This window comes from Duganella aquatilis (genome assembly GCF_009674565.1).
GTDB lineage: Bacteria > Pseudomonadota > Gammaproteobacteria > Burkholderiales > Burkholderiaceae_D > Rugamonas > Rugamonas aquatilis.
Genome location: NZ_WKJL01000015.1, coordinates 1 through 56,935 on the forward strand (window position 1 = coordinate 1; position 56,935 = coordinate 56,935).

48 protein-coding genes and 1 rRNA gene are annotated in these 56,935 nt (G+C 63.3%); 25 read left to right on the top strand and 24 right to left on the bottom strand.

All coding sequences use genetic code 11. The features are described 5' to 3' along the window. A 16S ribosomal RNA gene (locus GJ698_RS19135) occupies positions 1–593 on the bottom strand; the annotation flags it as partial. A 434-nt stretch (positions 594–1,027) separates the two neighbouring features. On the opposite strand from GJ698_RS19135, the gene GJ698_RS19140 reads away from it, so the two are divergent. From GJ698_RS19140 to GJ698_RS19150, 3 genes are all read left to right on the top strand, one after another. Then, complete coding sequence (locus tag GJ698_RS19140) at positions 1,028–2,356, top strand: sensor histidine kinase (RefSeq protein WP_154359463.1); 1,329 nt, start codon at positions 1,028–1,030, stop codon at positions 2,354–2,356. Between the two features lie 57 nt (positions 2,357–2,413). Next, positions 2,414–3,181: a LytR/AlgR family response regulator transcription factor gene (locus GJ698_RS19145; protein WP_154359464.1), complete on the top strand. Its 768-nt coding sequence runs from the start codon at positions 2,414–2,416 to the stop codon at positions 3,179–3,181. A 70-nt stretch (positions 3,182–3,251) separates the two neighbouring features. Then, positions 3,252–4,409, top strand: coding sequence for a sensor histidine kinase (locus tag GJ698_RS19150; RefSeq protein WP_154359465.1), 1,158 nt, complete (start codon positions 3,252–3,254; stop codon positions 4,407–4,409). 6 nt (positions 4,410–4,415) lie between these two features. Here GJ698_RS19150 and GJ698_RS19155 read toward each other — a convergent pair whose 3' ends face one another. The 3 genes from GJ698_RS19155 to GJ698_RS19165 form a co-directional block, all read right to left on the bottom strand. After that, positions 4,416–5,501 (bottom strand): porin, encoded by a 1,086-nt coding sequence (locus tag GJ698_RS19155; RefSeq protein ID WP_503826447.1) that lies wholly within the window; start codon positions 5,499–5,501, stop codon positions 4,416–4,418. Positions 5,502–5,717: 216 nt separating this feature from the next. Next, positions 5,718–6,371 carry a class I SAM-dependent methyltransferase gene (locus GJ698_RS19160; RefSeq protein WP_154359466.1) on the bottom strand — a complete coding sequence of 218 codons (654 nt, stop codon included), beginning with the start codon at positions 6,369–6,371 and terminating at the stop codon, positions 5,718–5,720. Positions 6,372–6,385: 14 nt separating this feature from the next. Further along, complete coding sequence (locus GJ698_RS19165; protein ID WP_154359467.1) at positions 6,386–7,327, bottom strand: CysB family HTH-type transcriptional regulator; 942 nt, start codon at positions 7,325–7,327, stop codon at positions 6,386–6,388. 153 nt (positions 7,328–7,480) lie between these two features. Here GJ698_RS19165 and GJ698_RS19170 point away from each other — a divergent pair, with 153 nt between their 5' ends. The 8 genes from GJ698_RS19170 to GJ698_RS19205 are packed head-to-tail and all read left to right on the top strand — an operon-like array spanning position 7,481 to position 15,017. Then, positions 7,481–9,175, top strand: coding sequence for a nitrite/sulfite reductase (locus tag GJ698_RS19170; protein WP_154359468.1), 1,695 nt, complete (start codon positions 7,481–7,483; stop codon positions 9,173–9,175). Continuing rightward, positions 9,168–9,752 carry a DUF934 domain-containing protein gene (locus GJ698_RS19175; RefSeq protein ID WP_154359469.1) on the top strand — a complete coding sequence of 195 codons (585 nt, stop codon included), beginning with the start codon at positions 9,168–9,170 and terminating at the stop codon, positions 9,750–9,752. The genes GJ698_RS19170 and GJ698_RS19175 overlap by 8 nt, the downstream gene beginning before the upstream one ends. A gap of 11 nt (positions 9,753–9,763) precedes the next feature. Then, the gene (locus GJ698_RS19180) at positions 9,764–10,480 is read left to right on the top strand and encodes a phosphoadenylyl-sulfate reductase (RefSeq protein WP_154359470.1); all 717 of its coding nucleotides are present in this window, start codon (positions 9,764–9,766) and stop codon (positions 10,478–10,480) included. A 10-nt stretch (positions 10,481–10,490) separates the two neighbouring features. Further along, complete coding sequence (gene cysD, locus GJ698_RS19185; protein ID WP_154359471.1) at positions 10,491–11,420, top strand: sulfate adenylyltransferase subunit CysD; 930 nt, start codon at positions 10,491–10,493, stop codon at positions 11,418–11,420. Further along, complete coding sequence (locus GJ698_RS19190; protein WP_154359472.1) at positions 11,420–12,712, top strand: sulfate adenylyltransferase subunit 1; 1,293 nt, start codon at positions 11,420–11,422, stop codon at positions 12,710–12,712. The genes cysD and GJ698_RS19190 overlap by 1 nt, the downstream gene beginning before the upstream one ends. A 4-nt stretch (positions 12,713–12,716) precedes the next feature. Next, on the top strand, positions 12,717–13,478 hold the full coding sequence (gene cobA, locus GJ698_RS19195) for a uroporphyrinogen-III C-methyltransferase (protein ID WP_154359473.1): 762 nt from the start codon (positions 12,717–12,719) through the stop codon (positions 13,476–13,478). A 49-nt stretch (positions 13,479–13,527) separates the two neighbouring features. Next, complete coding sequence (locus GJ698_RS19200) at positions 13,528–14,250, top strand: hypothetical protein (RefSeq protein ID WP_154359474.1); 723 nt, start codon at positions 13,528–13,530, stop codon at positions 14,248–14,250. After that, positions 14,250–15,017, top strand: coding sequence for a glutaminyl-peptide cyclotransferase (locus tag GJ698_RS19205; RefSeq protein ID WP_371865384.1), 768 nt, complete (start codon positions 14,250–14,252; stop codon positions 15,015–15,017). Before GJ698_RS19200 ends, GJ698_RS19205 begins: the two co-directional genes overlap by 1 nt. Here GJ698_RS19205 and GJ698_RS19210 read toward each other — a convergent pair. After that, positions 15,001–15,852, bottom strand: a complete 852-nt coding sequence (locus tag GJ698_RS19210; protein ID WP_154359475.1) for a LysR family transcriptional regulator — start codon at positions 15,850–15,852, stop codon at positions 15,001–15,003. The two genes, GJ698_RS19205 and GJ698_RS19210, sit on opposite strands and share 17 nt — an antisense overlap. Before the next feature lie 90 nt (positions 15,853–15,942). On the opposite strand from GJ698_RS19210, the gene GJ698_RS19215 reads away from it, so the two are divergent. After that, a complete protein-coding gene (locus GJ698_RS19215) occupies positions 15,943–16,434 on the top strand; it encodes a lipocalin-like domain-containing protein (protein ID WP_154359476.1) in 492 nt (163 codons plus the stop codon). Here GJ698_RS19215 and GJ698_RS19220 read toward each other — a convergent pair. Genes GJ698_RS19220 through lptF form a run of 3 tightly spaced genes read right to left on the bottom strand, consistent with a single transcriptional unit; the run spans position 16,411 to position 19,066 of the window. Continuing rightward, positions 16,411–16,800 (bottom strand): sirohydrochlorin chelatase, encoded by a 390-nt coding sequence (locus tag GJ698_RS19220; protein WP_154359477.1) that lies wholly within the window; start codon positions 16,798–16,800, stop codon positions 16,411–16,413. The two genes, GJ698_RS19215 and GJ698_RS19220, sit on opposite strands and share 24 nt — an antisense overlap. Then, positions 16,801–17,970, bottom strand: a complete 1,170-nt coding sequence (lptG, locus tag GJ698_RS19225; RefSeq protein ID WP_154359478.1) for an LPS export ABC transporter permease LptG — start codon at positions 17,968–17,970, stop codon at positions 16,801–16,803. A 4-nt stretch (positions 17,971–17,974) separates the two neighbouring features. Beyond that, positions 17,975–19,066, bottom strand: a complete 1,092-nt coding sequence (gene lptF, locus GJ698_RS19230) for an LPS export ABC transporter permease LptF (protein WP_229260073.1) — start codon at positions 19,064–19,066, stop codon at positions 17,975–17,977. Between the two features lie 115 nt (positions 19,067–19,181). On the opposite strand from lptF, the gene GJ698_RS19235 reads away from it, so the two are divergent. Then, on the top strand, positions 19,182–20,675 hold the full coding sequence (locus GJ698_RS19235; protein WP_154359480.1) for a leucyl aminopeptidase: 1,494 nt from the start codon (positions 19,182–19,184) through the stop codon (positions 20,673–20,675). Positions 20,676–20,688: 13 nt separating this feature from the next. Here GJ698_RS19235 and GJ698_RS19240 read toward each other — a convergent pair whose 3' ends face one another. After that, positions 20,689–21,132 carry a hypothetical protein gene (locus GJ698_RS19240; RefSeq protein WP_229260074.1) on the bottom strand — a complete coding sequence of 148 codons (444 nt, stop codon included), beginning with the start codon at positions 21,130–21,132 and terminating at the stop codon, positions 20,689–20,691. An 88-nt stretch (positions 21,133–21,220) separates the two neighbouring features. Next, a complete protein-coding gene (locus GJ698_RS19245; protein ID WP_154359481.1) occupies positions 21,221–21,631 on the bottom strand; it encodes a phiTE_015 family protein in 411 nt (136 codons plus the stop codon). 401 nt (positions 21,632–22,032) lie between these two features. Here GJ698_RS19245 and xth point away from each other — a divergent pair, with 401 nt between their 5' ends. Further along, positions 22,033–22,797, top strand: coding sequence for an exodeoxyribonuclease III (gene xth, locus GJ698_RS19250; protein ID WP_154359482.1), 765 nt, complete (start codon positions 22,033–22,035; stop codon positions 22,795–22,797). Between the two features lie 7 nt (positions 22,798–22,804). Here the strand turns inward: xth and GJ698_RS19255 are convergent, their stop codons facing one another. The 8 genes from GJ698_RS19255 to prpB all read right to left on the bottom strand — a co-directional run bounded on the left by GJ698_RS19255 (position 22,805) and on the right by prpB (position 35,330). Continuing rightward, on the bottom strand, positions 22,805–25,387 hold the full coding sequence (locus GJ698_RS19255; protein WP_229260075.1) for an EAL domain-containing protein: 2,583 nt from the start codon (positions 25,385–25,387) through the stop codon (positions 22,805–22,807). A 118-nt stretch (positions 25,388–25,505) separates the two neighbouring features. Beyond that, the gene (locus GJ698_RS19260) at positions 25,506–27,167 is read right to left on the bottom strand and encodes a cation acetate symporter (protein WP_154359483.1); all 1,662 of its coding nucleotides are present in this window, start codon (positions 27,165–27,167) and stop codon (positions 25,506–25,508) included. Then, positions 27,164–27,472 carry a DUF485 domain-containing protein gene (locus GJ698_RS19265; protein ID WP_154359484.1) on the bottom strand — a complete coding sequence of 103 codons (309 nt, stop codon included), beginning with the start codon at positions 27,470–27,472 and terminating at the stop codon, positions 27,164–27,166. Before GJ698_RS19265 ends, GJ698_RS19260 begins: the two co-directional genes overlap by 4 nt. A 72-nt stretch (positions 27,473–27,544) precedes the next feature. Beyond that, entirely contained in the window at positions 27,545–29,416 is a 1,872-nt protein-coding gene (locus GJ698_RS19270; RefSeq protein ID WP_154359485.1) for a propionate--CoA ligase, read from the bottom strand. Between the two features lie 83 nt (positions 29,417–29,499). Continuing rightward, positions 29,500–30,681: a 2-methylaconitate cis-trans isomerase PrpF gene (gene prpF, locus GJ698_RS19275; RefSeq protein ID WP_154359586.1), complete on the bottom strand. Its 1,182-nt coding sequence runs from the start codon at positions 30,679–30,681 to the stop codon at positions 29,500–29,502. After that, a complete protein-coding gene (gene acnD, locus GJ698_RS19280) occupies positions 30,681–33,278 on the bottom strand; it encodes a Fe/S-dependent 2-methylisocitrate dehydratase AcnD (RefSeq protein WP_154359486.1) in 2,598 nt (865 codons plus the stop codon). The genes prpF and acnD overlap by 1 nt, the downstream gene beginning before the upstream one ends. Before the next feature lie 2 nt (positions 33,279–33,280). Beyond that, positions 33,281–34,429, bottom strand: a complete 1,149-nt coding sequence (prpC, locus tag GJ698_RS19285; RefSeq protein WP_154359487.1) for a bifunctional 2-methylcitrate synthase/citrate synthase — start codon at positions 34,427–34,429, stop codon at positions 33,281–33,283. Positions 34,430–34,442: 13 nt separating this feature from the next. Then, entirely contained in the window at positions 34,443–35,330 is an 888-nt protein-coding gene (prpB, locus tag GJ698_RS19290; RefSeq protein ID WP_154359488.1) for a methylisocitrate lyase, read from the bottom strand. Positions 35,331–35,476: 146 nt separating this feature from the next. On the opposite strand from prpB, the gene prpR reads away from it, so the two are divergent. The 6 genes from prpR (at position 35,477) to GJ698_RS19320 (ending at position 41,452) form a co-directional block, all read left to right on the top strand. After that, positions 35,477–37,099: a propionate catabolism operon regulatory protein PrpR gene (prpR, locus tag GJ698_RS19295; protein WP_154359489.1), complete on the top strand. Its 1,623-nt coding sequence runs from the start codon at positions 35,477–35,479 to the stop codon at positions 37,097–37,099. A gap of 65 nt (positions 37,100–37,164) precedes the next feature. Beyond that, positions 37,165–38,199: a catalase family peroxidase gene (locus tag GJ698_RS19300; RefSeq protein WP_154359490.1), complete on the top strand. Its 1,035-nt coding sequence runs from the start codon at positions 37,165–37,167 to the stop codon at positions 38,197–38,199. A 9-nt stretch (positions 38,200–38,208) separates the two neighbouring features. Beyond that, positions 38,209–38,760 (top strand): cytochrome b, encoded by a 552-nt coding sequence (locus tag GJ698_RS19305; protein WP_154359491.1) that lies wholly within the window; start codon positions 38,209–38,211, stop codon positions 38,758–38,760. An 81-nt stretch (positions 38,761–38,841) separates the two neighbouring features. Further along, positions 38,842–39,705, top strand: coding sequence for an alpha/beta fold hydrolase (locus GJ698_RS19310; protein WP_154359492.1), 864 nt, complete (start codon positions 38,842–38,844; stop codon positions 39,703–39,705). A gap of 14 nt (positions 39,706–39,719) precedes the next feature. After that, complete coding sequence (locus GJ698_RS19315) at positions 39,720–40,754, top strand: sensor histidine kinase (protein WP_154359493.1); 1,035 nt, start codon at positions 39,720–39,722, stop codon at positions 40,752–40,754. Further along, positions 40,754–41,452, top strand: coding sequence for a LytR/AlgR family response regulator transcription factor (locus tag GJ698_RS19320; protein WP_154359494.1), 699 nt, complete (start codon positions 40,754–40,756; stop codon positions 41,450–41,452). Before GJ698_RS19315 ends, GJ698_RS19320 begins: the two co-directional genes overlap by 1 nt. Here the strand turns inward: GJ698_RS19320 and GJ698_RS19325 are convergent. From GJ698_RS19325 to clpS, 5 genes are all read right to left on the bottom strand, one after another. Then, on the bottom strand, positions 41,447–42,730 hold the full coding sequence (locus tag GJ698_RS19325) for an MFS transporter (protein ID WP_154359495.1): 1,284 nt from the start codon (positions 42,728–42,730) through the stop codon (positions 41,447–41,449). The two genes, GJ698_RS19320 and GJ698_RS19325, sit on opposite strands and share 6 nt — an antisense overlap. A gap of 31 nt (positions 42,731–42,761) precedes the next feature. Beyond that, positions 42,762–45,191, bottom strand: a complete 2,430-nt coding sequence (locus GJ698_RS19330; RefSeq protein WP_154359496.1) for an FtsX-like permease family protein — start codon at positions 45,189–45,191, stop codon at positions 42,762–42,764. A 118-nt stretch (positions 45,192–45,309) separates the two neighbouring features. After that, the gene (locus GJ698_RS19335) at positions 45,310–48,630 is read right to left on the bottom strand and encodes a S41 family peptidase (RefSeq protein WP_166454904.1); all 3,321 of its coding nucleotides are present in this window, start codon (positions 48,628–48,630) and stop codon (positions 45,310–45,312) included. Positions 48,631–48,795: 165 nt separating this feature from the next. After that, entirely contained in the window at positions 48,796–51,102 is a 2,307-nt protein-coding gene (gene clpA / locus GJ698_RS19340) for an ATP-dependent Clp protease ATP-binding subunit ClpA (protein WP_154359497.1), read from the bottom strand. Beyond that, entirely contained in the window at positions 51,099–51,401 is a 303-nt protein-coding gene (gene clpS / locus GJ698_RS19345) for an ATP-dependent Clp protease adapter ClpS (protein WP_154359498.1), read from the bottom strand. The genes clpA and clpS overlap by 4 nt, the downstream gene beginning before the upstream one ends. 325 nt (positions 51,402–51,726) lie before the next feature. Here clpS and cspE point away from each other — a divergent pair, with 325 nt between their 5' ends. From cspE to rfbD, 5 genes are all read left to right on the top strand, one after another. Then, a complete protein-coding gene (cspE, locus tag GJ698_RS19350) occupies positions 51,727–51,930 on the top strand; it encodes a transcription antiterminator/RNA stability regulator CspE (RefSeq protein WP_038495037.1) in 204 nt (67 codons plus the stop codon). Between the two features lie 229 nt (positions 51,931–52,159). Next, complete coding sequence (rfbB, locus tag GJ698_RS19355) at positions 52,160–53,230, top strand: dTDP-glucose 4,6-dehydratase (RefSeq protein ID WP_154359499.1); 1,071 nt, start codon at positions 52,160–52,162, stop codon at positions 53,228–53,230. Beyond that, positions 53,227–54,129 (top strand): glucose-1-phosphate thymidylyltransferase RfbA, encoded by a 903-nt coding sequence (rfbA, locus tag GJ698_RS19360; RefSeq protein ID WP_154359500.1) that lies wholly within the window; start codon positions 53,227–53,229, stop codon positions 54,127–54,129. Before rfbB ends, rfbA begins: the two co-directional genes overlap by 4 nt. After that, on the top strand, positions 54,126–54,674 hold the full coding sequence (rfbC, locus tag GJ698_RS19365; protein WP_154359501.1) for a dTDP-4-dehydrorhamnose 3,5-epimerase: 549 nt from the start codon (positions 54,126–54,128) through the stop codon (positions 54,672–54,674). The genes rfbA and rfbC overlap by 4 nt, the downstream gene beginning before the upstream one ends. Next, positions 54,671–55,528 carry a dTDP-4-dehydrorhamnose reductase gene (gene rfbD / locus GJ698_RS19370; RefSeq protein ID WP_154359502.1) on the top strand — a complete coding sequence of 286 codons (858 nt, stop codon included), beginning with the start codon at positions 54,671–54,673 and terminating at the stop codon, positions 55,526–55,528. The genes rfbC and rfbD overlap by 4 nt, the downstream gene beginning before the upstream one ends. A gap of 28 nt (positions 55,529–55,556) precedes the next feature. Here rfbD and icd read toward each other — a convergent pair whose 3' ends face one another. Beyond that, positions 55,557–56,813 (bottom strand): NADP-dependent isocitrate dehydrogenase, encoded by a 1,257-nt coding sequence (gene icd, locus GJ698_RS19375; RefSeq protein WP_154359503.1) that lies wholly within the window; start codon positions 56,811–56,813, stop codon positions 55,557–55,559. Positions 56,814–56,935: the final 122 nt, after the last annotated feature.

A 56,935-nucleotide genomic window follows, 5' to 3' on the forward strand; every position in this document is an offset into this window, starting at 1 on the left:
GACTTACAAAACCGCCTGCGCACGCTTTACGCCCAGTAATTCCGATTAACGCTTGCACCCTACGTATTACCGCGGCTGCTGGCACGTAGTTAGCCGGTGCTTATTCTTCAGGTACCGTCATGAGCCGCAGATATTAGCCACAGCCTTTTCTTCCCTGACAAAAGAGCTTTACAACCCGAAGGCCTTCTTCACTCACGCGGCATTGCTGGATCAGGGTTGCCCCCATTGTCCAAAATTCCCCACTGCTGCCTCCCGTAGGAGTCTGGACCGTGTCTCAGTTCCAGTGTGGCTGGTCGTCCTCTCAGACCAGCTACTGATCGATGCCTTGGTGGGCCTTTACCCCACCAACTAGCTAATCAGATATCGGCCGCTCCAGGAGCATGAGGTCTTGCGATCCCCCACTTTCATCCTTAGATCGTATGCGGTATTAGCGTAACTTTCGCTACGTTATCCCCCACTCCAGGGTACGTTCCGATATATTACTCACCCGTTCGCCACTCGCCACCAGAGCAAGCTCCGTGCTGCCGTTCGACTTGCATGTGTAAGGCATGCCGCCAGCGTTCAATCTGAGCCAGGATCAAACTCTTTAGTTTAATCTCTGTTTATGGTCATTTCTGACCAGGTTCGCTCACTCAAAATACTGACAGTATTTCTTGTTGAGCATTTAATGCTTTTAGTTTCGCTGAACCTAAGTTCAGCGTGCACTTGCATCAAACGCCCACATTTATCGACTGTAAATTTTTAAAGATCTTGTATTGCGCGCTGACAAATCGTTTTGTCCGTCAGCGAAGAAGCGAGATTATGAAGCATTTGATTTATCTCGTCAACCCCTCGTTTTTCATCGTTTCGCTTTGCAGCGTCTGCGGTGTTTCGCGAGGGACCGAACTATAGCAACGCCGCAGTAGTTTGGCAAGCAATTCCTTTCAACTTGCCGTCCACTCCCCATTTCTTGCAGACTGTCGCAATCGCATGGCATCTATATGGGATGCTCGTTACACTTGCCTCATGTTAAGAGTGAAAGCCGTTCATGTTTCCTACGCCTAAAGTGCAAGACACCCTGAAAACCGCCGGCAGCTGGCTGCATCGCGGTTTCGACGCCACCGCCACCTGGGTGACCCAGCTGTCGTGGTGGAAGTTCCTGGTGTTTGCCATCCTGATGCTGATTGCCGGCTCCATTCTGCAGGACGAACTGTTTTCGTCGAATCCGGTCCAGGAAGAGATCGAGCAGAGCCGCTCCAGCAAGCGTAAAAATCCCGACACCAATATCCGCATCGACGACAGCGGCATCCACTTCAGCCAGCGCGGCAAGATCCGCAACAAGAACAGCGACGACAGCAGCGCACCCACCGCCGCTCCCGAGGCCCCAGAAGCGCCGGAAGCTCCCGAGGCGCCTGAAGCCCCCGAAGCGCCGGAAGCACCCGCCAAGCCAGCCAAGCCAGCGAAACCTGCCAAGGGCGCCGCCTCGGTGCCTGCCCTGCCCTCGCTGCCGGGCGAGGAAGTCCATATCGACCTGCCGCCGCAAATTGGCGAGGAACTGTCCAACGCGATCGAAGAAGCGGTCGACGACGCCGCCGAGCAGAAAGTGGCCCGCTACCACGGCCAGGCCTCGACCTGGTTCAAGAGTTTCATCACGCTGCTGGTGCTGGCCCTGTTCGCCACCAAGTTCCTGATGGGCAGCAAAAAACGCGCGGAAGCGGAAACCCAGACCGCCAACGCTGCCGCCGAACGCGAATCCATGCAGCGCCAGCTGAGCGAAGCCAAGATGCAGACGATGCAAGCCCAGGTCGAGCCGCACTTCCTGTTCAACACCCTGGCCTCGGTGGAACACCTGATCGAGACCGATCCGCCGCGCGCCGCCGCCATGCAGCGCAGCCTGATCAAATACCTGCGCGCGGTGCTGCCGCAGATGCGCGACAACGCGCTGGTCACCAACCTGGGCCGCGAGGCCGACATGGTGGAGGCCTACCTCAACCTGCTGAAAATGCGCATGGAAGAGCGCCTGACGGTGGAACTGGACGTGCCGGACGGCCTGCGCACCGCCGCCTTCCCGCCGATGATGCTGCAATCGATGGTGGAAAACGCCATCAAGCACGGCCTGGAAGGCAAGCCGGAAGGCGGCACGCTGAAGGTGCGCGCCGACGTCGCCCACAACAAGCTGCGCGTCATCGTCACCGACAACGGCCTCGGCTTCGGCGCCAAACCCAGCGACGGCACCGGCCTGGGCCTGAGCAATATCCGCGAACGCCTGAAACTGCTGCACGGCGACCAGGGCCAGCTGCTGATCGCCGCCAACAGCCCGAGCGGCGTGATCGTCACCATCGAAGTGCCTTACCAGCTGGCGAAAAAATCATCGTGATTGCTTATTCACGCGATTCGTTGAATAATAATTTAAACAATCTTACACACCCGAACAATGCCTACAGCAATCATTGCAGATGACGAACGTTTGATGCGCGACCAATTGCGCATGCGCCTGGGCCAGGTCTGGCCCGAGCTGGACATTATTGGCGAGGCCAAGAATGGCGACGAGGCCATCGAGCTGGTCGACCAGCTCAAGCCGGACTTCACCTTCCTCGACATCCGCATGCCAGGCAAGACCGGCATGGAAGCGGCCGCCGTGATCGGCAACAAGAGCAACATCGTGTTCGTGACCGCCTACGACGCCTACGCCGTGGAAGCCTTCGAGCGCGGCGCCATCGACTATGTGCTGAAGCCGCCCGAGCCGGAGCGCCTGCAGGTCACGGTCGACCGCCTCAAGACCCGTCTGAGCAAGCCGGCCGCCGCCACCGACGTCAGCGCCAGCGTCACCGCCATGCTGGCGCAGCTGACCGAGAAAATCGCCGCGCCAAAACCGGCGCACCTGCAATGGATCCAGGCCAGCATCGGCCAGGACCTGCGCATGATTCCGGTCGAGGAAATCCTGTTCTTCCGTTCCGACGAAAAATACACCTGCGTGCAGACCGAGAAATACGAAGCGCTGATACGCAAGCCGGTGCGCGACCTGGCCGAGGAACTGGACCCCGCCCTGTTCTGGCAGATTCACCGCGCCACGCTGGTCAACGTCAACGCCATCGAAGGCGTGACGCGCGACATCCGCGGCCGCCACCTGGTGATGATCAAGGGCCGCTCCGACAAGCTGGAAGTGAGCCGCAGCTTCCTGCATCTCTTCAAGCAGATGTAAATCAAATCACCTCAACCGTGCCTGCTTTAGTGTGACTCCACGCGGTCCTTCGGCCGCAGGGAGGCACACCATGGGCCGTCGCATCCAAGCACTGTTCATCCTGTCCGCGCTGGCGGCGGCCAGCCGCCTGTCGTGGCGCATGGGCTGGTCCTGCGCGCGCTCCGCCGCCATGACCAAGCGCAGCCGGGGCATCATCCGGCACGCCACCGACGCCATCATCTCCACCGACGAGCGCCAGCACATTCTCCAGGTCAATCCATCGGCGGCCGCCATGTTCGGCACCACGGTGCGGGCCATGCGGGGCGCGCCGCTGCAGCGCTACATCCCGCGCGACCAGCGCCAGCGGCTGGAGAACGGCGCCATCCAGTATTTCGGCAACACCGGCATCCGCATGCGCATGAAAGGCCGGCGCACCAGCGACTACGCGGTGACGGGCCTGAAAGCCACCGGCCAGCATTTTCCGCTGGAAGGCACGATTTCCTCGCTGAACGAGAATGGCGCCCACATCTACACCATCATCCTGCGCGACATTACCGAGCGCAAGCAGGTGCAGGAACAGCTGGAGCAATCGTATTCACAGCTGCGCGAGCTGTCGGCAGCGCTGCAGACCATCCGCGAGGAAGAGCGCAAGCACATCGCACGCGAGCTGCACGACGACCTGGGCCAGCTGCTGGCCACGCTGCGCGGCGACCTCGGGCTGCTGCAACGGCACAGCGTCAACGGCGCGGCGGCGCGCAAGCTGCAGGCCGGCATGGATGAATTGCTGATGACGGCGATCACGTCGCTGCGTCGCATCGCCGGCAACCTGCGGCCGCGCGCGCTGGATGAGGGAGGTTTGTATTTTGCGCTGGAAAGCCTGCGCCAGGAATTTGTGGAGCGCAACAACATCGACTGCACGCTGGATGCGAGCGAGGAGGAACTGGCGCTGGATGACGCCTACAGTACGGCCATCTTCCGCATCGTGCAGGAAGCGCTGACCAACATCGCCCGCCACGCGCAGGCGCGTACGGTGGCGTTGTCGCTGCACCGGCAGGATACAACGCTGCACATCACGATACACGACGACGGCCGCGGCATCGCCGAAACGGACATGGACAAGGCATCGTCCTTCGGCCTGATCGGCATGCGCGAACGCGTCTGGGCACTGCATGGCGATATCGCCATCGTCAGCGACGGCGGCACGCGGATCATGATCCGTCTGCCGCTGCCGCCGCCGGAAACTGCCTAGACCAGCTTAGAACGAGTGACGGATGCCGGCGTTGAATGCTTTATCGCCAGTACCAGCTTCGTTGTTGTTACCCACGGTGTAGCCAGCGCCGTTTTTGTTTTTGATCTTGGCGTAAGCCAGGTACACGCCGGTACGCTTCGACAGGTTGTACAGGTAGCCCAGCGCCCACTGATCGGCGTCCTGGTTGTTGACGGTCTTGTCGTTTTTGCGGATGTACGACGCCATGATGGTGCCCGAACCAACCGGGATCTGCGCGCCGATCAGCATGTCGTTGCTGTCGGTGCTAGGCTTTGGCGCCACGGTGTAGCCGAAGGCGTTGGCGGTTGGCAGCACGGCGCTGTTCACGCCCTTGTCCGCGCCGTAGGCGAAGTAGGCCTTGACGACCTGGAAGTCGTAGTTGGCGGCGAACATGGTGTTGCGGCCGGTGTCCTGCACTTTGGCAGGGGTGGTGCCGACAGCAGCGGTGTCGTTGTTTTTGTTGTTGTACACCAGGCGCGCGTTCAGCGGGCCTTGTGCGTAGTTCAGGCCAAAGCCGAACTGACGGCCGGCGGTGGCGCTGCCAGCCTGCTCGCCCAGGGCGTACAGGGCGTCGGCGCTGAAGCCGCTCATGGTCGGGGTCGAGTACACCAGGGCGTTGCTGACGCGGGTGTTGGCGCCGGCCGATGGGAACAGGTTTTTGATGGTGCCGGCATAGCCTGCGCCGAACGGGTCGGCCACCTGGCTTTGCGCCAGGTACAGCGGGGTGTATTGACGACCGATGGTCAGCTGGCCGGCGTCCTTGCTTTTCAGGCCGACGAAGGCTTGACGGTTGAAGATGGTGTTGGTGCTGTCCAGGGTGCCGTCATCGGCCTTGAAGCCGGTTTCCAGCTGGAAGATCGCCGACAGGCCGTTGCCCAGGTCTTCGGTACCGCGGAAGCCCAGACGGGACTGGCCGCCGATGCCGCTGGTAACTTTGGTCACGTTGCCTGCCACGCCACCGCGCTCGCTGACGATACCGGCGTCCACCAGGCCGTAGATGGTCACGTTCGATTGAGCTTGGGCTTGCGCTGCGAAGCCGCCGATGATCATTGCTGCCAGAGTAAGTTTTTTCACTTGATGTTCTCTACTTGAGGTTGAAGAAAAGATTGCGTTGCTGATCCACGGCGAGAATCATGCCTATCAATTACTTCAACAATGTGACATCACTAATTTGTTGTAAATCGACATCATTAAGCGAAAAAAACCGGGGTCAGTGCCGACATTCGGACATTTCGCGTACGAAATGTCCGAATGTCGGCACTGACCCCGGTTTTTCGATTATTTGAGGTATTACTTGAGGCGGCAGCTCAACAAGTAGTAGTACTCCAGCCGTTCGACGCGGATCTGGCGCGCGTGGTTGGTGAAGCGCTTGCGCAGCGTGCTGTCGGTCAGGTAGTTCTTCATGATCTCGTAGCGCTGGCCGTCGTCGGCGGTCAGGATCTGGTAGGTGTTGCCTTCCGCATCGGTGCGGGCGATCACCATCGAGTTGCCATCGACATACGATTCGTCGAGGAACACCACCAGGATGTCCTTGCCCAGCTTGGCGCGCAGGGTTTTCAGGAAGCTGTCGTACTGCTCGCGCGGCACGTGGCTCCACAGGCCGGCCGCAAACACGGCGGTGTACTGGCCTTCGAGGCCGTCCGGCAGGTTGAAGGCGTCCATCTGGCCGAAGGTGACGATGTCCTCGTCCAGGCCGCGCGTTTCCGCCAGGTCCAGCATTTCCTGCGAAATATCGGTGGCGTAGACCGACTCGGCGGTTTCCGCGATCAGGTCGGTCCAGTAGGCGGTGCCGCAGGCCAGCTCCAGCACCTTGTGGCCGGTGAACAGCTCGGCCACCATCTCCTGCAGATCATCCAGGTCATCGAAGCGCTCTTCCTGCGCGTAGACCTGGTCATAGTTGTCCGCGTTGACGGCGTAATATTGTGTCAACTGGTTGGTAATCATGTTGATGCTTTCTTTTATAGTTCGTAGTTCTCTTTTTCACCGCTCATGGCCTGTTCGATCAACTTGCGGTTGAGCGTCGGGGCCAGCAGTTCAATAAAGGTGTAGATATAGCTGCGCAGATAAGCGCCCTGCTTGACCGCCACCCGCGACACGTTCATGCCGAACAGGTGTCCCACCGGGATGGCGCGCAGGTTCTTGTCGCGCTCGGCGTCGAAGGCCATGCCCGCTATGATACCAATCCCCATGCCCAACTCCACATAAGTCTTGATGACATCGGCGTCAATGGCTTCCAGCAGCACGTCCAGCTTCAGGCCGCGCAGGGAAAACGCGTGGTCGATCTTGCTGCGGCCGGCGAAGGCGCCATCATACGTGATGATCGGGAAAGCCGCGATCTCTTCCAGCGTCGGCTGCCTCGTGCGCAGCAAAGGATGATCGGGCGGCACCACCACCACGTGCTCCCATTGATAGCATGGCAATGTTACCAGTCCGGTCACGCCGGCGATCGATTCAGTGGCGATGCACAGGTCGGCTTGGTCGCGCTGCACCATCTCGGCGATCTGCTGCGGATTTCCTTGCAATAAAGACAGGCGCACTTTCGGGAACTTCACCATGAAGGCCTGCACCACCTTGGGCAGCGTGTAGCGCGCCTGGGTGTGGGTGGTGGCGATGGTGAAGCTGCCGCTGTCCTGCGCCGCGTATTCCTTGCCGATGCGCTTGAGGCTGTCGATCTCCTGCATGATCAGTTCCACCGACGACAGCACCAGCCGCCCCGGCTCGGTCAGGCCGCGGATGCGCTTGCCGTGGCGGGTGAAGATATCGACGCCAAGTTCTTCCTCCAGCTCGATAATCGCCTTGGACACCCCCGGCTGCGAGGTGAACAGCGCCTTGGCGGCATCCGTCAAATTGTAATTCTGGCGTACTGCTTCGCGCACAAAGCGCAGTTGGTGAAGGTTCATTGCAGGTCTTGACCCATCTTAAAATTATTAGCGTCCATGCTTATGCCCAATCCTTATATAAGCAAATAAAGACTAAGTCGTATGGAATAAAGACGAAGTTTATTACTATTAGGCCTAGTTTGGGGAATCAGCGACTATCCAGGAAGAATATACATGTATCAATACGACCAATACGACCACCTCATCGTCCGTGAGCGCATCGCCCAGTACCGCGACCAGGTACGCCGCCGCCTCGCCGATGAGCTGACCGAAGCCGAATTCCTGCCGCTGCGCCTGCAAAACGGCCTGTACCTGCAGCGGCACGCCTACATGTTGCGCATCGCCGTGCCGTACGGCCTGCTGGCCAGCAAGCAGATGCGCATGTTCGGCCATATCGCCCGCAAGTACGACCGCGGCTATGGTCACTTCACCACCCGTCAAAACATCCAGTTTAACTGGGTTGAGCTGGAACAGACCCCGGACATCCTGACCGACCTGGCATCGGTGGAGATGCACGCCATCCAGACCTCCGGCAACTGCATCCGCAACACCACGTCCGATCCTTACGCCGGCGTTGCCGCCGACGAGATCATCGATCCGCGTCCGTACGCCGAGGTGCTGCGCCAGTGGTCGACCTTCCACCCTGAATTCCTGGCGCTGCCGCGCAAATTCAAGGTCGCCATCAACGGCGCCGTGGAAGACCGCGCCGCCATCGCCATCCACGACATCGGCCTGACCGTGGTGCGCAACGAAGCCGGCGAAGTCGGTTTCAAATTCATGGCCGGCGGCGGCATGGGCCGCACGCCGATCATCGGCAGCGTGATCCGCGAATTCCTGCCGTGGCAGCACCTGCTGACCTACACCGAAGCCGTGATGCGCGTGTATAACCAGTACGGCCGCCGCGACAACAAGTACAAGGCCCGCATCAAGATCCTGCTGAAGGCCGTGGGCGTGGAAGAATTCACCCGCCAGGTCGAAGAAGAATGGGCCGACCTGAAAGACGGTCCGGAAACCCTGACCGTGGAAGAAATGCAGCGCGTGATCGACTACTTCCAGCCGCCTGCGTACAAGCAGCTGGAAGACAGCGACGTCGTCGCCGCGCAGGCCGGCAACAAGGCCTTCGCCAATTGGGTCAGCCGCAACGTCAAGCCGCACAAGCAGCCTGGCTACGCCGCCGTGGTGCTGTCGCTGAAGAAAACCGGCGTGCCGCCGGGCGACGCCACCGCCGAGCAGATGGACTTCATGGCCGACCTGTCGGACCGCTACAGCTTCGGCGAACTGCGCGTCACCCACGAACAGAACGTGGTGCTGGCCGACGTCGAACAGTCGCAGTTGTTCGCGCTGTGGCAGGAAGCCAAGGCGCACGGCCTGGCGACGCCGAACATCGGCCTGCTGACCGACATGATCTGCTGCCCTGGCGGCGACTTCTGCTCGCTGGCCAACGCCAAGTCTCTGCCGATCGCCGCCGCCATTTCGGAGCGCTTCGAGAACCTCGACTACCAGCACGACATCGGCGAGATCGAACTGAATATCTCCGGCTGCATCAACGCCTGCGGCCACCATCACGTCGGCAGCATCGGCGTGCTGGGCGTCGACAAGGATGGCAGCGAATGGTATCAGGTGTCGATCGGCGGCGCGCAAGGCAACCACGCCGCCATCGGCAAGATCATCGGCCCGTCGTTCTCCGCGCTGCAAATGCCGGAAGTGATCGACCGCCTGCTGCAAGTCTATCTGCGCGAGCGTTTTGAAGACGAATCGTTTGCCGCCTGCGTGCAGCGCATCGGCGTCGCCCCGTTCAAGGAATTTGTGTACGCCACGCCGATCGCCGAAAAAGGCGGCCGCCTGGTTGGAGAGGATGAATATGTCTGAAGTGAAGAACCTGATCATCAAGGGCCGCGAAGTCGTCGCGGATGACTGGCAGGTGCTGCGCCTGGCCGAACCGGCCGAAGGCGCGCCGCCGCACGATCCGGCCACCGTGTCCGTCCCGGCCGGCAAATTCATCGTGCCGCAAAGCCTGTGGCTGGTGCAGCGCGACGTGCTGGCGGCGCGCTCCGACGCCGGCGAGATCGGCGTCTGGATCGCCAGCGACGAGCGTCCGGAAGCGATCAAGGACGACCTGTCCCGCTTCCCGGTGGTCGCTGTCGATTTCCCGAAATTTACCGACGGCCGCGGTTACTCGATCGCCTACAACCTGCGCACCCGCCTGGGCTGGACCGGCGAACTGCGCGCCATCGGCGACGTGCTGCGCGACCAGCTGTTCTCGATGCAGCGCGTGGGCTTCAACGCCTACTCGGTGCGTTCCGACCGCGACGTGCACGATGCGCTGAAAGGCCTGTCCGATTTCTCCGAAACCTACCAGGCGTCGGTTGACCAGAAAGTGCCGCTGTTCCGCCGCTTTGCGCGTCCCGCGCCGGCGAGCACCAACAACGACGGCGCCGGCATCTGATTGGAGCAGCAATGAGTGACCTGAGCAAGCTGATTGCGGATACGCGCGCCACGCTGTCCCGCATCGCCAGCGACTTTACCCCGGCCGTCTTCGCCTCCTCGCTGGCGGCGGAAGACATGGTGCTGACCGATTTGATCCTGAAGGGCCGGTACGACATCGGAATCTTCTCGCTGGAAACCGGCCGCCTGCACAAGGAAACGCTGGCCATGCTGGACAGGGTGAAAGAACACTACGGCTACGAGATCGCGGTGTTCAAGCCGCAGACCGAGGCGGTGGACGCCTACGTCGCGCAGAATGGCCTGAACGCCTTCTATGACAGCGTCGAGATGCGCAAGGAATGCTGCCGCATCCGCAAGGTCGAGCCGCTGGGCCGCGCCTTGCTGGGCAAGAAGGCATGGGTCACCGGCCAGCGCCGCGCGCAAGCCGCCACCCGTGGCTCGCTGATGGTGGAAGAGGACGACGCCGCCCACCTGATGACCAAGTTTAATCCGCTGGCCGACTGGTCGGAGGAGGATGTGTGGCACTACATCCGCGAGAACAACGTGCCTTACAACGCGCTGCACGATCAAGGCTATCCGTCGATCGGCTGCGAACCGTGTACCCGCGCCATCCAGCCAGGCGAGGATGTCCGCGCCGGCCGCTGGTGGTGGGAGAACCCGGAATCGAAAGAATGCGGCCTGCACGTCGTCGACGGCAAACTGATACGCATTAAATCTGTTGCAGCTTGAAAGAGATCCAATGAACGCTTTAGTAGAAAACAATGTGCACGTGAACGCGCGCCACCTCGACGCTTTGGAGTCCGAAGCGATCCACATCATGCGCGAAGTGGCTGCCGAATGCAGCAATCCTGCCCTGCTGTTCTCGGGCGGTAAAGACTCGGTGGTCCTGCTGCGCATCGCGGAGAAGGCTTTCCGCCCTGGCAAATTCCCGTTCCCGCTGGTGCACGTCGATACCGGCCACAATTTTGAAGAAGTCATCACCTTCCGCGACAAGCGCGTGGCCGAACTGGGCGAACGCCTGATCGTCGGCTCGGTGGAAGAATCGATCCGCAAGGGCACGGTGCGCCTGCGTAATCCGCAAACCGATTCGCGCAACGCCGCGCAGGCGGTGACGCTGCTGGAAACCATCGCCGAACATGGCTTCGACGCCTGCATCGGCGGCGCCCGCCGCGATGAAGAGAAGGCCCGCGCCAAGGAGCGCATCTTCTCCTTCCGCGACGAATTCGGCCAGTGGGATCCGAAGTCGCAACGCCCGGAACTGTGGGATCTGTATAACACCCGCGTCCATCCAGGCGAAAACATGCGCGTGTTCCCGATCTCGAACTGGACCGAGCTGGATGTGTGGCAGTACATCGCCCGCGAAAAGCTGGAACTGCCGCCGATCTACTTCGCCCACGAACGCAAGGTCATTCCGCGCAACGGCCTGCTGGTGCCGCTGACCGACCTGACGCCGGCGCGCGAAGGCGAAACCGTCGAAACGCAAGTGGTGCGCTTCCGTACCGTGGGCGATATCTCGTGCACCTGCCCGGTGTCCTCCGACGCGGCCACGGTGGACCAGATCATCGCGGAAACCGCGATCACCCAGGTGACCGAACGCGGCGCCACCCGCATGGACGACCAGACGTCCGAAGCATCGATGGAAAAACGTAAAAAAGCAGGATACTTCTAATGACTCAGAACACCAACGAACAAAGCCTGCTGCGCTTTATTACCGCCGGTTCCGTCGATGACGGCAAATCCACGTTGATCGGCCGCCTGCTGTTCGACAGCAAGGGCATCTTCGCCGACCAGTTGGACGCCATGTCGCGCTCCAAGCACAAGCGCACCGTCGGCGACACCGTCGACCTGTCGCTGCTGACCGACGGCCTGGAAGCCGAACGCGAACAAGGCATCACCATCGACGTGGCCTACCGCTACTTCGCCACGCCGAAGCGCAAGTTCATCATCGCCGACACGCCGGGCCACGAACAGTACACCCGCAACATGGTGACCGGCGCCTCGACCGCCGACGCGGTCATCATCCTGGTCGACGTATCCAAGGTGAAGCTGCGCGAGGACGGCGGCGTGGACCTGCTGATCCAGACCAAGCGCCACTCGACCATCGCCCACCTGCTGCAGATCGAGCACGTGATCGTGGCCGTCAACAAGATGGACCTGGTGAACTACGACCAGGGCATCTACGACCGCATCGTCAAGGCTTACGGCGAATTTGCCGCCAGCCTTGGCCTGAAGGACATCATGCCGATTCCGCTGTCCGCCCTGACCGGCGACAACGTGGTGGAAAAGAGCGAGAAGCTGGGCTGGTATCAGGGCCCGACGCTGATCGAGCTGCTGGAATCGCTGTCGGTGTACGACGAATCGCACGACGCGCCGTTCCGCTTCCCGGTGCAACTGGTGGCGCGCCACAACGGCCACGAAGCCAATGACTTCCGCGGCTACATGGGCCGCATCGAAGCCGGCAAGGTGTCGGTCGGCGACAAGCTGGTGGTGCAGCCTTCGGGCCAGAGCGCGACCGTGAAAGACATCCTGACGCTGGAAGGTTCGCACCAGTCGGCGGTGGTGGGCCAGTCGATCACGCTGCTGCTCAACGAATACCTGGACATCTCGCGCGGCGACCTGCTGGCCAGCGCCGCGCAACCGGCCACCCAGCTGAAACAGCTGCAGGCCGACGTCTGCTGGATGTCGGACGAGCCGCTGGACCAGCGCCGCAAGTACTGGATCAAGCACGGCACCAAGCGGACTTCCGCCAAGGTGACGGCGATCGAGTCCCTGCTGGACATCAACACCCAGCAGCGCCACGGCGCCGAAGGCCTGAAGCTGAACGACATCGCGCGCATCGGCCTGACCGTACAGCAGCCGCTGGCGGCCGACGCCTATAGCGACATCCGCGCCACCGGCGCCTTCATCCTGATCGACGAGGTGACGCACCAGACCGTCGCCGCAGGCATGATCCGCCTGTAACGCCATGCCGGCACTCGGGAAGGTGTATTTGATCGGCGCCGGCCCCGGCGCCCAGGACTTGATCACCGTGCGCGGCGCGCGCCTGCTGGCGCAAGCCGATATCGTGCTGCACGACGCGCTGGTGACGCCCGAGATGCTGGAACTGTGCCCGCAGGCGGAGAAGATCCCGGTCGGCAAACGCAGCGGCCAGCGTTCGGTGGCGCAGCAGGTCATCAACCAGCAGCTGGTGGAAGCCGCCGGCCGCGCGTCGTTGGTGGTGCGGCTCAAGGGCGGCGACCCGATGCTGTTCGGCCGCGCCGATGAAGAACTGCGCGCGCTGGAGCAAGCCGGCATCGCGGTCGATGTCGTCCCCGGCATCACCACCGCCGTCGCGGCGGCGGCAGCCACGCAACAGCCATTGACCAAGCGCGGTGTGGCCCGCAGCGTCGCTTTCTTCACCTCCTCCACCGCGCCGGAACATGCGGACCACGACGCCATCCCGGAAACCGACACGCTGGTGCAGTACATGGGCGGCCGCGAAGCCATCGCCACCGCCGAGCGCCTGCTGGCGCACGGCCACGCGCCGGACAAGCCGGTGGTGGTGATCGAGAACGTCAGCCGCGCCGACCAGCAGATCCACCGCATCGACATCGCCCGCCTGGCGCAAGGCCTCGGCACGCCGCACGGCCCGGTACTGGTGATGATCGGCGAAGCGATGCGCGCGCGTCCGCACCAGCGCTTCAATACAGAGAGTAGCGGCCCAATAGCCACCCAACTCCGCGCCTGACTTCCCTCTTTCGGTATTAAAATGTCCACTCCCATCACAAGAGGTTGCAATGGACACTGTTCAACGACTGGAACGCGCCTGGAGCGCCCACGCCGCCGGCGAATTTGACGCCGCGCTGTCGGATTACGTCTGGCTGTTCGACGCCACCGCCCAAGATCCCGCCACCGCCTCGCTGCGGCTGTCCTACGTGCTGTCCTCGTGGGCCAGGCTGGCCAGCGAACACCTGCCGGCGCGCCGTGCGCTGGTCGAGCTGCGCGACCGCCTGACGGCGCAGCTGCTGGCCGCACCGGCCGACGCCGGCCTGTTCAACGATATCCACATCCTCAACGACAAGCTGGGCGACTTGCAGCATACCTATCACCTGTTCCAGCGCCTGCCGCAGCCGCTGGCGCAGCAGGTGGGGCTGGCCGCGCTGCGCTCGATCATGGTCTGCGGCGACTTCGCGCTGGCGCGCCGCTACCTGCCCGATCCCGAGCAGCACCTGGCGCAGGCGGCGGCCAACCTGAATCAGCTGAAGAACAATATCAACGCTCTGACCAACGAAGGCATCGCCGAACTGCTGGCCGACGTATACAACTACATCATCGAAGTGTCGCTGGTACTGGACTTGCTGGACGGCTGCGGCGATACTGCTGCGTCGGAGCGCGCCCGCCGCCAGGCTGTGGACCTGGTGCAGGCGCCCGAAGCGCGCGCCTGCGTGCAAGCGGAGCTGGCAGCTCCCGGCACCACGCTGGACGCCATGGTTGAACTACAAAATTCGGTGACTGCATAGTGAAAAAGATTGTCGCGCAAGCCCTCCTCCTCTCCGCCCTGTGGCCGGCCGTCGCATCGGCCGCCCTGCCCACCTACGATTTCAAGGTGGTGCGCAGCTATCCGCACGATACGCAGGCCTTCACCGAAGGCCTGCTGTACCGCGACGGCTTCCTGTACGAGAGCACCGGCTTGAGCGGCAAATCGTCGATCCGCAAGGTGAGCCTGGAAACCGGCAAGGTCCTGCAGAGCAAGGACATCCCGCCGCAGTACTTCGGCGAGGGCCTGACGATCTGGGGCGACACGCTGGTGGGGCTGACCTGGCAGACGCAGACCGGCTTCGTGTTCGACCTGAAAACCTTCGAGCTGAAAAACCAGTTCGCCTATCCCGGCGAAGGCTGGGGCCTGACGCAGAACGGCAAGGAACTGGTGATGAGCGACGGTACCGCCACGCTGCGCTTCCTCGATCCGAAAACATTCCTTGAAGTGCGGCGCGTGAAGGTGACGGCGGACGGCATCGCCGTCGACCAGCTCAACGAGCTGGAAGTGGTGGACGGCGAAATCTTCGCCAACATCTGGCACACCAACACCATCGCCCGCATCGACCAGAACACCGGCAAGATCACCGGCTGGATCGACTTCAGCAAGCTGTATCCGCAAGCCGGCAAAGGCCCGACCGGCGAAAACGTCATGAACGGCATCGCCTGGGACGCCGAGAAAAAACGCCTGTTCGTCACCGGCAAACTCTGGCCGAAGATCTACGAAGTCAAGATCATCCCACGGAAGTAAACAGCGCGATGATCTCGTCGGCGACGGCGCGCACCGGCGCCGCTCGGCGCACGTCTTCATGCATCACGATCCACAGCTTGCGCTTGATCGGACATAGCGACGCTTCGATCTCCACCAGTCCCGCCAGCGGAAAATAATCCGGCAGCACCGCCACGCCGCTGCCCGCCAGCGTGGCCTGGTACAGGGTGCCAAGATCGTTGGCGCGCATATAGCAGCGGCGCATGCCGCGTATCTTCTCCAGCCATTGATGTTGCGGCGCGTGCTGCAGCAGTTCGTCGTAGCCCAGGAATTCCCATTGCTCCGGCGCGCGCGAGGCCAGGTAGGCTTCGGTGGCGCACAGCCGGTAGGTCACCGTCGCCACGCTGCGCACCGCCAGCCCCGGCGCCGTGGGACGCGTGTAGCGCAGCGCGATGTCCGATTCACGCCGCATCAGGTCCGTCACGCGCAGCTCGGCGCGCAGATCCAGTTCGATGCCCGGCAGCCGGTGCAGCGCCGGCGGCAAGCGCGGCGCCAACACCCAGGCCGTCACCGCCGGCGGCGCCGACACACGCACCTTGCCGCTCAGCGCCGTGGTGCCGCTGGCTTCGCGCATCAATCCGTGCAGGCTCTCTTCCATCTTGCGCGCATGCGGCACCAGCGCCTTGCCAGCCGCCGTCAGCGACCAGCCTTTGGGAAAGCGGTCGAACAGCTTGACGGCGAGCTTCTCCTCCAGCGCGTCGATGCGGCGCGCCACGGTGGTGTGCTCGACGCCGGCCGCGCGCGCGGCGCCGGACAGCGTGCCGGCGTCGTGCAGGGCAAGGAAGAAGCGCAGGTCGTCCCAGTTAGGTTGGCTCATTGTGCAATTATGCACACATTGCGCGCAGGTTTTGCTAATTTTGCGCAGGCGGAATCGCCGCTATCGTGTCCTTATTTGAAAGGAGATGCGATGAAACTGTTGAACCGCCTGTTTTGCCTGATGATGTGGGTGCCCGCGCACCAAGCCGCGATGGCCGCCCAGCCCTTTCCGCTGACCGGCACCTGGAAGCTGGTCGCCGCCGACCGCCTGCAAGCGGACGGCACGCGCGTGCACGACTACGGCGATGCGCCCAGCGGCGTGATGATGATCGATACAGATGGCCGCTACTCGGTGCAGATCTACCAGCAGGAGCGGCCGCGCTTTGCCGGCGGCGATAAAAAGTCCGGCACGCCGCAGGAATTCCGCGCCGCTGTCGAAGGATCGAGCACGCACTTCGGCCGCCTGTCCATCGACGAGCCTTCGCGCACGCTGACCTTCATCATCGAGAGCGCCGGCTTCGCCAACTGGGAAGGCACGCGGCAGGAGCGCCGCTATGAATTGAACGGGGAGGAACTGAGCTACCGCGTGCCGGCGCGGCCGGACGGGCAGGTGCCGCTGTCAGTCTGGCGACGGATGCACTAGCGCGTTGACGCAGTAGTCGGACAGCGCATTGAGCACCGCCTCGTTCTCGCCGGCCGCCTCCACCACGGTGATGGCGGCTTGCGGATGGGCGGCGCGCAGTTCGTCCACCATCAGCGGCAGGTCGCGCAGCACGTGGCCGCCCTGCCCCAGGAACACCGGCACCACGGTGATGTCGCTGATGCCGTCGGCGATCAGCGCGGCCGTCACTTCCGGCAACCGTGGCTGCATCAGTTCCAGATACGCCAGCACCACGCGCACGCCCGGCTCGCGCGCCTGCGTCAGGTCGCGCAAACGCTCGAACGGCGCCGCCCAGGACGCCGCGCGGGCGCCGTGGGCAAACAGAATCAGTGCGCGTTGTTGACTCATCTAGTGCCGCTCCACCCACCACAAGGCCCATAGCGCCAGCAGCAGGAACAACAAACTCGGCGCAACCGCCGTCATGATCGCCGGCCAGGTGCTCAACAGGCCGAGGTGCGAGAACAGCGTATTCACCAGCAGGAAGCTCACGCCTATCATAATGCCGACGAAGATTTTCAGGCTCACGCCACCGCTACGCGTGTGCAGGTAGCCGAACGGCAGGGCCAGCGCCATCAGCACGAAGATGGCCAGCGGGTCGAACAGCTTCTTCCAGAAGGCGATCTTGAAGCGCTCGGTCTCCTGCTTGTTCTCCTGCAGGTGGCGGGTGTACACGGCCAGTTCGTTGGCGGACATGCGCTCCGGATCGGAACCGGCCACCGCCAGGATCTTCGGCGTAATCTCCGACAGCAGATCCTTGGTGGCGCTGTGGCGGGTTTCGATCATGCTCGATTCCTGCGCAAAGTTATTTTCCAGGTTGGCTTCCGCGCCCGGCTTGAGCAGCTCGGGATTGGTGAACAGGTTTTCCGTGACATCGTTCAGCAGCCACTTGTTATTGCCCTGGAAGGTGCCGGTCTTGGCCAGCGTGATGGAGCGCAGGCGGAAGCTGGTGTCGAACTCGTACAGCTTGACGCCGATCAGCATGCCGTCCGGACGCACCTGGCGCACGTTGAAGAAGCGCGAACCGATGACGGTGCCGGTCATGCCCTCGGACTTGACGATATCCTTGGTCCACAGGCCGGAACGGAATTCCGACGAGATGGCGGCGCCACGGGCGCTCAGCTTGATCTTGTCGGCCAGCGGCGCGGTGCGCGGCGCAATCAGCTCGCCGAAAATGAAGGTGATAATCACCAGCACCAGGCCGATCTTGGCCAGCATCCACGCCACCATGCCGGTCGACATGCTGGAAGCGCGCATGATGGTGAATTCCGACGTGGCCGCAAACTGCGCCATGGTGTAGATGGTGCCGATCAGCGCCGCCAGCGGCATCACCTCATACACGTGGGCCGGCAGCTGCACCAGCACATACAGGAAGGCGTACTGGATCTCGTAGCCGTTCTTGCCGACCGACGGCAGTTCGCCGGTCAGGTCCATGAAGGCTTGCAGCGCCAAAAACGCCACCAGCACAAAGGCCACCGCTTGCAGAATCGAGACTGCGAAATAGCGTTGCAGGATTTTCATGCGATCAGTCTTTCTTGTTGCGCGAGCGCTTGTACGCGGCCACCAGCGCCATCGGGTGATAGCGGTGATTCAGGTTCAACCGCCATGCGAACAGGCCGACCACGGTCAGCAACGCCAGCAAATGCAGCGGCCACCACGACAGCGCAAAGCTGCCCTTGCCCTGCTTGACGCTGGCCTCCACCAGCTTGACGAAGTTGTTATAGCTGAAGAACACCAGCAGCGCGATGATCAGGTTGGCCGAGCTGCCCGCACGCGGATTGACAAAGCCCAGCGGCACCGCCAGCAGGATCAGCACCAGGCAGGTCAGCGGCTGCGCCATGCGCCACAGCAGTTCGGCGCGCGAGACGGAATCGGTTTTCTGCAGCAGTTCCATGGTCGGCAGCGCCACCGCGTCGCGGTCGGCGTCCAGGTCTTGCGTCTGCTGCGTCACGCGCATGCTGTAGGTGTCGAACTCCATGGTCTGGAAATCCGACTGCCCCGGCGTGCCCTGGTAGCGGCGGCCGTTCTTCAGCACCAGGTAGCGCTCGCCCTTCGGCCCGTCATTGACCACGCCCTCGCGCGCGACGATGACGGCGGTGCCGTGTTCGTCGACCGTGTTGACGAACACGTTCTGCACCACGGCCGTCTTGCCGGCCACGCCTTCGACAAAGAAGATGCGGTTGGCCGACGCCGATTCCTTGAACTGGCCCGGCGAAACCTTCTGCAGGTCTTCGCGCTTTTCAAAGCGCTCCACGTACTCCAGGCTTTTCTGCTTGGCCCACGGCGTGGCGACGAAACTCAGGCCGGCGGTGACCAGCACCAGCGGCAGGCCGAAGGTCAGCACCGGGCCTATCCAGCGCGTCAGGCTCAGGCCCGAGGCGAACCACACCACCATTTCGGAATCGCGGTAGGTCCGCGTGACCACCATCAGCACCGAAATAAAGCTGGTGAGGATGACGAGAGTTGGCAGATAATTCAGCACGGCGAAAGCGATCAGCGCGATCACGTCACTGGAGGCGGCCTTGCCGCCGGCGGCCTTGCCGAGAACACCGATCAGTGTCCACGTGACGCTAATGCTGAACAACACGGTGAAGCTGGCGCCGGCGGCACTGGCCATTTCTCGTCGTAGGGCGCGTTGAAATATCATTGAAGATTATAATTCGGTAGTTTGGCCCATATATACGCTATACGGGACCACAAGTTTTAAGTACGTACACGACACGGAGAATCAAATGGACTTTAGCATAAAAGCATTCGACACAAAAAACACCATCGCTACGGCCAAAGCCGGCGTCATCGCCGTGGCGGTCTTCGAGAACAAAAAGCTGTCGCAAGCTGCCAAGGCGCTGGACGGCGCTGGTGAAATCACGGCTGCGCTGAAGTCCGGCGACATCACCGGCAAAACCGGCACCACCCTGCTGCTGCGCGGCGTCAAAGGCGCCAGCGCCGAGCGCGTGCTGCTGGTCGGCCTGGGCAGCGATGAAGCGGTCAGCGAGAAAAGCTTTGCCGGCGGCGTGGCTGCGGCGCTGAAAGTCTTCGCCACCCTGGGCACGAGCGACGCTATTATCGCACTGCCGGCGACCGAAGTGAAAGAGCGCGACGTGAATTGGGCGATCCGCTGCGTGGTGCAGAGCGCACACGAGTCGGTGTTCCGCACCGATGGCCAGAAGAGCAAGAAAGATCCGGCCCCTGCCGGCGTGAAGAAAATCGCCCTGGCCGTGCCGAGCAACGCCGAGACCAAGACCGCGCTGGTGCAAGCCATCGCCATCGCCAACGGCATGGACCTGACCAAGGAACTGGGCAACCTGTCGGCCAACGTCTGCACCCCGACCTACCTGGCCAACACTGCCAAAAAACTGGGCAAGGACTACAAGTTCAACGTTGAAGTACTGGACCGCAAGCAGCTGGAAGCGCTGAAAATGAACAGCTTCCTGTCCGTCACCAACGGCAGCGAACAGCCGCCGAAGTTCATCATCCTCAAGCACATGGGCGGCAAGGCCAAGGATGCGCCGGTGGTGCTGGTCGGTAAAGGCATCACCTTCGACACCGGCGGCATTTCGCTGAAGGCCGGTCCCGGCATGGACGAGATGAAGTACGACATGGGCGGCGCCGCCTCGGTGCTGGGCACCTTCCGCGCCATCGGCGAGATGAACCTGAAGCTGAACGTGATCGGCGTCATCGCCGCCTGCGAGAACATGCCGTCGGGCCGCGCCACCAAGCCGGGCGACATCGTCACCTCGATGAACGGCCTGACCATCGAAATCCTGAACACCGACGCCGAAGGCCGCCTGGTGCTGTGCGACGCGCTGGCTTACGCCGAGCGTTTCAACCCGGCCGCCGTGATCGACATCGCCACGCTGACCGGCGCCTGCATCGTCGCCCTGGGCCACCATAAGAGCGGCCTGTTCACGCGCGACGACGAAGCCCACAACAAGCTGGCCGACGAGATCATGGCCGCGGGTAAAAACGCCGGCGACACCGCATGGCGCCTGCCGATCGGCGAAGAGTACAACGAGCAGCTGAAGTCCAACTTCGCGGACCTGGCCAACATCGGCACGCCGGGCGGCGCCTCGTGCACGGCGGCCGCGTTCCTGGAGAACTTCACCCGCAAGTACACCTGGGCGCACCTGGATATCGCCGGCACCGCGTGGAAATCGGGCGGCGCGAAAGGCGCTACCGGCCGTCCGGTGCCGCTGCTGTCGAACTTCCTGATTAATCGTGCCTAACGCGCGTACATAATCAGAACAGGGTCACGCCGGGCGCCGGCGCTGGCCCTTCTTCTTTTTCCTGAGCCGGGTGCATCACCACCGTCAAGGTGGCCGGATAGTCGTATCCTGCCCCCGTGTTCTTGTCGACGATATAGCCGACACCGGCCGTCAGCGCCAGATTCCCCCACAGGTTGCCGTCCACCTTGGACTCGACCTTCTCGTATGCCCAGCCCTTGTCCGCCTTCTGGCAATCGATGCGCAGCGGTCCCGCGCTCTTGCGCAGCGTCACGCGGCCCGGCGTGGTGACGAACCATTTGCCGACGTCGTTATACAGCACGCAGCCGACGCCCGCGATCTCGCGGTGATCGAGCACGGTTTGCACCAGCACGCTTTGTTCGGTGGATTCAGTCAGGGAGGCGCAACCAGCCATGGCGGCCAGGAGCGCAATTACCGCGGCGGCGGAGCGGAGATACATGGTCTGTCTCAAGTAAATGGAGTCAGACCAGTGTAGCAGCCCGCCGGCGCGTTTATTTGCTTAATCAAGCGGCGTAAAGCCTTGCACTTTACGCGTTGTGGCGATCCAGAGTCCGCGCGGCGACAGGCTGGTCGGCCTGTTCTTCCTGCTTCTTCTTCAGGCCCTGCACCACTTTCAGGATGTCGTCCATGCCGCGCTCGCCGCCCAGCGTGGAGAAGGCGTCCAGCACTTCGTTCAGCACCTGATTGCGCACGGCGGCTTCGTCAGGATTGATCGCTGGCGGACGCTGCACGGCAACCGCTGCGCGCTTCTCGGCGGCGGCGGCTTCCTTCTGCGCGGCGGTTTTACGGCCGCCCGGCGTTTTGCCATGTTCCAGCGCCGCTTGCCAGATCACCCAGCGGCGTTGCGTTTCGAAGACCAGGTACTCGTCTGGCTTGTCTTCACGGCGACGTACGATATGGCCGTCGCGCTGTGCCCATGCCTCAAATGCAGTTCGCATTTTTTTATTCCTTTGTAAATGCGCCAGGCGCGATTCACTGTAAATTCCACAAGTAATTTCCGTATAGTATCATTTATTGCGTCACCACAACACAAAAAGATACTTAAATTACGCTTAGTGATTTGCCGGACGGAAACACAAGTTTTCCAGGCCCTTTTCGCTAGTATATTTCTATTTTGCTTATTTTGTCTCGTCTTTAGGTTATATTTTGATAACTAGGGGGCAGTATTGGCAATCTTTTTGCGATTTCACACATTTTGCAACATTCTAGGCGCTGCACCGGAGTTGCGAAAGGGGTTTTCATGTTTTTTCATACAACTTTGCAAGATGATATCGGATGTGTTAAATCCGCGATGCTGTAAGATGCTAGTCACTAGAACCCGCACGAAAGCAACCCTGCCATGAAAATAGCTACTTGGAATGTTAACTCTTTGAACGTAAGACTGCCGCACGTTATGAAATGGCTAGAGGAGAACCCCACCGATGTGCTAGCAATCCAGGAAACAAAATTAACCGACGACAAGTTTCCGCTGGCGCAACTGGAAGCGGCCGGCTATCACGTGGCCTACACGGGGCAAAAAACCTATAACGGCGTGGCCCTGATCTCGCGCCTGCCGATCCACGACATCGTCAAGAACAACCCGAAATTCGACGATCCGCAACAGCGCATCATCGCCGGCACCGTGGACGGCGTGCGCGTGGTGTGCGCCTATGTGCCCAACGGCCAGGCGCTCGGTTCCGACAAATTCGAGTACAAGATGGCCTGGCTGAACGCCTTCCACGACTGGATAGCCGAACAGGCGGCCGCGTATCCGCAACTGGTGGTGGCGGGCGACTACAACATCGCACCGGAAGACCGCGACGTCCACGATCCCGCCGCCTGGGAAGGCATGGTCCATGTGTCGGAGCCGGAACGGGCGCAGCTCAAGCGCCTGCTGGACCTCGGCCTGACCGACGCCTTCCGCATGTTCGAGCAGCCGGAAAAATCGTATAGCTGGTGGGACTACCGCGGCCTGGGCTTCCGCCTGAACAAGGGCCTGCGCATCGACCACCTGCTGCTGTCCGACGCGCTCAAGCAGCGCTGCACCGCCTGCGTCATCGACCGCGTGCCGCGCAAGTGGGAACAGCCGTCCGACCACACGCCGGTGATCGCCACGTTCAGCTGATAGCGGATCAGCAGCGCGGCAGCAGCAGCTGGGCCGTCATGTGCGGCACCGGCTGCGAGAACAGATAGCCTTGCGCGAACTGGCAGCCGTGCCGCTGCAGCAGCGCGTACTGCCCTTCCGTCTCCACGCCCTCCGCCACCACCGACAGCTGCAGGCTGTCCGACAGCGCGATGATCGCCGCCACGATGGCGCGGTCTTCCGCGCTCTGTTCCAGATCCTTGATGAAGGCGCGGTCGATCTTGATCTTCTTGACCGGGAAGCGCTTCAGGTAGGCCAGCGACGAATAGCCGGTGCCGAAGTCGTCGATCGACAGGCGGATGCCCATGGCGTTGATGTGGCCGAGGATTTCCAGCGTCTGCTCGCCGTGCTGCATCAGCGCCGTCTCGGTGATTTCGAATTCGATCAGCGCCGGGTCGATGCCCGTTTCGTCGAGTATGCAGCGGATCGACTCCACCAGCCCGCGATGCATGAACTGGCGCGGCGACAGGTTGACCGCCAGCGGCACCGGCAGCATGCCCTGGCTTTGCCACAGCATGCTTTGCCTGCAGGCCTGGCGTATCACCCACTCGCCGATCGGCACGATCATGCCGTTTTCCTCGATGATGGGAATGAACTGGTCCGGCGTCACCAGCTCGTTGCCGCCGCGCCGCCAGCGCAGCAGCACTTCCATCGCGTGCAGGCGGCGCGTGCCGATGTCCATGATGGGCTGGAAGTACAGCTCGAACTCGTTGGCCGCCAGCGCGCCGCGCAGGCTGGATTCCAGCTCGAAGTGGCGCGCCGCCGTCTGGTTCATCGACTCCTTGAAGAACTGGTAGTTATTGCGGCCGCTGGCCTTGGCGTGGTACATGGCGCCGTCGGCGTTGCGCATCAGCGCTTCCACATCGCCGCCGTCGTCCGGATAGATGCTGATGCCGATCGACGGCGTGATGTGCAGCTTGCGCCCCTCCAGCGGAAAGTCATCCGACAGCGCCTCGATAATCTTTTCCGCCACCTGCGCCGCTTCGTCCGGCAGGCGGATGCCGGGCACCAGCACCACGAATTCGTCGCCGCCCAGCCGGGCCACGGTGTCGCTGGCGCGCACCGCGCGGCACAGGCGCGTGGCCACTTCCTTCAGCAGCTGGTCGCCGGTCATGTGACCGAGCGAATCGTTGATGGTCTTGAAGCGGTCAAGGTCGATGAACATCACCGCCAGCTTGCGATCGAAACGCTGCGCCGCCAGCATGGAGCGGTCCAGCCGGTCCGACAGCAGCGCGCGGTTCGGCAGGCCGGTCAGGCTGTCGTGATAAGCCATGTGGTGCACCCGCGCCTCCGCCTGGCGGCGCTCGACGATCTCGCCCTGCAGCTGCGCGTTGGCGCCGGCCAGTTCGGCGGTGCGCTCCTGCACCCGCAGTTCCAGCTCGTCGCGCGCGCGGGCCACCGCTTCCGCCGCTTCGCGCCGCGCGGTGATGTCATCCACCAGCCATACCGAGCGGCCGCCGGCCTGCGCCAGGTCGAACGGCCGGCCGGACAGGCGCGCCCAGAAGGTGCTGCCGTCCTTGCGCACCAGTTCATATTCCGACACATTGACCTGGCCGGCGCGGAAGTCGCGCACGGTCTCGGCGCGGGCGTGCTCCCAGGCGTTCATGTCGGCGTAAAAGGCCTGCACGCTCAGGTGATTCATCTCGCCCGGCGCGTAGCCGAACAGTTCCTCCATCTTGCGGTTGCAGCGCAGGTTGCGGCCGTTCTCCACCACCGAGATGCCCAGCACCGCGCTGTCGAGGATCGCCTGGTTCTCCAGCAGCGCGTTGCGCAGCGCCTCCTCCGCGCGTTTCTGCTCGGTGCGGTCTTCGATCACCCAGATCGTCCCCTGCGTCGGATCGTCGGGATTGACCACGTAACCGATCAGTTGTGCCCACAAGGTGCTGCCGTCGGCGCGGCGCATCTCGATCTCGGTCTGGAACGGCTTGCCGATGGAGAGGAAGGGATAGGCCTCGGCGCCCAGCTTGTCGTACGCTTCCTGCGACGGATACAGCGCGCGGCCCGGCAGGCCAAGGCCGGCCCGCTCGTCGTAGCCGAACATCTCGGCAAAGCCGCGGTTGTAGCGCGTGATGATGCGGTTCTTGGTGAACAGGATGCTCATCGAGGCATTGGTCATGATCGCCTCGACCTCCATCTGCGTCTGCCGCGAGTGCGTGACGTCTTCCAGTATCCAGATGGTGCCGCCGCCGCGGTGTTCGAAGTCCACCGCGTTGGCGCGCACGCGGCACCAGAACAGGCTGCCGTCCTTGCGCTTGAACTGCTGGGCGGCCTTTTCAAACGGCGCGCCGGCGCTCAGCGAGGGCGAGGCTTCGCGGCCGAACGCTTCGTAGGTTTCGGGCGACTGGAACACCACCGCCGAATGCAGCCCTTCCATCTCGCCCGGCGCGTAGCCGAACATCTCGGCCATGCGCGCGTTACAGCTCATCATGATCTGCGATTTGCTGAACAGGATGCCGACCGACGCGTTATCGAAAATAGCCTTCTGCTCCAGCAGCATGCGGCGCAACTGCTCCTCGCGCTGATCACGCTGATCGCGCTGGGCTTCGGTGGCATTGGGGAGCAGAACCGTCATAGTTGGCAGATCATAAACCACAATGCGGGTGATCGCTATCAATCTGGTTGGTGTGCGCCTCTAAAACGACAATGCCCGGAAAACCGGGCATTGTCTCTGCTACAAGTTGCTATTTTTATCAGTGTGCGCTGGCGCCGGCGGCGCCGATGCCGGTTTCGGAGCGCATCTGCTGCGCTTCGTAGCCGGCGCGGTCGATGCGCGCGCGGTCGCTCTTGTCCAGCACCGAGAACAGCCAGATGCCGAGGAAGCCGGCCGGCATCGAGAAGATGGCCGGCGAAGCGTATGGGAACAGTTCATGGGCATTGCCCAGTACATCCACCCACACGGACTTGGACAGCACGGTCATCACCAGCGCCAGCGTCAGGCCGATAAAGCCGCCGATAGTGGCGCCGCGCGTGGTGCAGTTCTTCCACAGCACGGACATGAACAGGACCGGGAAGTTGGCCGAGGCGGCGATGGCAAACGCCAGCGACACCATGAAAGCGATGTTCTGCTTCTCGAAGGCGATGCCCAGCACCACGGCGACGATGCCCAGTGCGATGGTGGTGATCTTCGATACTTTCAGTTCGCTGGCGCCGCTGGCTTTGCCCTTGGCGATCACGGTGGCGTACAGGTCGTGCGACACGGCCGATGCGCCGGACAGCGTCAGGCCGGCCACCACGGCCAGGATGGTGGCGAAAGCCACGGCCGAGATAAAGCCCAGGAAGACATTGCCGCCGACCGCTTTGGCCAGGTGCACCGCCGCCATGTTGTTACCGCCCAGGAGCTTGCCCGCGGCGTCCTTGAATTCAGGATTGGTGCTGACCAAAACGATGGCGCCGAAACCGATGATGAAGGTCAGGATGTAGAAGTAGGCGATCCAGGTGGTGGCCCAGAACACCGACTTGCGTGCTTCCTTCGCGCTTGGCACGGTGAAGAAACGCATCAGGATGTGCGGCAGGCCGGCGGTGCCGAACATCAGCGCCATGCCGAACGAGATCGCCGAGACCGGATCCTTGATGAAGGTGCCTGGGCCCATGATCGCATCTTTTTTCGCGTGCAGTTCCACCGATTTGGCGAACAGCGCCTCCGGGCTGAAGTTGAACTGCGCCAGCACGGCAAACGCCATGAAGCTGGCGCCGCCCAGCAGCATCACCGCCTTGATGATCTGCACCCAGGTGGTCGCGGTCATGCCGCCGAACAGCACGTAGATCATCATCAGCGTACCGACCAGCACCACGGCGATCCAGTATTCGAGACCGAACAGCAGCTTGATCAACTGGCCCGCGCCGACCATCTGCGCGATCAGGTAGAAGGCCACCACCACCAGCGTGCCGGAAGCGGAGAAGATGCGGATCGGCGCCTGCTTGAAGCGGTAGGCGGCGACGTCGGCGAAGGTGAAGCGGCCCAGGTTGCGCAGGCGTTCAGCCATCAGGAAGGTGATGACAGGCCAGCCGACCAGGAAGCCGATGGCGTAGATCAGGCCATCGTAACCGTTCAGGAACACGGATGCGGAGATGCCGAGGAAGGATGCCGCCGACATGAAGTCGCCGGCGATCGCCAGGCCGTTCTGGAAGCCGGTGATGCCGCCGCCGGCGGTGTAGAAGTCGGACGCGGAGCGGGTTTTCTTGGCCGCCCATTTGGTGATGTACAGCGTGAACAGCACAAACACCGCGAACATGGTGATCGCGGTCCAGTTGGTCGGCTGGCGCACGGCCTGGCCCAGGTCTCCGCCTGCGGCCAGCGCCACGCCGCACGTTGCCAGCAGCACTGGCGCCATCATACGTTTCAAGATGCTCATGCTTTCACCTTGTCGTGGATGGCTTGGGTCAGTTCATCGTATTTGTTGTTGGCGCGGCGGACATACACGCCGGTGATCAGCACCGTGAAGACGATGACGAACAGGCCGATCGGCATGCCCCAGGTCATGACGCCGGTGCCGGTTTTCGTGGCCAGGAATTCTTTGTCGAAGGCGATCAGCAGGATGTAGCCGTAGTAGACCACCATCATTGCTGCGGTGAGCAGCCAGCCGAAGCGGGAGCGGGATTTGACCAGCTTGTGATAATTAGGGTCGTGCTTAAGTTTCTGTACGAGGTCGTCGTGCATTGTGTGTCTCCGTTATTGATGCTCTTCTATTCGAGCTTATACGCAGAATAGAAGAGCAGCCTTACCGGTGCCTTACAACAACGCTTGTTTAATCTGCTGCAGCGACGATGGATCTTCGATCGATGTCAGGTCGCCCGGATTGCGGCCTTCGCAAATGGCCTGGATGGAGCGACGCAGCAGTTTGCCGGAGCGCGTCTTCGGCAACTGCGTGACGAAGTAGACCCGCGCCGGCCGCGCCACCGCGCCAAGCTGGCGGTCCACCACGGCCATCACGTCCTGTTCAAGCGTTCCCGCCGCCGCATCCTTCAGGATGGCGAAAGCCACCGCCACCTGCCCCTTGATCTTGTCCGCCACGCCGACCACCGCCACCTCGGACACATTCGGATGGCTGGTGATGGATTCCTCGATCTCGCGCGTGCCGAGCCGGTGTCCGGCGACGTTGATCACATCGTCGGTGCGACCAAGAATGAAGTAATAGCCGTCCGCATCGCGCACGCCCCAGTCGAAGGTGGAGTACAGCATGCGGCCGCCGACATCGGACCAATAGGTGTCGACAAAGCGCTGGTCGTCGCCGTACACGGTCTGCATGCAGCCGGGAGGCAGCGGACCTTCGATCATCAGCACGCCTTTTTCAGTCGGGCCGCACTCCTCGCCGGTGGCTTCGTTCATCAGGCAGACCTTGTAGCCGTACATCGCCACACCGGGACTGCCGAGCCGCGTCGGCGTGTCTTCTATGCCCTTGGCGATCGACAGGATCGGCCAGCCGGTTTCGGTCTGCCAGTAGTTGTCGATGATCGGCACGCCCAGTTCGTCGGCGATCCAGCTGGACGTGGTTTCATCCAGCGGTTCGCCGGCCAGGTACAGCGCCTTCAGCGACGACAGGTCGTGCTTGCGCATGAATTCCGGCGGCTGCTTGCGCAGCACGCGCACCGCCGTCGGCGCCGAGAACATGCGCGTCACCTTGTACTTCTCGACGATGCGCCACCAGATGCCGGGATCGGGGCAAACCGGCAGGCCTTCGTACATGATGGTCGCCATGCCGGCGATCAGCGGGCCGTAGACGATGTACGAGTGCCCCACCACCCAGCCGATGTCGGAGGTGGCGAAGAAGGTCTCGCCGGCCCTGGCACAGAAGTTGTGCTTCATCGACGACGCCAGCGCCACCGCATAACCGCCGACGTCGCGCTGCACGCCTTTCGGCTTGCCGGTGGTGCCGGAGGTGTACAGCACGTAGGAGGGCTCGTTCGATTCCAGCCAGGTTACCGGCACATGCGCGGCCAGATGCGCGGCGCTCAACGCGGCGTAGTCGACGTCGCGGCCTTCCACGCGCGTCATCGGCGCCAGGCCGCGATCGACCAGCAGCACGCGCGACGGCTTGGCGGACGACAGCGCGATCGCCTCGTCCAGCAGCGGCTTGTAGGGAATCGGCTTGCCGTTGCGCGAGCCGGCGTCGGCGGAGACGATCAGTACCGGCTTGGCGTCGTCGATGCGGCTGGCCAGGCTGTTGGCGGCAAAGCCGCCGAACACCACCGAGTGCACCGCGCCGATGCGGGCGCAGGCCAGCATGGCGAATGCCGCTTCGGCGATCATCGGCATGTAGATCAGCACCCGGTCGCCCTTGCGCACGCCGAGCGACTGCATCATCGCCGCCCAGCGCTGGACTTCCACGTGCAGTTGGTTGAAGGAGTAGCTGCGTTCGGTGTTGGTTTCGGTGGAAATGGCGATCAGCGCGGGCTGGTCGCCCTGCCCGCCCGGCAAGCACCAGCGGTCCACCGCGTTGTGGCACAGATTGGTCTTGCCGCCGACGAACCAGCGGGCGAACGGCGGATGGTCGTAATCCAGCACCTGGGTGAACGGCGTGTTCCAGTCGATGAGCGCAGCTTCGTCCTGCCAGAATTGTTCGGGCGTGGCGATGGAGCGCTGATAAAAATCAGCGTACTTCATGTCTCCTCCAATCGGGGTCAGTGCCGACATTCGGACATTTCGCAAGCGAAATGTCCGAATGTCGGCACTGACCCCGGTTTTATTTAGGCGGGTACGCGTACCCAGCCTTCCATCAATACGCGTGCGCTGCGGCTCATTACCGCTTTTTTGACGCACCATTCTCCGTTCTGCTGCACCGCCTCCGCACCGACACGCAAGGTGCCGGATGGATGGCCGAAGCGCACCGCGCCACGCTCGCCGCCGCCCGCCGCCAGGTTCACCAGCGTGCCGGGAATGGCGGCGGCCGTGCCGATGGCGACGGCGGCCGTGCCCATCATGGCGTGATGCAGCTTGCCCATCGAGAGCGCACGCACCAGCAGGTCGATATCGCCTGCCGCCACCGGCTTGCCGCTGGACGAGGTGTAGGCCTTCGGCGGCGCCACGAACGCCACTTTCGGCGTGTGCTGGCGCGTGGCCGCTTCGTCGAGGTCCTTGATAAGCCCCATGCGCAGCGCGCCGTATGCGCGGATGGTTTCGAACATCGCCAGCGCCCTGGCGTCGCCGTTGATCGCGTCCTGCAATTCGGCGCCGGTGTAGCCGACAGCATCGGCGTTGATGAAGATGGTCGGGATGCCGGCGTTGATCATGGTCGCCTTCAACGTGCCGACGCCGGGGACTTCCAGATCGTCCACCAGTTGGCCGGTCGGGAACATCGAACCGCCTGCGCCCTCTTCTTCCGCCGCCGGGTCCATGAACTCCAGCTGCACTTCGGCTGCCGGGAAGGTCACGCCGTCCAGCTCAAAGTCGCCGGTCTCCTGCACTTCGCCGTTGGTCATAGGAATGTGGGCGATGATGGTCTTGCCGATATTGGCCTGCCACACGCGCACTACCGCCACGCCGTCCTGCGGCACGCGCGCGGCGTCCACCAGGCCACCGCTGATGGCGAAGGCGCCCACCGCGGCCGACAGGTTGCCGCAGTTGCCGCTCCAGTCCACGAAGGCCTTGTCGATCGAGACCTGGCCGAACAGATAATCGACGTCGTGATCCGGCCGCGTGCTTTTCGACAGGATCACCGTCTTGCTGGTGCTGGACGTGGCGCCGCCCATGCCGTCGATCTGCTTGCCGTATGGGTCCGGGCTGCCGATCACGCGCAACAGCAACTGGTCGCGCGCGGCACCCGGCTGTTGCGCCGCCTCCGGCAGATCCTGCAGGCGAAAGAACACGCCCTTGCTGGTGCCGCCACGCATATAGGTGGCGGGGATCTTGATCTGAGGTTTGTGCGCCATCATGCAGCCTTTGCGGATTCGAGGAAGTCCTGCGCGAAGCGTTGCAGCACACCGCCGGCTTCGTAAATCGACACTTCTTCCGCCGTATCGAGGCGGCAGGTCACCGGTACTTCCAAACGCTCGCCGTTGCGGCGGTTGATCACCAGCGTCAGCGTGGAGCGCGGCGTGCGGTCGCCGATCACGTCGTAGGTTTCGGTGCCGTCCAGCGCCAGCGTCAGGCGGTTCACGCCCGGCTTGAACTCCAGCGGCAGCACGCCCATGCCGACCAGGTTGGTGCGGTGGATGCGTTCGAAGCCTTCGGCCACAATCGCTTCCACGCCCGCCAGCCGCACACCCTTGGCCGCCCAGTCGCGCGACGAGCCCTGGCCGTAATCCGCGCCGGCCACGATGATCAGCGGCTGCTTGCGGTCCATATAGGTTTCAATCGCTTCCCACATGCGCAGCACTTTGCCTTCCGGTTCCACGCGCGCTAGCGAGCCGGCTTTGATCTTGCCGTCGGCATCGCGCACCATCTCGTTCTTCAGCGTCGGATTGGCGAAGGTGGCGCGTTGCGCGGTCAGGTGGTCGCCGCGGTGGGTGGCGTAGGAATTGAAGTCCTCTTCCGGCAGGCCCATTTTGTGCAGATACTCGCCGGCGGCGGAATCCATCATGATGGCGTTCGACGGCGACAGGTGGTCGGTGGTGATGTTATCGCCGAGGACCGCCAGCGGACGCATGCCGCGCAGCGAACGTTCGCCCGCCAGCGCGCCTTCCCAGTATGGCGGACGGCGGATGTAGGTGGTCTGCGGACGCCAGTCGTACAGCGGACTGACGGAAATGCCATCATCCGCCTGCCTGGCGAACATCGGGATATAGACCTTGCGGAACTGCTCCGGCTTGACCGCGCTGGCGACGATGGCGTCGATCTCTTCGTCAGACGGCCAGACGTCTTTCAGCGTGATCGGCTGGCCGTTGGCGCCGTGGCCCAGCACATCCTTTTCGATGTCGAAGCGGATGGTGCCGGCAATCGCATACGCCACCACCAGCGGCGGCGAGGCCAGAAAGGCCTGCTTGGCATACGGGTGGATGCGGCCGTCGAAGTTGCGGTTGCCCGACAGGACAGCGGTCGCGTACAGGTCGCGGTCCACGACTTCCTTCTGTATCACCGGGTCCAGCGCGCCGGACATGCCGTTGCAGGAGGTGCAGGCATACGCCACCACGCCAAAGCCCAGCTGCTCCAGCTCCGGCAGCAGGCCCGCTTCTTCCAGATACAGCGTCACGGTCTTGGAGCCAGGCGCCAGCGAGGATTTCACCCATGGTTTGCGCGTCAATCCCAGCTTGTTGGCGTTACGGGCCAGCAGGCCGGCGGCGATCATATTGCGCGGATTATTCGTGTTGGTGCAGCTGGTGATGGCGGCGATGATGCAGGCGCCGTCCGGCATCAGGCCAGGCTCGTTCTCCACCACGCCGCTGATGCCGCGCGCGGCCAGGTCGCTGGTCGCCACGCGGTTGTGCGGATTGGATGGGCCGGCGATGTTGCGCACCACGGTCGACAGGTCGAACTTCAGCACGCGCTCGTACTCGGCGCCCACCAGCGCATCGCCCCACAAACCGGTTTCCTTGGCGTAGGTTTCCACCAGTTTGACCGTTTCGTCATCGCGGCCAGTCAGCTTGAGGTACTTGATGGTTTGCGCGTCGATGTAGAACATGGCGGCGGTGGAGCCGTATTCCGGCGCCATGTTGGAGATGGTCGCGCGGTCGCCCAAGGTGAGATGGGCGGCGCCTTCGCCATAGAACTCCAGGTACGACGACACCACTTTCTGCTTGCGCAGGAATTCGGTCAGCGCCAGCACGATGTCGGTAGCGGTGATGCCCGGCTGCGGCTTGCCGCTCAGGTCAACGCCGATGATGTCCGGCAGCCGCATCCACGATGCGCGGCCCAGCATCACGCTCTCCGCTTCCAGGCCGCCGACGCCGATGGCGATCACGCCCAGCGCATCGACCATCGGCGTGTGCGAATCGGTGCCGACCAGCGTATCCGGGAAAGCCACGCCGTCGACGGACTGGATCACCGGCGACATGCGCTCCAGGTTAATCTGGTGCAGGATGCCGTTCCCCGGCGGGATTACGTCGACGTTCTTGAACGCCTTCTTGGTCCAGTTGATGAAATCGAAGCGGTCTTCATTGCGGCGGTCTTCGATGGCGCGGTTCTTGTCGAAGGCGTCCGGATCGAAGCCGCCGCACTCCACCGCCAGCGAGTGGTCCACTACCAGTTGCGTCGGCACCACGGGATTGACCAGCGCCGGATCGCCGCCCTGCAGCGCAATCGCGTCGCGCAGGCCGGCCAGGTCGACCAGCGCGGTCTGGCCCAGGATGTCGTGGCACACCACGCGCGCCGGGAACCAGGGGAAGTCGAGATCGCGCTTGCGCTCGATCAGCTGCGACAGCGAAGCATCGAGCGTGGCCGGATCGCAGCGGCGCACGAGATTTTCCGCCAGTACGCGCGAGGTGTACGGCAGTTTGGCCCAGGCGCCTGGCTGGATCGCGTCGACAGCGGCGCGCGCGTCGAAGTAGTCTAGCTGGGTGCCCGGCAGATTCTTGCGGAATGCGGTATTCATGATTATTTACGGTCCTTGATCGGGACGAATTTCAGGTCTTCAGGGCCAACGTAGTTGGCGCTTGGGCGGATGATCTTGTTGTCGATGCGCTGTTCGATGATGTGCGCCGACCAGCCGGAGGTACGGGAGATGACGAACAGCGGCGTGAACATCGCGGTCGGCACGCCCATCATGTGGTACGACACGGCGGAGAACCAGTCCAGGTTCGGGAACATCTTTTTGATTTCCCACATCACCGATTCCAGGCGCTCGGCGATGTCGTACATCTTGGTCGAACCAGCTTCCTCGGACAATTGGCGCGCCACGTCCTTGATCACCACGTTGCGCGGATCGGAGACGGTGTACACCGGGTGGCCGAAACCGATCACCACTTCCTTGTTGGCGACGCGGCTGCGGATATCGGCTTCCGCCTCGTCCGGATTCTCGTAACGTTTCTGGATTTCGAAGGCGACTTCGTTGGCGCCACCGTGTTTCGGGCCGCGCAGCGCGCCGATGGCGCCGGTGATGGCCGAGTGAATGTCGGAGCCGGTGCCGGCGATGACGCGGCTGGTGAAGGTCGATGCATTGAACTCATGTTCCGCGTACAGGATCAGCGAGGTGTGCATCGCGCGCACCCACGATTCCTGCGGCTTGTGGCCGTGCAGCAGATGCAGGAAGTGGCCGCCGATGGAGTCGTCGTCGGTCTCGACTTCGATGCGCTTGCCGTTATGGCTGAAGTGATACCAGTACAGCAGCATGGAGCCGAAGGACGCCATCAGGCGGTCGGCGATGTCGCGCGCGCCTGGCGTATTGTGGTCATCCTTCTCCGGCAGCACGCAGCCCAGCACCGAGACGCCGGTGCGCATCACGTCCATTGGATGCGCGGACGCAGGCAACGCTTCCAGCGCCGATTTCACGGCTTGCGGCAGGCCGCGCAGCGAACGCAGTTTGGCCTTGTAGCCGCGCAGTTCCGACTCGGCCGGCAGTTTGCCATGCACCAGCAGGTAGGCGATTTCCTCGAACTCGCAGGTGGTGGCGACGTCCAGGATGTCGTAGCCGCGATAGTGCAGGTCATTGCCGGTTTTGCCGACGGAGCACAGCGCGGTATTACCAGCGGCGACGCCGGACAGGGCGACGGATTTTTTTGGCTTGAAAGTGGTGGCTTCGGTCATTTGGTGTCTCCTCTTATTTTTTCTGTGCGGCGAACAGGGCGTCGAGCTTTTGCTCGAAGCTGTGGTAATTGATGCGTTCATACAGTTCCGCGCGGGTCTGCATGGTGTCGAGTACGTTCTGCTGCGTGCCGTCGCGCCGGATGGCGCCGTAGACGTTTTCCGCCGCCTTGTTCATGGCGCGGAAGGCGGACAGTGGATACAGCACCAGGCCCACGTCGGCGCTGCGCAACTCGTCCACCGTGAACAGCGGCGTCGAACCGAATTCGGTGATGTTAGCCAGCACCGGCACCTTCACGGCGGCGGCGAACTGCTTGTACATATCGAGGCTGATCATCGCTTCCGGGAAGATCATGTCCGCGCCCGCTTCCACGCAGGCGACAGCGCGCTCGATGGCGGCGTCCAGCCCTTCCACGGCCAGCGCATCGGTGCGGGCCATGATGACAAACTGGTCGTCGGTGCGCGCATCGACGGCGGCGCTGATGCGGTCGACCATCTCCTGCTTCGATACGATTTCCTTGCCCGGACGATGTCCGCAGCGCTTGGCGCCGACCTGGTCTTCGATGTGCATGGCGGCGGCGCCGAACTTGATCATCGACTTGACGGTGCGGGCGACGTTGAAGGCGGAGGCGCCGAAGCCGGTATCGACGTCGACCAGCAGCGGCAGGTCGCACACGTCGGTGATGCGGCGCACGTCGGTCAGCACGTCATCCAGGTTGGAAATGCCCAGGTCCGGCAGACCGAGCGAACCCGCCGCCACGCCGCCACCGGACAGGTAGATCGCCTTGAAGCCGGCGCGCTTGGCCAGCAGTGCATGGTTGGCATTGATGGCGCCGACCACCTGCAAGGGGGACTCTTCCTGGACGGCTTTGCGGAACGCGGCGCCTGCGGAGTATTGACTCATGTTGTGACCTTTCGGTGTTGCGTTGAAGTTGCGCTTTGTATTGCAAGGGGCGTGCCAATGCACCAGTCTATATAAATCAAATACTTAGCCTATCACCATGTTGCACCGGCGTTTCACATGAAACAAAAATGAACTACAATTGAAACATGCGACATTCCACGCCCCTGCCCTTCGACAGCAACGACAAGCCGGTCATCTGGACGGTCTCGGTATCGCGCCTGTCCGACCTGTTCCGCGACATCACGCTGGAATACGACAACCTGGCCACGATCGAACCGATCAACCTCGGTTTCGAGGAAGCGGCCAAATACATCCGCGAGCGGCTGGCGACGGAACGCTGCGACGCCATCATCTCGGCCGGCTCCAACGCGGCGTACCTGAAAGGCCGGCTGTCGGTGCCCGTGGTGATCGCCAAATTCAGCGGCTTCGATGTGATGCAGGCGCTGGCGCGCGCGCGGCGCGTGTCGGACCGCATCGGCATCATCACCTACCAGGAACGGCTGGCGGAGCTGGCCGAGTTTTCCAGCACCTTCGGCTTCGATGTGGCGCAGCGCACCTACGTGACGGAGGAAGACGCGCGCGCGCAGGTCAACGACCTCAAAGCGGCGGGCATCAAGGCCATCGTCGGCGCGGGACGCATCACCGACCTGGCCGAGGAAGCGGGACTGACCGGCGTGTTCGTCTACTCCGCCGCCTCGATCCGGCATGCTTTCGACGACGCGCTGGAAATGGCGCGCCTGGCGCAGCTGGAATCCAACCGCAACCGCGCGCGCAGCGCGGTGGTGACGGACACGCTGCGCGCCAGGCATGGCATCAACGACTTGCGCGGCGATTCGGCGGCGATGGAGACGGTGCGGCAATCGGTGGTGCTGTACGCGAAATCGCCCGCCACCGTGCTGATACAAGGCGAAACCGGCTGCGGCAAGGAACTGGTGGCGCAAGCCATCCACCGCGAGGCGCCGCGCACGCTGGGCCAGAACCGGCCGTTCGTGGCGGTGAACTGCGGCGCGATCGCGGAATCGCTGCTGGAGTCGGAACTGTTCGGCCACGAGGAAGGCGCCTTCACCGGCGCGCGGCGCGGCGGCCATGCGGGCCTGTTCGAGGCGGCCAACCACGGCACGCTGTTCCTCGACGAGATAGGCGAAATGCCGCTGACGCTGCAAACGCGCCTGCTGCGCGTGCTGGAAGAACGTGAAGTGGTGCGCGTCGGCGGCACGCGACCGATACCGGTCCATGTGCGCATCATCAGCGCCACCCACTGCGACCTGGAACAGCGCGTGCGCGAAGGCCGCTTCCGCGCCGACCTGTTCTACCGGTTGGCGGTGCTGCGGCTGGCACTACCGCCACTGCGCGCGCGGCCGGAAGACGTGATGACGCTGACCGAATGGTCGCTGAAAAATTCGCTGGCGTCGCTGGGCGCGCGACCGCATCCCAACCTGCATGCGGAAATGACGGCCTGCGCGCCGCTGCTGCAGCGCTACGCCTGGCCAGGCAACGTGCGCGAGCTGCGCAACCTGACCGAGCGCCTGGCGCTGTTTCTGGCCGCCGAACCGCTGCAGGCGCTGACGCCGGCGTTCGTCCTCAGCGTCGCCCCCGAGCTGGGCACGCCTGACGCCACCCTGCCCGCGCCGGCGCCAGCCACCGGGCGCATCGCCGACGTGCTGGCGCGCTTCGGCGGCCGCCGCGACGCCGCCGCCGACTACCTCGGCATCAGCCGCACCACGCTGTGGCGCAAGCTGAAGGCCGAACAGGACGAAGATGTAACTTAAGCGTCATTCTCGCGTCATCTTTCCCCGTATAGAATGAGCGATCCATTCCATGCAGGGAGTTTGCGATGCCCACTCCAAAATCTTACGTGCTGCCGCTAGCGGCAATCGCCTGCACCGCCTGCGCGCTGGCGGCCGGCTATGCCTATGCGGCCGGCTGGTTTACGCCGGACCGCCTGACGCCGCAGCGTATCACCAACAGCTTTACCGCCAACGCCGGCGAACATCCCGGCTTCCGGCGCAACCACGCCAAGGGCGTGTGCGTGATCGGCTACTTCGAGGGCAATGGGCAGGGCAGCCGCTACTCCAGCGCCACCGTCTTCGGCCAGGTGCGCACGCCGGTGGTCGGCCGCTTTGCCGTGCCGGGCGGTAATCCCTCGGTGGCCGATACTTCCAGTCCGGTGCGCAGCCTCGCGCTGCAATTCACCAGCGCCAACGGCGAACAATGGCGCACTGGGATGAACAACACGCCTATCTTTATCGTCAACACGCCGCAGGCGTTTTACGAAAGCCTTCAGGCGGCGCGTCCCGATCCCGCCACCGGCAAGCCGGACGGCGCCAGACTACAGGCCTTCTTCAAGGCGCATCCGGAAACCGCTCCCTTCCGCCAATGGCTCAAGGCGAATCCGCCATCGTCGTCCTTCATCAACTCCACCTTCTACAGCATCAACGCCTTCAAGCTGGTGGACGGCAGCGGACGCATCCAGCTCGCACGCTGGTCGGTGACGCCGGATGCGGCTTACGACCAGCTGCCGCCGGGCGTCACGGCGCCGAACGCCCTGCAGGATGAACTGATCGCGCGCCTGCAAAACGGTACGGCGCGCTGGCATCTGCAACTGCAACTGGCGCAGGCGGGAGATCAGGTCAACGACGCCACCGTCGCCTGGCCTGCGGACCGCCCGGTGGTCGACGCCGGCGTGCTGACGCTGGAGCGCGCGGCCGCCCAGGACGACGGCCCATGCCGCGACATCAACTTCGACCCGACGATCCTGCCGAGCGGGATCAAGGTGTCCGACGATCCGCTGCTGGCCGCGCGCTCCGGCGCCTACGACAGTTCGTTCAACCTGCGCGCCCGCGAACAAGCCGCGCTGCATGCGAAATAAGGACACGCCATGACACCCCAACGCTTCTCCCTGGCCGTGCGCCTGCTTCACTGGGCCATGGCGCCGTTATTGATCGCCATGCTGCTGATCGGCACCGGCATGGTCACCACCGTCTCTTCCTGGCACGTCACGCTGGTCAATCTGCACAAGCCGCTGGGCGTGGCGCTGCTGGTGCTGGCGGTCCTGCGCCTGCTGCTGCGCCTCGCCGGCAAGACGCCGCCGCTGCCGGCCAGCGTGCCGGCGCCCATCCGCCTGGCGGCGCACGCCTCGCACTGGCTGCTGTACGGCTGCATGCTGGCGATGCCGCTGATCGGCTGGGCCATGCTGTCGGCCGGCGGCTTCCCGCTGCCGCTCATCGCCGGCTGGCCGCTGCCGCCGCTGCTGGCGCCCAACCTGGCGCATTATGTGACGCTGCGCGCGCTGCACACCTTGCTGGGCGAAGCCTTCTTCCTGCTGATCATCGGCCACATCGTCGCCGGCCTGGGACACGCGCTGCTGCTGCGCGACGGCGTGTTCGACGCCATCACGCTGCGAACTCGGCGCAACCGCTCATCCAGCTAGAAAACCGCTCATCCCAAAGGCGTCGCCGCATGCCGGCGGCGCCGATAGCATGGCTCCACTTACTCACCAACGGAGAACGCCATGCTGATCAAAACCATCGCCGCTGTTGCCGCTACGCTGATGCTGGGCCATGCCGCCGCAGCCGACCATCCCGCCTTCAAAGTCGACGTGACCGGCTCCGGCGCGCCGATCATCCTGATTCCCGGCCTGGCGTCATCCGGCAGCGTGTGGGACGGCACGGTGGCGCACTACTGCGCCAGCGGCAAGCATCAGTGCCACGTGCTGACACTGGCCGGTTTCGCCGGCCAGCCCGCCATCCAGGAGCCGCTGCTGCCGGCGGCCGAGCAGCAGCTGAGCGCCTACATCGCCGACAACAAGTTCGATCACCCGGTCGTCATCGGCCACAGCCTGGGCGGCTATCTCGGCATGAAGCTGGCGGCGGATCATCCTGAACAGGTGGGCCGGCTGGTCATCGTCGATTCGCTGCCGGCGCTGGGCGCCACGCAGGCGCCGAACATCACCCGCGCACAGCTCAAGCAAATGGCCGACGGCATGGCCGCCAGCATGAAGGCGCTGGACGCCGAAACCTTCCGCGCCAACCAGTTACGCACGCTGCGCACCATGATCACCAGGCAGGAAGACATCGACCGCGCGCTGAATGCCGGCAAAGCGTCGGACCGCGACACCGTCATCAGCAGCATGACGGAGCTGATGGCGGCCGACCTGCGCGACGACGTCAGCCGCATCAAGGCGCCGACGCTGGTGATGGGTACCTGGATCGCCTACAAGGATTACGCGCCCAAGGAAGCCATCACCGCCGTCTACACCACGCAGTATGCCAAGCTGCCCGGCGTGCGCGTGGAGATGGCGGACAGCGCCCGCCATTTCATCATGTACGACGATCCAAGCTGGATGTATGATCGCATCGACAACTTCCTGAATTGATCGAATTGATCGCCATGACCGCAAACCGTCCCCTGATAGCACGCCTGAACTGGTACTGGATCTTCCAGCTGGCCGGCTGGGGCTTCCTGCCACTGTTCTCCTTCGCCATGGGCGCCACCCGTGTGCCCGGCCTGATGTGGGTGACCTGCTGGGGCGCGGTGAGCGGCATCATCATCTCCGACCTGTGGCACCGGCTGCTCAAGCGGCGCATCCGCAACGGCCGGCGCACCGGATGGAAGCTGGTGCTGTGTGCGATCCTTGTGCTGGGAACCTTGCATACCGCCGTGCAGTATCTGGGCTACGTCGTGCTGATGCCGTCGACCATGTCGCACGGGATGGATTGGCTGCCCGGCGCGCTGCTGTCCTGGTGGGCGGTGCACATGGTGTGGAATATCTTCTACATGGCGGTGCTGTCGCTGCGCCGCGCCAACCGCGCGGAGTCGGAAGCGCTGCGACTGGAAGTCGCCGCCAAGGACGCCGAGCTGCGCGCCTTGCAGGCGCAGGTCAATCCGCACTTCTTCTTCAACAGCATGAACAGCGTGCGCGCGCTGATTTACGAAGAACCGGATGCGGCGGCGCAAATGATCGACCAACTGGCCAGCGTGATGCGCTACGCGCTGCAATCAGGCCATCACGACACGGTGCCACTGTCGACGGAGATCGAGGCGGTGCAGGCTTACCTGTCGATCGAGAAGATCCGCTTCGAGGAACGCATGCGCGTCAGCGTGGAAATCGGCATGGGCCTGGAACAGGTGCGCATTCCGCCGATGGCCTTGCAGACGCTGGTGGAAAACGCCGTCAAGTACGGCGTCGAGGCCAGTCCCACCGGCAGCGACATCCGCATCCGCGCGGAGCGCATGGACAACGGCGCGGTACATATCGAGATCGCCAACCTGGGCGCGATTGTACCATTCGCGAATTCCACCAAGGTGGGCTTGGTCAATACGCGCAAGCGGCTGGCGCTGGCCCTGGGCGAAAACGCGCAGCTGGATTTATCTGAAAACAGTGGCTGGGTACGCGCCACCATGACTTTACCGGAGGCCGCCTGATGCGGGCATTACTGATCGACGACGAGCGCCTGGCGCGGGCCGAGCTGCGTCGCCTGCTGGCGGCGCATCCTGACGTGGAGATTGTGGGTGAAGCGGTCAACGCCGCCGACGGCGTGCAGCAGATCGCCGCGCTCAAGCCGGACCTGATTTTTCTCGACGTGCAAATGCCCGGCGGCTCCGGCTTCGACATGCTGGCGTCGCTGGAGGAAGCGCCGGAGGTGATCTTCACCACCGCCTTCGACCAATACGCCTTGCAGGCGTTCGAAGTGAATGCGCTGGATTATCTGCAAAAGCCGATCCAGGCGGCGCGCATGGCCTCGGCCTTGCAGCGCTGCGCGGTACGGCATCAAAGCACGGCGGCAGCCGCCGCGCCGAAAAAGCTGTTCATCAAGGATGGCGGGCGATGCTGGTTTGTCGCCGTGCAGGACATCCGCCTGTTTGAATCCGAAGGCAATTACACCCGCGTGTACTTCGAGCGCCAGCAGCCGCTGATGCTGCGCTCATTGAACCAGCTGGAGGACAAGCTCGATCCGCAGCAATTCTTCCGCGCCAATCGCCGCCACATCATCAATCTCGATTACGTCGAACAGGTCGAGCCGAATGACGCCGGCGGCCTGGATCTGACGCTGCGCGACCAGCTGCAGGTGGAGGTTTCGCGCCGCCGCGCCGCGCAGTTCAAGGCGCTGACCAGTCTATAGTTCGGGAATCGGCCGCACCACCAGGTAGCGGTACGACATGGCGCCGAGGAAGGCGATACCGGCGCCGGTCAACAGCGCCGGCACGAAGGACCAGGACTGCGCGATGTAGCCGGTCAGCACCGGCGCCAGCGCGCCGCCGAGGAAGCCGCCGAAGTTTTGCAGCGCGCCCAGCGAGGCGATGCGGCTCGGCGGCGCCGCCACCGTCGCCAGCGACCAGGCACATGCCGACGAGGCGTTGGCCAGGAAGATGACGATGGCGATGCAGGCCACCGCCGCCACATTGCTCTCGACCAGCGCCGCCGGGATCGTGAACGCCACCATGCCCAGCGTGGATGCGACCACCGCGTTGCGACGCCCCAGCAGCGGCGATGCCGCGCCTTGCGCCACACGGTCCGACGCCCAGCCGGCAACCAGCGCGCCGGCAAAGCCGCACAGGAAGGGAATGGCGGCGGCGATGCCGACGTGGGCGAACTCCATGTGCCGCTCCGTGCGCAAATAGCCCGGCAGCCAGGTCAGGTAGACCCAGTTGAGGTACACCGATCCGAAGAAGCCCAGCATCATGCCCCACGTGGTGCGATAGCGGAACAGCGCCAGCCACGAAGCGGAATCCGCTTTGGGCGCGGCGGCGCGCGACGCTTTCACTTCAAGGTAGGCGCGTTCCTCCGCGCTCATTTGCTGGTGCACCGGATCGCGGTACAGCGCCAGCCAGACCACCGCCGCCACCAGTCCCATCGCGCCGGTGGCGAAGAAGGCCCAGTGCCAGCTGGTCGCGGCAATCAGCGGCGGCAGGCACAGAGGCGCCAGCGCCACGCCGAGCGGAGACGCGGAATTGAAGATGCCGGTCGGCGTGCCGCGCGCACGGACCGGGAACCAGTTGCTGACCACCCGCGCCGCCGACGGAAACTGCGGCGCCTCGCCGATGCCCAGCGCTATGCGGGCGATGACGAACCAGCCGAAGGTCGAGGCCAGCCCACCGGCCGCCTGCGCCACCGACCACACCACCAGGCCGATGCCGAGCAGCCAGCGCGGTCCGGTCCTGTCCACCAGCGCGCCAACCGGCAGCTGGCACAAGGCGTAGCTCCACGAAAAGGCCGACAGCAGCAAGCCCATTTGGCCCAGCGACAGGCCCAGATCGGCGCGGATGTATTCATTGGCCACCGCCAGCGTGGCGCGATCCAGGTAGTTGATCACGCCGCAGACCACCAGCAGTACAAGGGCCAAGGTCTGGCGGCGGCGGATGTGGGAAGAAGGTTTGACGTTTGTCGTTATATTTATCATTTGGCGACATTGTACGACAGCGCCAGATGGATCAACTGCGCAGCGCCTCCACCGGCGACAGGCGCATGGCCAGCCACGCGTGGCGGCTGATGGCGCTGATCGCGATCACCAGCGTCAGCGCCAGCGCGAACAGCAAGGTCCAGTAGCCGACCGGTGCGTGTTCGACATAGCCGGCCAGGTAACGCTGGATGGCGATCGCCGCCAGCGGCAGGCCGATCGCGGCGGCGATCAGTATCAGCGTGCCGATCTCGCGCAGCACCAGCAGGCCAATGTCGCCGCGCCGCGCGCCGTGCAGCTTGCGCAGCACGATTTCCCTGGCACGGCGCTGCACGGTGTTGGCGGACAAAACGTAGGTGCCGACGCCGGCGATGATCAGCGCCAGGCAGGTGGCGCTGGCCAGCAGCTTGGCCATGCGCGCATCCTCGGCGTAATTCACGGCCAGCACCTCGTCGGCGCGGTGCATGCGCAGCAGCGATTCAGGGAAGTAGCGCGGCCACAGCTCGCGCACCGCGCGCTCGATGTCCGCCATCGGTCCATGCACGCGCACGGTCAGCGAGGCGCCGGCGGTGCGCAATTCGTAGGCGGTGGCGCGCGGCGCTTCGCGCAGCGAACGGAAACGCAACTCCGGGGCGATGCCGACGATGGTCTTGCGGATGGTCTTGTTGTCGAAGCCCGTGAACAACACCGTTTCGCCCACCGCCGCCTGCGGCGACGCGAAGCCGAGCGCGCGCGCGGCGATGGCGTTGATCACCACCGGCACAAGGTCATCGTCGGCATCCACGCCCCGTTTGAACAGGCGCCCCGCCACCGGCTGGACGCGCAACTGCTCGAAGAAATTCGTGCTGACCGACTTCATCTCCATGGTCGCCGCCTGGCCGCCGGGACGTTGCAGGTCGCGCGACCAGCTCCAGTCCAGACGCCCGACCGGATCGTCCGACACGGCCACGCCGTCCACGCCGGTCTGCGCCGACAGCGCGGTATAGAATCCATGTGCCGTCGGGCTGTCCTTGACGCGCTCCGGCATGTCCACCACCAGCAGCGGCGCCGGGTCGAAACCGGGCGACGACGTCAGCGCGTAATGCGTTTGCCAGGCGATGGCGATACTGACGCCGGCCAGGCCCATGGCCGCCGCGATCTGTATCACCGTCAGCACGCGCCGCAGCCGCATGCTGGCGCCAGACTCGGTGCCGGGACGACCGGCCAGCACCTGCGTCGGGTGCACGCGCAGCGCAATCACGGCGGGATAAATCGCGCTCACCACGCCCAGCAAGGCGCCGATGCCGAAGGCCGCCGCGATATTCGATGCCGTGAACAGGTCGTCCAGCTGTCGATTCACCAGCTCCGAAAACACCGGCAGCGCCAGCCAGGCCAGCAGCAGTCCCAGCGCCGTGGCCAACATCGACACCAGCAGCGACTCCAGCATGAACTGCAACGCCAGCTGCGACAGGCCGGCGCCAAGCACCTTGCGCATCGCCACCTCGCGCTGGCGGCGCAGCACACGCACCGTGGTCAGGTTGACGTAGTTGATCGCCGCCAGCACCAGTATCAGCACGGCGATGGCGGCCAGTCCGGCGATCACCACCGGATCGCCACGGTCGCCCACCAGCGCGATGGTGCTGCGCAGGTTCTGCGTGAAATAGGCGCCACGCAGTGGCGACAGGGAGATGTCCATGGTCTTGCGCTTGCCCAGGCGCGCCATCACCTCGGCGGGGAAACTTTGCACGCTGGGCGTGTGGTCCACCACCTGTTGCAGGCTGTCGGTCAGCGCGGAGATCGAGGTGCCGGGGCGGACGCGTATCAGTATCTTGCCGATCCATCCGTGCTCGCCGGTCACCATCTCGTGGCGCACCTCTTCGGCGAAGGTGGAGTTCACCCCAAACAGCATCTCGAACGGAATGGTGGTGTTCGACGGCGGCGTGGCGACAACGGCCCCCACCTGCTGCGGCTTGCCTTCCATGTGGACGATGCGGCCGACCACGTCGGCGGCGCCGAAGTAGCGCAGCGCCGTCGCCTCGGTCAGCACGATGCGGTCGGGACGTTCCAGCGCGCCGGGCAGGTCGCCGTGCAGCGCGCGCAGGCCCAGTATGCGCTCAAAGCCGGGCAGCACGACCAGCGCGCGCACGCGCAGCATCTTGCGGTCGATGCGGACTGCGATCGGCATGACCTCTTCGCGCGCCGGAATGTAGGTCGTGGCATCGACCACGCCAGGCATCTTCAGCGCCGCGTTCCGCAGGAACATCGGCGCCAGGTCGTACAGCGGCTCGGTGGGATCGACATTGAAGCGGTGGCGGACCACGTAGATATTGTCCACGTCCGGCACCGAGGCATCGTACTCCAGCGAGTAGCGCACAAAGCCAAGCAGCAGCAGGCACGCCGCCAGGCCCGCGCTCAGTCCGAGCATGACCGCCAGCGTGTATGCCGGTTCCTGTATCAGTGTGCGCCAGCCGATGCGAAAGTCCATGTATGTCCCGTTTGTTGTGAGTTTGTCAGGTCAGATTGCAAACTCCATGCCACATGGATTCAGGCGCTGGCGGCGGCGCGGTGTGCGGAAATGAACGCCGGCCGCGAGCCGACACTGTTCACTTCCGGACATTCAGGCCAGGGATCACCTGCGGCGTGTACGGCTTGACCGGCTGCTCCTTCAGCTTTTTGTCCAGCAGTTCCAGCGCCACTTCCAGCTGGCGGTCCTGGCCCTGGTAGGTGGCGTGCGGCGGATTGTCGACCACCACGTCCGGCGTCACGCCCACGCCTTCGATCAGCCACTGGCCGTCTTCGGCGTGGAACTGGCCCATCTGCGCCACGCGCGCCATGCCGTTGTCGCTCAGGCGGTTGTTATCGCTGAGCCAGACGCCGGCGCCGGCGGTGCGCTTGCCGACCAGCGGCGCCAGTCCCAGCGACTTGATGCCGGCGGCGAAGGTCTCGCCGTCCGAGTAAGTGTATTCATCCACCAGCACCACCAGGTGGCCGCGGAAGGTGTTCTGCATGTTCGGCGACGGCGCCACGCCCGGCGGCGCCCAGAACGCCCACGCCTTGCGCAGCAGCTTCTCGATGATCCAGCTGTCGATATTGCCGCCGTTGTTGCGGCGGACGTCGATGATCAGGCCCTCGCGGTTGACGTTGGCGTAGAAGTCGCGCGCGAACGAGGCGATGTCCGCCGGCCCCATGGCGCGCAGGTGCAGGTAGCCGATGCGGCCCTTGGACGCGGCTTCCACCTGGCGTGCGCGCGATTGTTCCCAGTCGCTGTAGCGCAGGCCGAACTGTTTGGCCATGTTCACCGGCAGCACGATCACCTGGCGCGTGTCGTTCTTACGCTTCACCTGCAACAGCACCTGCTTGTCGGCCTGGTTCAGCAACAGGTCGGCGATGTCGCGCGCCTCCAGCACCGGCTTGCCGTTGACGGCGGTGATGACGTCGCCCTCCTTCACGTCCACGCCGGCTTGCGCCAGCGGACCGCGTTGCGACGGCAGTTCCGGTTCGCTGGCGTAGACATGGTCGACGCGGTAGCCGTCGGCGGTGCGCGTCAGCAGCGCCCCCAGGCCGGCCGGCACGCCTTCCGGCGCCGGCTTGCGGATGTCGCCGGGACGGATCTGCGAGTGCAGCGCGCCGACTTCGCTGATCATCATGCCCAGCACGTCGTCCAGCTCCGCGCGGTCGGTCACGCGGTCCACCAGCGGCGCGTACTTGGCGCGCACGGCAGGCCAGTCGGCGCCGCGCATCTTGACGTCGTAGAGGAAGTCGCGGTGCATGCGCCAGGCGTCGTTGAACATCTGCTTCCATTCCAGGCGCGGATTGGAGGTGAAGGTCCAGTCGTCCACCTTGACCCTGGCCTTACTGGTGTCGGTTGGCGCCTTGGCGCCCGCTTCCACCACCAGCATGTCGCCCGGACCGTTGGCGGCGATGGTGCGGTAGTAGACGTGCTTGCGGTCGGCGGACAGGTCGAACTCGCGCACATTGGCCGCGAACACTTCCGCCTTCGGATCATTGCTGGCGACGGCCAGCGTTTTCAGCGCGGCCTTGCCATCGGCGCCGTCGGCGTCGATGAAGTACAGGCGCTTGTCGTCGATCTGCAGGCCGCTGTAATTACCGGGCGGCAGATGCACTTCGTACAGGCGCTCGGCCAGGCCGGCGTAGACGATGGCCGGCAGCGCTTTGCCGGCCGGCTTGGGCGCGGCCTTGGCGACGGCTTTTTCCGCCGCCTTCTCGGCCGCCTGCTCGGTGGCGCCTTCGGCCGGCTTGTCGGCCGGCTTGCTCAGTTCATCGTCCGGCTTGAACGGGAAGCGGTTCTCCGGCTGCAGCGCCAGCGCGTAGATGCCGGTGCGCTTGTCGAACACCGGCCCCATGTTGCGGTCGCCCCACGGCGAGCCGTTGGCCAGCGTGAAGTTACGGGCCGACAGGAAGTACAGCCATTTGCCGTCCGGCGAAAACACCGGCGAGCGCGAGGTATAGCGGTCGCTGGTGACGAAGTTCAGTTGCTTGGTGTCGAGGTTGAACAGGCCGATCTGGTCGCGCTGCTCGGTGCTGCCGGCGCGGACCAGCGCCAGGTTCCTGCTGTCCGGCGACCACTGGATTTCCTCGTACTCGCCGGCGCCGGACTTGCCGGCATCGTCGATGATGGTGTTGGCCTTGGTGGCCAGGTCCAGCAGCCAGAAGCGGCCCTTCTTGTCGGTGTGGCCCAGCCAGCGGCCGTCCGGCGACGGGTACAGCTTCCAGCGGTGGTTGGTACCGTCCCTGGTCAGCTGCTCGCCCTTGCCGGAACCGTCGGCGGCGAATTTCCAGATTTCGTTTTCGCCGGTGGTGTCGACGATGGCGTAGATCGATTTATCGTCGTGGCTGAACACCGCCTCGCGCGCGCGCGAGCCTTCCGGTATGGCGATTTCCACGCGACGCTGCACGCCGGTGCCGGCCACACTGACGCGGCCGCGCGCGGTCAGCACCAGGCGTTCGAACTTGCCGGCGATCTGCACATTGGTCAGGCTTTCCAGCGGCGAGCGGATCTGGCGTGCGCGCTGCTGGTCGAAGTCCGACACCAGGCTGACGGCCAGCTGTTCATCCTTGTTGCTGGCCAGGTCCAGCACGTGCAGGTCGGCGCCCAGCTGGTAGGCGATGCGGCCATCGCCCATGGCGGCGTTGCGCACGTCCCAGTCGGCGTATTGGGTCAGCTGGCGCGGATCGCTGCCGTCGGCGGCCATGGTCCACAGATTGTCGGAGCCGCCACGGTCGCTGATGAAGTACAGGCGGCCCTGCCACCACATCGGGCGCTTGTTGTTGCCGGTGTCGGCGGCCAGCAGCTGCACCGCTTCGCCGTTGCCGCCGACATCGTAGCGCCACAGCTGCGCGGTGGCGCCGCCGCGATACAGCTTGACGTTGTCGTTGGTCAGCGCCAGGCCGTTACGGGTGAAGTACAGCGTCTTGCCGGCGTCGTCGAGCACGGCGTCGTTGGCGTCGGCCAGCGGGAAGATGCGGCGTTGCAGCGTGTCCGGCTTGACGGCGGCGATGACGAAACTGCGGCCCGGTCCGGTGCCGCCCGCCATGCTGACCAACACCTCGCCCTGCGCGCTCCAGCCCAGCACCGAGACGGCGCCGTTTTCAAACGTGATGCGCTTGGGCAGGCCGCCCGCCAGCGGCATCACATAGGCTTCCTGCGCGCCTTCGTAGGCGGCCGAGAAAGCCACCCACTGGCCGTCGCGCGAGATGGCGGCGTTGGTCTCGGCCGCCGGATGCGTGGTCAGACGCTGGGCCTGGCCGCCATGGACGCCGGTGCGCCACAGGTCGCCCTCGGCGGTGAACACCACGCTGTCGCCGCGGATGGCGGGATAGCGGTAATAGGCATCGGCGGCGCTGGCGGAAGACAGCAGACCGGCGGACATCAGCATCAAGGCAAGTGGACGGGACAGGTTCATGGGACAGTGTCATAGGTTGTCGTATGGATCGACAATTCTGGCACAGATCGTTGCCCTGTTGGGGTTGACGTTGCAGGCCGCTTTAAAAGCACGCGGCACCCATGCAACCCGCACACCGCTGCGGCCGGGGATAAAAAAAAAGCCCGCGTTCTGCGGGCTTTTTGCTTACTCGACTTCAACCGTCTCCGGCGGCGGCGCCGGTGCGGCGTCCGGCGGTTCCGGGAACTCCAGCTTGACGTTGTCCTTGTCGTCCAGATCCACGGTGACCTTGCCGCCGGCGACCAGACGGCCGAACAGCAGCTCGTCGGCCAGCGCCTTGCGGATCATGTCCTGGATCAGGCGCGACATCGGACGCGCACCCATCAGCGGATCGAAGCCTTTCTTCGCCAGGAAAGCACGCAGCTTCTCGGTGAAGATCGCTTCGACTTTTTTCTCGTGCAGCTGCTCTTCCAGCTGCATCAGGAACTTGTCGACCACGCGCAGGATGATTTCCTCGTCCAGCGCGCGGAAGCTGATGATCGCATCCAGACGGTTGCGGAACTCGGGCGTGAACATGCGCTTGATGTCGCCCATCTCGTCGCCGGCCTGCTTGGTGTTCGTGAAACCGATCGACGACTTCTGCAAGCTCTCGGCGCCCGCGTTGGTGGTCATGATGATGATCACGTTGCGGAAGTCGGCCTTGCGTCCGTTGTTGTCGGTTAGCGTGCCGTGGTCCATCACCTGCAGCAGGATGTTAAAGATGTCCGGATGGGCTTTTTCAATCTCATCCAGCAGCAGCACCGTGTGCGGTTTCTTGGTGATGGCTTCGGTCAGCAGGCCGCCCTGGTCGAAACCAACGTAGCCCGGCGGCGCGCCGATCAGGCGCGACACGGCGTGACGCTCCATGTATTCCGACATGTCGAAGCGCACCAGCTCGACGCCGAGGATGAACGCCAGCTGTTTCGCCACCTCGGTCTTGCCGACGCCGGTCGGACCGGAGAACAGGAAGGAGCCGATCGGCTTGTCGGTTTTGCCCAGGCCGGCACGCGCCATCTTGATCGCCGAGGCCAGCGCTTCGATCGCCGGATCCTGGCCGAACACCACGTTGCGCAGGTCGCGGTCGATGGTCTGCAGCTTGCTGCGGTCGTCCTGGTTGACGGTTTGCGGCGGGATGCGCGCGATCTTGGAGATGATGTCCTCGATCTCGGTCTTGCCGATGGTTTTCTTCTGCTTCGACTTCGGCAGGATGCGTTGCGCCGCACCGGCTTCGTCGATGACGTCGATGGCCTTGTCCGGCAGGTGGCGGTCGTTGATGAAGCGCGCCGCCAGCTCGGCCGCGGTCGACAGCGCCGACGACGAGTATTTCACGCCATGGTGCTCTTCGAAGCGCGACTTCAGGCCGCGCAGGATCTGCACGGTCTGCTCGACGGTCGGTTCATTGACGTCGACTTTCTGGAAGCGGCGGCTCAACGCGTGGTCCTTCTCGAACACGCCACGGAATTCCGTGTAGGTGGTCGCGCCGACGCATTTCAGCTGGCCGTTGGCCAGGGCTGGCTTCAGCAGGTTGGACGCGTCCAGCGTGCCGCCCGAGGCCGAGCCGGCGCCGATGATGGTGTGGATCTCGTCGATGAACAGGATGCCGTGCGGGTTGTCCTTCAATTGCTTGAGGACGGCCTTGAGGCGCTGTTCGAAGTCGCCGCGGTACTTGGTGCCGGCCAGCAGCGCGCCCATGTCCAGCGAATACACGACGGCATTCTGCAGGATTTCCGGCACGTCGCCTTGCGTGATGCGGTAGGCCAGGCCTTCGGCGATGGCGGTCTTGCCGACGCCGGCTTCGCCCACCAGCAGCGGATTGTTCTTGCGGCGGCGGCACAGGATCTGGATCACGCGGTCGACCTCGTCCTCGCGGCCGATCAGCGGATCGATCTTGCCGTCGGCGGCCGACTTGTTGAGGTTCTGGGTGAACTGGTCGAGCGGGCTTTCCTTGGTCTGGCCTTCGCCGCCCGGAGCGCCCTCTTCCACGCCTTCCGACGCCTTGGCGGTGTCGGTCTGCTGGTCCTTGCGCACGCCGTGCGAGATGAAGTTGACCACGTCCAGGCGGGTCACGCCCTGCTGGTGCAGGTAGTACACCGCGTGCGAGTCTTTTTCGCCGAAGATGGCCACCAGCACATTGGCGCCGGTGACTTCCTTCTTGCCATTCGAGGCGGACTGGACATGCATGATGGCGCGCTGGATCACGCGCTGGAAACCGAGCGTCGGCTGGGTATCGACCTCACCCGTGCCCGGCACGGTCGGGGTGTTATCGCCAATAAAATTGGTCAGGGTTTTGCGCAGATCTTCAATGTTGACGGCGCATGCGCGCAACACTTCGGCAGCCGAAGGGTTGTCCAGCAAGGCCAGCAGCAAGTGCTCCACCGTGATGAATTCGTGGCGCGCCTGTCGGGCTTCGACAAACGCCATGTGCAAACTTACTTCCAATTCCTGCGCAATCATACTTCCTCCATCACGCATTGCAGGGGGTGGCCTGCCTTGCGCGCATGCGTTAACACAAACTCCACTTTGGTACAGGCTATATCTTTTGAGAACACGCCGCACACTCCTTTGCCATAGCGGTGAACACTGAGCATTATTTGCGTGGCTGTTTCACGGTCTTTATTGAAATACTCCTGGATCACGGCGACCACAAACTCCATCGGGGTGTAGTCGTCATTCAGCAACGCCACTTGATACAGGGGTGGCGGTTTCAGCGCTTGCCTTTCCAGGACGGTATCGGTGTCATGCTTGGTTGCCATACGCTTATATTCTAATGCTTTCGGGGTTGATGCAATGTGCATTTCGCTGCACATATCCAATTGTTTTCCATCTTACGCGTTTTCTGAACTTGACGCAGATGGCGCCCTATTCCGCAAAATCAAGAGTTGCAAATTCACCCACCGTGGGAAAAGTAGCAAAATGCATACAAATCTGCTTGACTTTCAAATTTGGTCCGCTAACAATGCGTTTATCGGCTCCGTGCAGAAATGTACATGTTGATAAGAAGTGGGCGTGAGGAGAGGGGCAGGAAGCTTCTTGCTTTTATGGCTCGTGTGATCTGTTTTAATTTAGAAAGTTCTTTTTATGGCAACTGGTACTGTTAAGTGGTTCAATGATTCCAAAGGCTTTGGCTTCATCACTCCAGATGACGGCGGCGAAGATTTGTTCGCTCACTTCTCCGCAATCAACATGAACGGTTTTAAGACCTTGAAAGAAGGTCAAAAAGTTCAGTTCGAAGTCACGCAAGGCCCTAAAGGCAAGCAAGCTTCCAATATCCAGGCTGGCTAATTTCAGCCTCCTGCACTCCGCACTCCGGAGAACAGCCCTACGGCCCGGTCGATTCATTTCGTCCGGGCCGTTGTTCATTCAGCCCCCCCCCTTCCACGATCTGTGTTGTGTGAACCACAACCATGCACCATGCAAGGGTGTGTTTAATTGAGTTTTTTTGTGCAGTGCAAGAATGGTTTGTCGTAAAATCACGCTTACAACTAATTCAACTTTCATGCGGGAATGACAAATGATTTTTGTGACGGGTGGCGCAGGTTTTATTGGTTCCAACTTTGTGCTCGACTGGCTGGCCCAGTCCGATGAGCCGGTTCTCAACTTCGACAAGTTGACTTATGCGGGCAATCTGAACAATCTGGCCTCGCTGAAACAGGATGCGCGCCATACCTTTGTGCGCGGCGACATCTGCGACCAGGCCCAGGTGCTGGCGTTGTTCCAGCAACACAAACCGCGCGCGGTGGTGCACTTCGCGGCCGAAAGCCACGTCGACCGCTCCATCCTGGGGCCGGGCGAATTTATCAATACCAACATTAACGGCACCTTCAGCCTGCTGGAAGCGGCGCGCGCCTACTGGTCGGCGCTGCCGGATGACGAGAAGGCGGCGTTCCGCTTCCTGCACGTCTCCACCGACGAGGTCTACGGCACCCTGGGCCCGGACGACGCGCCGTTCAGCGAAACCACCGCGTTTGCGCCGAACAGCCCATACTCGGCATCAAAAGCCTCCTCGGACCACCTGGTGCGTTCGTACTTCCATACCTACGGCCTGCCGGTGCTGACCACCAACTGCTCCAACAACTACGGTCCTTACCACTTCCCGGAAAAACTGATCCCGCTGATCATCGCCAATGCGCAAGCCGGCAAGCCGCTGCCGATCTACGGCGACGGTCAGCAGGTGCGCGACTGGCTGTACGTCACCGACCACGCCGCCGCCATCCGCCGCGTGCTGGAAGCGGGCCGCCTGGGCGAGACCTACAACGTCGGCGGCTGGAACGAAATGGCCAACCTGGACGTGGTGCACACGCTGTGCGACATGCTGGACAAGCTGAAGCCGAAGGCCGAAGGCAGCTACCGCGACCAGATTACCTTCGTCAAGGACCGTCCCGGCCACGACCGCCGCTACGCCATCGACGCGCGCAAGCTGGAACGCGAGCTGGGCTGGAAACCGGCCGAGACCTTCCAGAGCGGCATCGCCAAAACGGTGCAGTGGTACCTGGACAACCAGGCCTGGGTGGCCGACGTGCAGTCAGGCAGCTACGCCAAGTGGGTGGAAACCAATTACTTTAACCGCGAGGGCCAGCAATGAGCACACCAGTTTCCAATCGTAAGGGCATCATCCTGGCAGGCGGATCCGGCACCCGGCTGTACCCGGTGACGATGAGCGTTTCCAAGCAGCTGTTGCCGATCTACGACAAGCCGATGATCTATCACCCGTTGACCACGCTGATGCTGGCAGGCATCCGCGAGGTGCTGATCATTTCCACGCCGCAAGACACGCCACGCTTCAAGGATCTGCTGGGCGACGGCGGCCAATGGGGCATCAGCATCAGCTACGCGGTGCAGCCCTCGCCGGACGGCCTGGCGCAGGCCTTCATCATCGGCAAGGAATTCGTCGGCGACTCGCCGTCGGCGCTGATCCTCGGCGATAACATCTACTACGGCAACGACCTCGATGCGCTGCTGCGCCACGCCACCGAGCAGACCGACGGCGCCACCGTGTTCGCCTACCACGTGCAGGATCCGGAGCGTTACGGCGTGGTCGAGTTCGATGGTGACCGCACCGCCGTCTCGATCGAGGAAAAACCGAAACAGCCGAAGTCCAACTACGCCGTCACCGGCCTGTACTTCTACGACAATCAGGTGTGCGATATCGCTGCCAGCATCAAGCCATCGGCGCGCGGCGAGCTGGAAATCACCGACGTCAACAAGGTGTACCTCGAAAAGCGCGAGCTCAACGTGGAAGTCATGGGCCGCGGCATGGCCTGGCTGGACACCGGCACCCACGATTCGCTGCTGGAAGCCGGCCAGTTCATCGCCACGATAGAAAAACGCCAGGGCCTGAAAGTGGCCTGCCCGGAAGAGATCGCCTATCGCAAGGGCTATATCAACGCCGACCAGCTGCGCAAGCTGGCCGAGCCGCTGAAGAAAAACAATTATGGCCAGTATTTGCTGCAAATTTTGGAAGATAAGGTGGTACAACGATGAATGTGATTAAGACGCCACTGGAAGGTCTGCTGGTGCTGGAGCCGAAAGTCTTTGGCGATGACCGTGGTTTTTTCTTTGAGAGTTTCAACGCCAAACGCTTTGCCGAGCTGACCGGCTTTACCGGCGACTTCGTGCAGGACAACCACTCGCGCTCGTCCAAAGGCGTGCTGCGCGGCCTGCACTACCAGATCCAGCAGGCCCAGGGCAAGCTGGTGCGCGCCACCGCAGGTTCGGTGTTCGATGTCGCGGTCGATATCCGCAAGAGCTCGCCGACCTTCGGCCAGTGGTTCGGCATCGAGCTGTCGGCCGAGAACAAGCGCCAGGTCTGGATTCCGCCAGGCTTCGCCCATGGTTTCGTGGTGACCTCCGACTCCGCCGAGTTCCTGTACAAGACCACCGACTACTGGGCGCCCGAGCACGAGCGCGCCATTCTGTGGAACGACCCGACGATCGGCATCGACTGGCCGGCGCTGGATGCGGCGCCGCTGTTGTCCGGCAAGGATGCGGCGGCGGCCCTGCTGGCCAACGCCGAGGTGTTCGCATGAAGGTGCTGCTGACCGGCAGCACCGGCCAGGTCGGTTACGAACTGGCGCGCAGCCTGCAAGGCGTGGGCGAGGTGGTGGCGGTGGACCGCAACGTGATGGACCTGTCCAACCTGGACCAGGTGCGCGAGGTGATCCGCAGCGTCAAGCCGCAGCTGATCGTCAATCCGGCCGCCTACACGGCGGTGGACAAGGCCGAGAGCGAACCAGAGCTGGCCTACCGCATCAACGCCGAAGCGCCGGGCGTGATGGCCGAGGAAGCCAAAAAACTGGGCGCGGCGCTGGTGCACTACTCGACCGACTACGTGTTCGACGGCGCGCAGCCAAGCGCGCGGGTGGAGGACGATGCGGTCGGCCCATTGAACGTCTACGGCGCCAGCAAGCTGGCCGGCGAACAGGCGATCGCCGCCGCCGGCATTCCGCACCTGATCTTCCGCACCAGCTGGGTGTACGGCATGCGCGGCAAGAACTTCCTGCTGACCATGCTGCGGCTGGCCAAGGAGCGCGACGAGCTGCGCGTGGTGGCCGATCAGCACGGCGCCCCCACCTGGAGCCGCACCATTGCCGATACCACGGCGCAGGTGCTGTCGCAGGCGCACGCCGGCGGCAACGCATGGTGGGACCAGCACAGCGGCATCTACCATCTGAGCGCGCAGGGCCAGACCACGTGGCACGAGTTCACCCAGGCCATCGTTGAAGAAGCCGGCTTGCCGTGCAAGGTATTGCCGATCACCAGCGCCGACTACCCTACCCCGGCCCAGCGGCCGCAATTCTCGGTGATGTCGTCCGAGCGGCTGATGACGCGCTTCTGTCATCTGCCGGACTGGAAGACGGCGCTGCAGCTCTGCATGCGCTAAAAGAAATGGCGGCCTGGGCCGCCATTTTTTATTCCATCTGGCCGATGATGACGTCGCCAAATCCGGAGCACGAAACCTGCACCGCATTTTCCATCAGGCGCGCGAAGTCGTAGGTGACGTGCTTGGAGGTGATGGCCTGGCCCATGGCCTTGAGGATCAGGTCGGCCGCCTCGGTCCAGCCCATGTGGCGCAGCATCATTTCGGCCGACAGGATCAGCGAGCCCGGATTGACGTAGTCCTTGCCGGCGTATTTCGGCGCGGTGCCGTGGGTCGCCTCAAACATCGCCACCGAGTCCGACATATTGCCGCCCGGTGCGATGCCGATGCCGCCCACCTGCGCGGCCAGCGCGTCCGAAATATAGTCGCCGTTCAGGTTCAGCGTGGCGATCACGCTGTACTCGACCGGACGCAGCAGGATCTGCTGCAGGAAGGCGTCGGCGATCGAATCCTTGATGGTGATGTCGCGGCCGGTCTTCGGGTTCTTGACCTTGCACCACGGGCCGCCATCGATCAGCTCGGCGCCGAATTCCTTTTGCGCCAGCGCGTATGCCCAGTCGCGGAAGCCGCCCTCGGTGTACTTCATGATGTTGCCCTTGTGGACGATGGTCACCGACGGCTTGTCGTTGTCGATGGCGTACTGGATCGCCTTGCGCATCAGGCGCTCGGTGCCCTCCACCGACACCGGCTTGATGCCGAGGCCGGAGGTCTCAGGGAAGCGGATCTTGTTGACGCCCATTTCCTTGACCAGGAAGTCGATCAGGCGCTTGGCGCCTTCCGTGCCCTGCGCGAATTCGATGCCGGCGTAGATGTCTTCCGAGTTCTCGCGGAAGATCACCATATTGGTTTTCTCCGGCTCTTTCAGCGGCGATGGCACGCCGGGGAAGTAGCGCACCGGACGCAGGCAGACGTACAGGTCCAGCTGCTGACGCAGCGCCACGTTCAGCGAACGGATGCCGCCGCCGACCGGCGTGGTCAGCGGGCCCTTGATCGACACCAGGTACTCGCGCACCGCCGTCAGCGTCTCGTCCGGCAGCCACACGTCGGGGCCGTAGACCTGGGTGGCTTTTTCGCCGCCGTAGATCTCCATCCACTTGATCTGGCGCGTGCCGCCATACGATTTGGCCACCGCCGCATCCACCACTTTCAGCATCACCGGCGTGATGTCGCGGCCGGTGCCGTCACCCACGATGTAGGGAATGATCGGGTTATCTGGTACATTCAGGGAAAAATCCGCGTTGACGGTGATTTTTTGGCCGTCCGCCGGTACTTTGATATGTTGATACATCGTGGTTCTCCGTGGGGATACTGCTGGTCTTCTATAAGATATAAGACGCTTGTTTCACATTATGCATGAGTATGTAGCGAGGCGCCATGGTTTTCAAGCCTACACCAATTTCAGTTTTCGAT

What these genes read in the sequence shown, in the direction of transcription:
- GJ698_RS19140 (WP_154359463.1), top strand. Translation starts at nt 1,028, where the DNA reads ATGTTTCCTACGCCTAAAGTGCAAGACACCCTGAAAACCGCCGGCAGC.
- GJ698_RS19145 (WP_154359464.1), top strand. Translation starts at nt 2,414, where the DNA reads ATGCCTACAGCAATCATTGCAGATGACGAACGTTTGATGCGCGACCAA.
- GJ698_RS19150 (WP_154359465.1), top strand. Translation starts at nt 3,252, where the DNA reads ATGGGCCGTCGCATCCAAGCACTGTTCATCCTGTCCGCGCTGGCGGCG.
- GJ698_RS19160 (WP_154359466.1), bottom strand. Translation starts at nt 6,371, where the DNA reads ATGATTACCAACCAGTTGACACAATATTACGCCGTCAACGCGGACAAC.
- GJ698_RS19165 (WP_154359467.1), bottom strand. Translation starts at nt 7,327, where the DNA reads ATGAACCTTCACCAACTGCGCTTTGTGCGCGAAGCAGTACGCCAGAAT.
- GJ698_RS19170 (WP_154359468.1), top strand. Translation starts at nt 7,481, where the DNA reads ATGTATCAATACGACCAATACGACCACCTCATCGTCCGTGAGCGCATC.
- GJ698_RS19175 (WP_154359469.1), top strand. Translation starts at nt 9,168, where the DNA reads ATGTCTGAAGTGAAGAACCTGATCATCAAGGGCCGCGAAGTCGTCGCG.
- GJ698_RS19180 (WP_154359470.1), top strand. Translation starts at nt 9,764, where the DNA reads ATGAGTGACCTGAGCAAGCTGATTGCGGATACGCGCGCCACGCTGTCC.
- cysD (WP_154359471.1), top strand. Translation starts at nt 10,491, where the DNA reads ATGAACGCTTTAGTAGAAAACAATGTGCACGTGAACGCGCGCCACCTC.
- GJ698_RS19190 (WP_154359472.1), top strand. Translation starts at nt 11,420, where the DNA reads ATGACTCAGAACACCAACGAACAAAGCCTGCTGCGCTTTATTACCGCC.
- cobA (WP_154359473.1), top strand. Translation starts at nt 12,717, where the DNA reads ATGCCGGCACTCGGGAAGGTGTATTTGATCGGCGCCGGCCCCGGCGCC.
- GJ698_RS19200 (WP_154359474.1), top strand. Translation starts at nt 13,528, where the DNA reads ATGGACACTGTTCAACGACTGGAACGCGCCTGGAGCGCCCACGCCGCC.
- GJ698_RS19210 (WP_154359475.1), bottom strand. Translation starts at nt 15,852, where the DNA reads ATGAGCCAACCTAACTGGGACGACCTGCGCTTCTTCCTTGCCCTGCAC.
- GJ698_RS19215 (WP_154359476.1), top strand. Translation starts at nt 15,943, where the DNA reads ATGAAACTGTTGAACCGCCTGTTTTGCCTGATGATGTGGGTGCCCGCG.
- GJ698_RS19220 (WP_154359477.1), bottom strand. Translation starts at nt 16,800, where the DNA reads ATGAGTCAACAACGCGCACTGATTCTGTTTGCCCACGGCGCCCGCGCG.
- lptG (WP_154359478.1), bottom strand. Translation starts at nt 17,970, where the DNA reads ATGAAAATCCTGCAACGCTATTTCGCAGTCTCGATTCTGCAAGCGGTG.
- lptF (WP_229260073.1), bottom strand. Translation starts at nt 19,066, where the DNA reads ATGGCCAGTGCCGCCGGCGCCAGCTTCACCGTGTTGTTCAGCATTAGC.
- GJ698_RS19235 (WP_154359480.1), top strand. Translation starts at nt 19,182, where the DNA reads ATGGACTTTAGCATAAAAGCATTCGACACAAAAAACACCATCGCTACG.
- GJ698_RS19240 (WP_229260074.1), bottom strand. Translation starts at nt 21,132, where the DNA reads ATGTATCTCCGCTCCGCCGCCGCGGTAATTGCGCTCCTGGCCGCCATG.
- GJ698_RS19245 (WP_154359481.1), bottom strand. Translation starts at nt 21,631, where the DNA reads ATGCGAACTGCATTTGAGGCATGGGCACAGCGCGACGGCCATATCGTA.
- xth (WP_154359482.1), top strand. Translation starts at nt 22,033, where the DNA reads ATGAAAATAGCTACTTGGAATGTTAACTCTTTGAACGTAAGACTGCCG.
- GJ698_RS19255 (WP_229260075.1), bottom strand. Translation starts at nt 25,387, where the DNA reads ATGACGGTTCTGCTCCCCAATGCCACCGAAGCCCAGCGCGATCAGCGT.
- GJ698_RS19260 (WP_154359483.1), bottom strand. Translation starts at nt 27,167, where the DNA reads ATGAGCATCTTGAAACGTATGATGGCGCCAGTGCTGCTGGCAACGTGC.
- GJ698_RS19265 (WP_154359484.1), bottom strand. Translation starts at nt 27,472, where the DNA reads ATGCACGACGACCTCGTACAGAAACTTAAGCACGACCCTAATTATCAC.
- GJ698_RS19270 (WP_154359485.1), bottom strand. Translation starts at nt 29,416, where the DNA reads ATGAAGTACGCTGATTTTTATCAGCGCTCCATCGCCACGCCCGAACAA.
- prpF (WP_154359586.1), bottom strand. Translation starts at nt 30,681, where the DNA reads ATGGCGCACAAACCTCAGATCAAGATCCCCGCCACCTATATGCGTGGC.
- acnD (WP_154359486.1), bottom strand. Translation starts at nt 33,278, where the DNA reads ATGAATACCGCATTCCGCAAGAATCTGCCGGGCACCCAGCTAGACTAC.
- prpC (WP_154359487.1), bottom strand. Translation starts at nt 34,429, where the DNA reads ATGACCGAAGCCACCACTTTCAAGCCAAAAAAATCCGTCGCCCTGTCC.
- prpB (WP_154359488.1), bottom strand. Translation starts at nt 35,330, where the DNA reads ATGAGTCAATACTCCGCAGGCGCCGCGTTCCGCAAAGCCGTCCAGGAA.
- prpR (WP_154359489.1), top strand. Translation starts at nt 35,477, where the DNA reads ATGCGACATTCCACGCCCCTGCCCTTCGACAGCAACGACAAGCCGGTC.
- GJ698_RS19300 (WP_154359490.1), top strand. Translation starts at nt 37,165, where the DNA reads ATGCCCACTCCAAAATCTTACGTGCTGCCGCTAGCGGCAATCGCCTGC.
- GJ698_RS19305 (WP_154359491.1), top strand. Translation starts at nt 38,209, where the DNA reads ATGACACCCCAACGCTTCTCCCTGGCCGTGCGCCTGCTTCACTGGGCC.
- GJ698_RS19310 (WP_154359492.1), top strand. Translation starts at nt 38,842, where the DNA reads ATGCTGATCAAAACCATCGCCGCTGTTGCCGCTACGCTGATGCTGGGC.
- GJ698_RS19315 (WP_154359493.1), top strand. Translation starts at nt 39,720, where the DNA reads ATGACCGCAAACCGTCCCCTGATAGCACGCCTGAACTGGTACTGGATC.
- GJ698_RS19320 (WP_154359494.1), top strand. Translation starts at nt 40,754, where the DNA reads ATGCGGGCATTACTGATCGACGACGAGCGCCTGGCGCGGGCCGAGCTG.
- GJ698_RS19325 (WP_154359495.1), bottom strand. Translation starts at nt 42,730, where the DNA reads ATGATAAATATAACGACAAACGTCAAACCTTCTTCCCACATCCGCCGC.
- GJ698_RS19330 (WP_154359496.1), bottom strand. Translation starts at nt 45,191, where the DNA reads ATGGACTTTCGCATCGGCTGGCGCACACTGATACAGGAACCGGCATAC.
- GJ698_RS19335 (WP_166454904.1), bottom strand. Translation starts at nt 48,630, where the DNA reads ATGAACCTGTCCCGTCCACTTGCCTTGATGCTGATGTCCGCCGGTCTG.
- clpA (WP_154359497.1), bottom strand. Translation starts at nt 51,102, where the DNA reads ATGATTGCGCAGGAATTGGAAGTAAGTTTGCACATGGCGTTTGTCGAA.
- clpS (WP_154359498.1), bottom strand. Translation starts at nt 51,401, where the DNA reads ATGGCAACCAAGCATGACACCGATACCGTCCTGGAAAGGCAAGCGCTG.
- cspE (WP_038495037.1), top strand. Translation starts at nt 51,727, where the DNA reads ATGGCAACTGGTACTGTTAAGTGGTTCAATGATTCCAAAGGCTTTGGC.
- rfbB (WP_154359499.1), top strand. Translation starts at nt 52,160, where the DNA reads ATGATTTTTGTGACGGGTGGCGCAGGTTTTATTGGTTCCAACTTTGTG.
- rfbA (WP_154359500.1), top strand. Translation starts at nt 53,227, where the DNA reads ATGAGCACACCAGTTTCCAATCGTAAGGGCATCATCCTGGCAGGCGGA.
- rfbC (WP_154359501.1), top strand. Translation starts at nt 54,126, where the DNA reads ATGAATGTGATTAAGACGCCACTGGAAGGTCTGCTGGTGCTGGAGCCG.
- rfbD (WP_154359502.1), top strand. Translation starts at nt 54,671, where the DNA reads ATGAAGGTGCTGCTGACCGGCAGCACCGGCCAGGTCGGTTACGAACTG.
- icd (WP_154359503.1), bottom strand. Translation starts at nt 56,813, where the DNA reads ATGTATCAACATATCAAAGTACCGGCGGACGGCCAAAAAATCACCGTC.